This is a genomic window from Faecalibacterium tardum (genome assembly GCF_040096515.1).
Classification (GTDB): domain Bacteria; phylum Bacillota; class Clostridia; order Oscillospirales; family Ruminococcaceae; genus Faecalibacterium; species Faecalibacterium tardum.
In genome coordinates this window covers 57,672-114,542 of the sequence record NZ_JBBMEO010000002.1, presented here as the reverse complement: position 1 = coordinate 114,542, position 56,871 = coordinate 57,672, and the positions used below count along the sequence as shown (strand labels likewise).

Here is a 56,871-nt window from a genome sequence, read left to right as displayed (position 1 = left end):
CCGGGTCTTTTTCGCCCCGGGGCAGCTTTTCCAGAATACGGCTCAGCACCCCGGCACCCAGCTTTGCGGTGCAGCCGCCCCCGGTACAGAATACGATCTTATCTTCCTTGCTCATGCACGTTCTTCCTCTTTAAAATGCGTCAGTACGCACGGAATGTCCTGCTGACGCAAAAGCTGTTGTATTTGTATGCCCTGCTGCTGCAATTCCGGTGTATCGGCCTGATTGAGTACGGCGTAAAACTGCCGGTCTCCCACCGCCTTGCGGCCCCCCTGCGTGCTTGCAAGCAGCTGTGCCAGCATGGGCGGCGTAAGGGGCGCATCCGGCGCAACTGCTAAAAACTGCGGACGGATGGTATCGTAGCGGAAGCAGACCTCTCGCAGGGGCTTACCCAGCGCCGAAAGCCCTGCTACCGCCAAAACAATATCGCTTTGGGGCAGCAGCACCGGCTCGTGCGCCGCCGGGAGCTTGCAGGGGTAGTGCTTTGCCCCGTCCGCCTCAACGAATACCGCATCTGCCTGTGCCATCCGGCGCAAAAGCTGCGGCGGCGGCAGGGTCAGCTTCCCGTTTTCTGCCGGGGTGCCAATCACTACGTAGTGACCCGTCTGCCATAGGGCAGAAAGAGCCGCTTTATCCGGTGCATAGCAGGCAGCAGGCTGACGGATATGGGTAGTCGTGATCACAAGCACCCGCCAGCCCTTACGGGCACAGTGGTCTGCCATGGCATACAGCAGGGTCGTTTTTCCCCCGCCGCCTACCAGAGAAACGATATGCCCCTTCTCTGCCAGAAACGGAAGCTCTTTTTCGTTCAGCATCTGCTTTTACTGCTTGGCTGCAACTGCCATGGCAATCTGCTCCGGGGTAATGGGCAGCTCGTAGAAGCGGGTGCCGATGGCGTTGTAGATGGCGTCCGAGATGGCGGGCAGCGGCGTATTGATAACCACCTCACCGATGGACTTTGCGCCAAAGGGGCCGTTGGGCTCGTAGCTATTCTCAAACTCCACATGGATGTGGCCGATATCGTTGCGGGCAGGGATCTTGTACTGGAACAGAGAGTTCTCCTCCGGGTAGCCGTTTTTGTCGTAGGTGATGTTCTCAGTCAGGGTCATACCGATGCCCTGCAGAATGCCGCCCTCTGCCTGCACACGGGTCAGGTTGGGGTTTATGGGGGTGCCGCAGTCCACACAGGCGTCAAATTCCAGCACCTTCACCTCACCGGTCTCGGTATCAACCTCTACTTCGGCAGCGCCCACCATATACGGCGGCGGCGACAAAGGCGAGGTGTGAGTCTCGGTGAATTCCAGCGGGATTTTATGACCGAACTGGGAAGCAAAGGCAATCTCGGACAGGGTCTTTTGGCGGGTGGGATCGGCGCTTTCAAACACGACCTTGCCGTCAAACTCCACGGCATCCGCCGGGCAGCCCAGCAGCTCTGCGCCCAGTTTGCAGATTTGTTCCCGCAGCTTCATGGCGCACTTCTCAGTGGCCTTGCCGGTGACATAGGTTGTGCTGGAAGCATAGGAGCCGGAATCATAGGGAGAGGAATCCGTATCCGCACCAAAGACGGTAATGTTATCCAGCGGGCAGTCCAGCACCTCGGCGGCGATCTGTGCCAGCGTGGTGTCGCAGCCCGTGCCCATATCGGCTGCACCGATCATCAGGGTATAGAAGCCGTCATCATTCAGCTTGAGGGTAGCGCTGCCCACGTCCATGCCGGAGATACCGGAGCCCTGCATGGCCATACCCATGCCTACGGCACGGATCTTGCCGTTGCCCATATCCCGGGCGGGGTACTTGTGCTCCCAGTCGATCATCTCGCGCACTTTGAGTACGCACCGGTCCAGTGCGCAGCTGGTATTTACAGCGCCGTAGTAGGCGGGCATCACATCGCCCTCCTGCACGGTGTTCTTCAGGCGCAGCGCAATGGGGTCCATGTTCAGCTTGTGTGCCAGCTCGTTGACGGCAGACTCCACCGCAAACAGACCCTGCGTAGCACCATAGCCGCGGTACGCACCGGCAGACATGTGGTTGGTATACACCACATCGCTGACAAAGCGGAAGGCATCCGCCTTACCGTACAGCGGGATGGACTTGTGACCGGACAGACCCACGGTAGTGGGGCCATGCTCGCCGTAAGCGCCGGTGTTAGACAGGGTGTACAGGTCAATGCCCTTCACAATACCGTCCTTGGTCGCACCCAGACGGACGTGCATTTCCATCTCATGGCGCGGCGAAGAAGCCGTCTGGCTTTCAACGCGGCTGAAGATGAGTTTGGAGGGCTTTTTAGTCATCCATGTGACAAAAGCCGGGTATACCTCACTGACAGCGGTTTGCTTTGCACCAAAGCCGCCGCCGATGCGGGGCTTGGAAACACGCACCATGGATTTTGGGATGTGCAGTGCATTGGCGATGTTGCGGCGTGCGTGGAAAACGATCTGGGTAGAGCTGAGCACATTCAGCCGGCCGTAAGTATCGATGGAGCAATAGGTACGGAAGGTCTCCATCATGGCCTGCTGGCAGGCCTTGGTGTGGTACACATGGTCGATGACCACATCACACCCGGCCAGCACAGCGTCGATATCACCGTTGCCGCATTCATCATGAGCGCAGAGGTTGCGCTTATTGTCGGCACCCACGGGGGCAAGGCTCTCCCAGTTGTCCTCCGGGTGCACAAGGATAGGATTATCCTTTGCGGTGTGGAAATCCAGCACGGCTTCCAGCACCTCATAATCCACTTTAATGAGCTTGAGCGCCTTGTCCACGCACTTTTCGTCCTTACCGGCTACGATGGCCACCACGTCTCCCACAAAGCGGACGTGGCGATCGATCAGCAGACGGTCGTAGGGGCTGGCTTCCGGGTAGGTCTGGCCGGCCTGCGTGTAGCGGCGGGCGTCCTGCGGCACATCCTCCCAAGTGAAGATAGCTTCGATGCCGGGCACTTTTTTGGCAACGGCGGTGTTGATGGTGCGGACAATGGCGTTTGCATAGGGCGAGCGCAGCAACTTGACGATCAGGCAGTCCTGCGGGATGAGATCATCCATATAGACAGGCTGGCCGGTGACCAACTGCATCGCGTCTTTTTTGCGGAACGGTTTGTTGACGGTTTTCACTGTACGCCCTCCTTCTGCTTTTTCCATGCCAGAAAGCTCATAATGCCGCGCAGCTGGCCTTCGTAGCCGGAGCAGCGGCACAGGTTTCCGGCAAGGTATTCCTTCACCTGCTCTTCAGTGGGGTACGGCTGCTCCCGGAATAAAGCCAGCGCATTCATAATAAAGCCAGGGTTGCAGAAGCCGCACTGCTCTGCGCCCTGATCAGCAATAAAGGCACCAAACTCAGCGGCCTCCTCCTGCAAGCCCTCCAGCGTAGTGATCTTATGTCCATCGGCGCGGGCTGCCAGCACCGAGCAGGACAGCACGGGCTTATCGTCCATGAACACCGTGCACAGACCGCAGTTGGAGGTCTCGCAGCCGCGCTTAACGCTCTTGCAGCCGTGTGCACGGACAAAATCGATCAAAAGCATATCCGGGGCGATCTCCTCGGATACCCGGACGCCGTTCAATGTAAGTGTGATCTGCATTTACTTTTCCTCCTGCATTTTACGCTGTTCCAGCTCCAGCACCGCGCGCTTTGTCAGCACGCCCGCCAGATGCCTGCGGTATTCGGCGCTGCCGCGCATATTGGAGCCGGTAACAATCTGCGCCTTTACGCTTTCGGCAAACTGTGCGGCAAGCTGTTCTGCCGCAAGGGCAGGCTCTGCCGGGAGCTCGAACCGCACGGCGCGCAGCGGACGCGCACCGATGACGATGCGGTAATCTCCGGTCTCCATCCGGGCAGCGGCACAGGTCAGCACCGGGATATCGGTCTGGCTGTTGCGCACCGACTGGTAATAAAGCTGCATCGGTGTCTTTTTTACGATCAGCCGCACCAGAATGTCCCGGTCGTAGGGGCGCTGGGCATATTCCTGCAAAGGCAGAATGCCGCCCTTGTACAGTTCTACATCACAATCCATGGCAAGGAACATGGTCAGTACATCCGAAAAGCCGAACCGGCTGTAAATGCTGCCGCCCACCGTTGCCAGATTGCGCAGCTGTACGCCCACGATATGGCGCACAGCCTCACGCATGGCACCGTGGGTGTAGGCGGCAAGCCCCGGATGCTGTTCCAGCTGGCGCAGGGTGACCATAGCGCCGATGGAAAAACTATCCTCGGTCTCCTCAATGGTATCCAGTCCCAGACCGGAAAGGTCGATGGCGGTGCCGACATTGATGGTTTCCATCTTCAGCCAGATCATGCCGCCCAAAATGCGATTTGGCTTTTTCTGGTTCAGCTGCCACGCTTCCTCCAGACTTTCTGCCCGCTTGTATTCTCGGATCGTCATCATGTGCAGTACCTCTCTTTTCTATCGCTGCGATATCTCTGCTTTTATTTTATCACAGCTTTCGGTATAATACTATTATAAAATGCTGCTGAAGGGGTGTTTTTGTATGAAGAAGTCGCTTACGGTCGGCTGCGTGATCATGGCCTCCGGGTTGAGCCGCCGGTTTGGCGCAAACAAGCTGCTGGCAGATTTTTGCGGGCAGCCCATGCTCTGCCGTGCTTTTGACGCCACCGCCACACCCGGTATCGCTGCCCGCATCGTAGTGACCCGCTCGGAAGAGGTGCAGGCGTTGTGCAGGGCGCACGGCGTCCCGGTGCTGCTGCACAGTCTGCCCGGCCGCAATGATACCGTTCGACTGGGCCTTTCGGCACTGCTGGAGCAGCAGCCGGAGCTTAGCGGCTGTATATTTCTGCCCGGGGATCAGCCCCTGCTGCGCCGGGAGACGGTAGAAACTATGACAGAGCGCTTTTGCCACGAACAGTCATCCCAAACAGAATGGCAAAAAGAAACAGAACGGGAAATCTTCCGTCTGGGAGCCGTGGCCGATAACGACCCGACACCTCTTGTTGGAAGTCCCGTTCTGTTTGGAAGCAGTTTCTTTTCGGAACTGCTCACCCTGCCGGAAAACAAAGGCGGCAACGTGCTGCTTAAAAAGTACCCTGCGCAGGTGCGCACGGTCTACATTGCGGACAGCGCAGAGCTGCTGGATGCAGACATCCCGGAGGTGTTGCAGCAGCTGGAAGCCCTTGCCCGGCAAAAAAGTTAAAATTTATTCTGCCATATCGTTCTTGGGCAGCAGCACGTTCAGCAGAATTGCCACAAAGGCGGCCGGAACAATGCCGGACTCGCCGCAGATCAGCTGGAAGGCCTGCGGAGCCTGTGCCAGAATGCCGCTGTTGGCACCCATGCCATAGCCCACGCCCAGTGCCACAGACACGATGGTCAGGTGACGCGGAGTCATCTTTTCCTTGGTGATCAGCTGGATGCCGCTGACCACGATGGAAGAGAACATCATAACGGCAGCACCGCCCAGAACGGCCTGCGGCATGATGGAAATCAGCGCGCCCAGCTTTGGGATCAGGCCGCAGAGGATCAGGAACACGGCACCGGAGGCCAGTGCCATACGGTTAACCACCTTGGTCATGGCCACCAGACCCACGTTCTGGCTGAAGGAGGTATTGGGCAGCACGCCGAACAGTGCGGCAAAGGTAGAGCCGAGGCCATCACAGATGACGCCGCCGGACAGCTCCTTATCAGAGGGCTCACGGTTCATGCCGCCCTCCATCACGCCGGAGATATCGCCCACAGTCTCCACTGCGGTAACGATGAACATGATCAGCACCGGCAGGATCGCACGGGCGTCAAATACCACCTTGACCGGCATCAGCTTGGGTACTGCGAACCAGGAAGCCTGCGCCACCTTGCTCCAGTTGAGTACCCATGCCTTGGTGAACTCTACGCCATCAGCAGTCACGCCAGTGGTGGGCAGTACCAGCCCCATGATGAAAGCAACCACATAACCGGCCAGAATGCCGATAAGAATGGCAGAGGAACTGAGAAAACCGGTGGTCCAGTGCTTGAAGAACAGGATGACTATCAGTACAAACAGCGCCAGCAGCAGGTTCTCCACAGAGCCGAAGTCCTTGGCTTTGTTGCCGCCGCCGAAGGAGTTGATGCCCACCGAGATCAGCGAAAGGCCGATGGAAAGCACCACCGTGCCGGTGACCACCGGCGGGAAGAACCTGCGCAGCGGCTTCAGGAAGAAGCCCAGCACGCTTTCAAAAATACCGCCGATGATGGAGGCGCCCATAATCGCACCATAGGCCAGCACACCGCCGCCCATCGTGCCCACAACGCTGTTGAACACGCCAATAAAGCCGGAGCTGGTGCCCATGATGATAGGCACTGCGCCGCCCACGGGTCCGATGGTAAACAGCTGCACCAGCGTGACGATACCTGCCACGAACATGGCGCTCTGCAGCAGGGTGACCTGCAAGTCTGCAAACTCGCCGCCTGCAATGCCGCAGGCGCTGGTAATGATCAGCAGCGGGGTCAGGTTGCCCACGAACATGGCGCAGACATGCTGCAAGCCCAGCGGGATGGCCTGACGCAGGGACATTTTGGCTTCAAACTGATAAGCCGCTTCTTCAAGCTTGACTTCCTTCAAAAATTCCACTCTCCTCAAGATTTTAAAGGTTTATGCGGTTCGGATGCTTTGCAAAAAAGCGAAAATATTATAGCAAAATGCAGATAAGATGTAAAATAAGTATGACTTTTATATGAAAAATTGCTGCATTCTATAATCGAACTTTTCTCCGGCAGACAAGCAAAAAAGCAGGGTTTCTGCATGATTTATCCTGCCTGATGTTGCTGGCAGCATACAGAATCCCCTGCTTTTTTTGTGCTTTTCTCTGTTTTTTGTGCGATACGGAAAAATTTGCTTCTCTGTGGTCAGAGCAGTCCATAATCTCGCAGACAACGCGTAAGACCGGTCTGTGTGGTATCAAATACGATGCCCTGCGCCCGCAGCTTGCTGCAATCCATTGCAAGATTCCGTGCCCAGTCAGCTTCCTGAATATCGACCATGATTCCCAGCGTCTCAGCAAACTGCCGGGCGGTCAGCACCATGTTTTTGGTATTTTCGCTGCCAAAGTTGTAGACCCCGCCGGGCAGGGTCAGGGCGGGCTCCAGCAGCGCCACCGCCTGACGGACATAGGTGATGCCCCGGAAATCCTGGACAGAAAAGCGGACAGATTCTCCCCGCTGTGCCGCACGCAGAAGGTTCAGCAGCAGGTTGCCCCGGATGGGCAGCTGGTACCCCGGCAGGTCGTACATCCATGTGGCGCGCAGCAACACGGCGCTCGGGCAGAGTGCCTGCACCCGCTGTTCCATTTCCAGTTTGCCCTGCCCATACACATTGGCAGGCTGTAACGGAATAGTTTCCGGCAGCGGGCCGGACTGCTCCACCCCTGCATAGACCTGATCCGAACTGAAGGCTACCAGTTTTGCGCCAGTCTCAGCTGCCGCCCGGGCAAACCAGACCGGCAGCTCCACATTGGCGCGGTAAGCCTGCTCCGGGTGATCGGCGCAGTAGCCGGTATCCGAAATGGCTGCGGTGTGCAGGATGACATCCGGGCACTGCTGCAAAACAGCCTGCCGCACGGCGTCCTCCCCTGCTGTTGCCAGAAAGCCTTTGGGAAAAGTGCATAGGTCGTACCGCCCCGTCCATTGCTGCATCACACGGGAGCCCACAAAGCCGCCTGCACCGGTTACAAGGATCTTCTTCATTTTGTTCCCCCGCTATAAGGTCTCAGATAAAAAATTCCAGCACGAACACCACTGCACAGCAGCCCGCAGCCACCTGAAACAGGCTTGCGCCAAACCATGCGGCAGCAATGCCAACTACCAGTGCAACAGCACCGGCTGCCGGGCTCTGCGTTGCCTGAATGATGGCCGGAAAGGTCATCACGGCCAGCGTCACATAGGGCACATAGTATAAAAACGACTGGATAAAGCGGTTTTTGATTGGCTTGCGGATCAGCGTCAGCGGCAGGATGCGGATGGCATAGGATACCAGCGCCATGACCGCAATATAGATATAATTGTTATGCGTCATCTTCGTTTTCCTCCTGCCTGACCGGGAACAAAACCGCTGCCGCACCGGAGATCGCCACCGTTAAAAGAATGGTGCGAGTGCCCTCGGAGAGCGCCGAGATGCCCGGCAGATAGCTGCACAGAAAGCTCAGCGCAAAACTGATGACCACCAGCACCGCAACGATCCGGTCTTTGCGAGCCGGCGGGATGATGATGGCTAAAAACATTCCGTACAACGCCACACTCAGGGCGCTGACCACCCGCAGCGGCAGCAGATTACCAGCTATAATGCCCAGCGCCGTACCGGAAGCCCAAGCAGGTGCTGCCAACAGGATAGCACCATAGGTATAGTACGGGTTCAGGCTGCCCGGGCGGGCGATGGTAATGCCGAACAGCTCGTCCGTGACGTCATAGCCGATGAGCAGCCGATGCCAGAAGGGTGTTTCCGGCGCAAAGCGCTGTGCCAGCGCGCAGCTCATCAGTAGATACCGTGCATTGGCGATCAGGGTGATGACCGCCACCTCAAAATAGGTGGCATTTGCCATAATCAGCGCAAATGCGGCATATTCTCCTGCGGAGGCGTTGTTCAGCAGGCTGACAAGAAATCCCTGAAACGGCGTAAAGCCCGCCTTGCGGGCTGCGATGCCCAACGAAAACGATACCGCAAAATAGCCCAGCGCAATGGGCACGCCATCCCGCATTCCATCGCAGAACACCTTGCGGCTGAACTGATCTGCCCTTCCTGTTTGGACGAGCTGCGGCTCTAAAAGCCTCTGCTTCGATTCCATAGTTGATACTTCCCCTTTCCTATTTTGCAAACAACAGATTCTATTATACTCCCCTGCAGGCAGAGAAGAAAGGGGTTTCGGGCTTTTTGTGTAAAATACTGCGGTCAAAATGCTTAGAGTTTGCGCTGATACAGGAGATACTTTGAACGTTACGGCTTGTTTGATCGTGCTGGAAGATAAAAAACACCCCGGGAGGTTTCGTTTTCACGGAACCCTCCGGGGTGATGGTGCTGTTGGGGATTACTCGAGCTCGGTAAGTCAAGATCCTCACTAATCAAATTTGTTTAGTAAGTCTATTCTTGGATGTTCACTTTTCCATGAGATTGCCGTGGTAGATGTGGCTTGCTGATTTTTTAGTATCAGGATAGTATCACACGGAGCAATAACCTCTGACTGTATTATAGCGTGTTTCAGCTCTTGATGCAACTACCTATTATGCGTCCCACTTTACCTGAACATTCGTCTCAACCTTTGCAATATTCTGCGCAAATGCAAAGGTTCACCTTCGAGAGCTGAATTTTCTTTGAAGGAAGGATTTTTCAAGTTTAGCAATATTATAATTCGTGTACGACCTCCTGATCTAGAACGAGCTTGCGTTCTTTCCAGTCGGGCATATAGTTGGAGAGAAAGGCATAGAACTGCTTGCTGTGGTTCGGATATAGAAAATGCACCAGTTCATGCAGAACCACATAATCAATATAGGGCGTTCTGGCCTTGATCAGATAGAAGTTAAAGGTTATCACATGTCGTGCAACGCTGCAACTTCCCCACAGTGTCTTCATCTTCCGGATCGATAATTCAGGCATTGCAACACCATATTTTTCTACGATGGGATACCAAACATGCACACGTTCCTGCAGGATCTCTTTCGCCTGCCTGCGCCACCACGCCTCAAACAACTGCTTTACATGCGCCTGATCCTCGGGTGACTTACAGCAGATACGAATCTTCTTTCCCTCTGCATATACACATTCCTTTTCGCACTGTGACAATGCAAAAATCATATCTTCGCCCAGCATCCGGATAGAGTATCCGTTCCGAATCTCTTTGGTTGCGGCATAGCCGACAGTTTTTTGGAAAGATCGCAATTTCGACTCGATCCAGCCGCTCTTTTCTATAAGGAACGATTCCGCCCATGCGTCGGGGGCGGATTGCGGCAGCGATAGCACAATTTTCTGATTCGGATAGACCTTCAGGCGGCAGGTCTTCATTTTTTTTCGATCAAGGTTGACCGTCACTGCACTTCCGAATGTTGGCAGTGTTATGCTGATGGTTTCCATTGTCAATAGCCTTTCTTTGCAATCATCATGATCTCGTCAATGATGATGTCGATTGTATCCAAGGGCCAGTCCAGCTTTTGATCTTCCATGTAGTCAAACAGCAAATCGTCCAATGCCTTTTTCATGTTCCTGTGGACGATCACATTGTCCCGCCAGTCGCGTTTCGCATGGCTCACAATGATTGCTTTGATGTCCAGCGCAAGCTTACCCAACGATTCGGAGGGCTCTGCCTCCTGCTCGTCCAGAGATTTTTTGATTCCGGCACACACTGCACCGTAAAACGATTTTGCATCACCATCATCCACGATGTTTTCCGGGTATTCCACCGAGCTGCGGCCAGTCCGGTAATCCTCAGCCATTTTTTCCATCGCTGATAGGTATTTTTCACCATTCCTTTCCTCCTGATAATCCTGAAGCGTCTTATTAATCCGCTCCATAAAGGTCATATAGCGAATGGGGTCCACATATCTCTGGCTCTCCAGGACCTCGACCTGACGGGTCTGGATGGCTTCGGCTTTTGCTTCGTCAGATCCAAGTCTGGCCAGCTGTTCCTGCATTTTTTCCTTATTGGTAATATCCAGCGGCTCAATCAGGGTCTTTGCATCTTTCGCATGGACATAGGTGTTGAGCAGTTGACGAATGCCGTCTTCATATCTTGAAAAATCCACACTGTCATTGAAACGGAGCGTCACGCTGTCTTTCAGTTTTTTGAAGAACAGGTAATCTTTGCGATACATTTCAGCTCGCTCAAAACCGACCTGTTCAAACAGCTCATAGCTGGAATACAAAAAGTCCACCATCTTGGCAAAAGCAGACAGCTTTTCGTAAAAATCTCTACGGAGATCATACTCCCGTAGCCGTTCCTGCCAGACATTCGCACTGGTTTCGTTCCGGTCAATCCCGTCAAAGATGTCCCACAGTTCCTGATACAGTGCTTCAAGTTTCGTCTTTTCGTCGTTGATCGTTGCGATGGCCGATTGGATCTCTGTGCGGTCGAACAGATTCATGCCGGACTGCTCGTCACTATAAAGATCCAGTGCTGAGTTCAGTTTTTTGAAAATGCCGATGTAATCCACGACCAGACCAAAATCCTTGTCCGTATAAACGCGATTGACACGTGCAATGGCCTGCAAAAGGGTATGGTCCTGCAATTTTTTATCCACATACAGCACAGCGGCAATGGGAGCATCAAATCCGGTAAGGAGTTTGTCCTTTACAATCAGCAGATCCACGTCACCGTCTGGGTCTGTGAAGCGTCCTGTCACCGAATCTTCATAGGCATCATAATTATTTTTGAAAAGTGGATCGACCTCTTTGCGAAAGAACTCTGCAATGGTCTTCAAAGACTGCGGCGTATTAGTTTCATCATCGCCTTCTTTTGCAGAATTGGGTGTAATAACTACCGCCGGCGTGATTCCTCCAAGACCCCGGAGTTTGTAGAACAGCTGGACCGCCTCTGCGCGAGATGAGCATGTCAACATCGCTTTGAATCCCTTGGGCCGCACATAATGGACAAAATGCTCGTGCAGATCGAACGCAATCATGTTCAGGCGCTGTTCTGTCTGTGCCAGCGTAACAAAACGGCTGTATTTGACTTCCAGATCCTTCCGGGCATCTTCGGTCAGCCCCACCGTGATGTGCTTCAGATGTTCATTAATCTGCTGGCTTGTGACCTCTTGCGGAATCACACGACCTTCGTACACGATGGGCACTGTAACTTTATCATCGATAGCATCCTGCAGGGTGTATTTGTCAATCAGGGGGCCAAACTTGGCATAGGTGTCCTTTGCCGGGACAATCTTCCGACTCGTATCCTTCGGCTGCTTCTGGATCAGTGGTGTGCCAGTAAAGGCAATCTTGACAGCATTCGGGAGCACCTTGTTCATGTAGAGATTGAGTTTTCCATACTGCGTTCTGTGTCCCTCATCGATGAACAGAAACAGATTTTTGCTATCATTGCAGTATTCCTGCTTGACTGCTGCTTCAAACTTGTTCACCAGTGCTGTAATGACCGTATTGCTGTTGTCCTGCAAAAGTTCGATCAGCCCCTTGCCGGTTTTGGCTCGGTGGGGACTCATCTGGGTATGGATAAAGTTATCTCGGATCTGTTTATCCAGATTGACGCGATCCGTGACCATAATAAACCGCGGTTCCCGGATCTGGCTTTCGGGTTTCATGCTCTCCCGGGTGATCATCTTTGTCAACATAATCATCGTGATCGTTTTGCCACTGCCCTGCGTATGCCAGACAACACCGTTTCTGGTGTGCGCATTGTCTCTCAGCAAAATGCGATCCATGCACTTTTTAACCGCAAAATACTGCTTATATCTACAGATCTTTTTCACATTGTTATCGTAGATGATAAAGTTGCGGATCAGGTCCAGCAGCCGCTCCGGATACAGCAACGATACCAGCGCACGGTCCTGTTCCCGGATCTGTCCATCCGGCGAGCATTTTCTGCACCAGTCGTTCAGCCAGCCCTTGTCATCCTCATGCCAGGACACAAAATATTTTGCCGGTGTACCGCAGGTGCCATACAACACCTTATCCGGGTTCATTGCCATAACAAGCTGTGCATAGCGGAACAGATGCGGGATATAGTCCTCGCCCCAGTTCCGGATATTCTGCGTCACGCCTTCCATAACATCCACGCTGGATTTTTTACATTCGATTACGACCAACGGGATGCCGTTTACCAGCACAACAAGATCCGGACGGACAAATTTCCCGTTCGGACGTTCCACCTCGAACTCGTCGGTCACCTGAAACGTATTGTTCCCCGGGTGTTCAAAGTCGATATATTGGATATCAAACGACTGCCGGGTGCCATCCGGGAGTTCTTCCTCCATACTCTTTCCAGCGCAGATCAATTCATAGATTTCCTTATTTGCGGCATAAAGCCCTGCCACGCTGTTCTGATCCACCGCCTGCATCGCTCTGGCAATAGCGCCCCCAGAAAAGTACCTCGTCTCACTGCCAAATCGGTAGGTTTGTTTGCTCAGAAATGCCTGCAATTCTTCCGTAAACAGCACTGCTTTCCGGGAGCCGCGCTTCCGTTCTGCCTCGCTGCGGGGCACAATGGTATAGCCCAATCGTTCAATTACTTTCAGTGCCCGATCCTGTGACTCGGGGCGTTCGTTAAAAATCGTGTGGTCCGGCATATCATTTTCCTCTGTCCTGCTGCCTGCAGGAAACTCCACTGGCTGCTTTTTGTGTTGTTATTCCTTCACTCGGACAATCCCGGTCAGCAGCAGTCTTGCCAATGTTTTTTTGTATTTTTTTGTTTCTTCAAGCTCACGCTGATGAAAGGTGATAAGGCGGTCGAGCTGACCGAAGAACTTCCCAATTTGTTCTTTCTCTGCTTCAGATACTGGAATAGCCACATCAAAATCTTTGATTCTTGTTTCTGTCAAAGTCGGAACTGCTCCTCCTATTTTAGCCGAATTTACTTGCGAAATAATTGTGTTTGTTACGAGCATTGCAGCTAAAAATTCTGCATTCAAATTGTTGGTACGCATAACAACTACCTGTGGATTCAATGTCGCATCTTCCGAAAGCCCTGTCACTAAGGCACTTTTACCCAGCGTAGAACCCGTTTTCACAAAAAGAATATCTCCATTGTGAATTTTGATTTCTGGAGATTCATCATATTTGAATCTTGTTATGTAGGTGTTTTTGCAATTTGTGGTCAGCTTATTGTCGACAATATTTGTAGGGCTAAAGGTTAGAACACCCCCATCATCCTTTGAAACAATATCCTTTTCTGTATAACCACGAAAGCCAATTCGTCCATTTAATCGTATAACTTCACCCAACTTACGCTGTTCCCAAGCACCAGTAAATCTTGGAAAGCGGATTTCCGGCGTATCGCAGCCTTTTGTGGGGAACATTTTCCGCAGGAATTCTTTTTTCAGTTGTTTCAGCTCATCGAGTTTCTGCTCTTTCAACTCGATCACACGGTCGCATTGTATAAGAATTTCCGCAATGCGTTCCTGTTCTGCCAATGGAGGGCAATGAACATACATATCTCCAAAATCTCTGTATCCGATTTGTTTTCCATCTCGAATGCCGTATACCGCACCATTCAATCGTTTGATAAACGTATCCGTCTTAAAATAATTCCGATAGAATCCCGTTGAAATATCCTTTATAGGTTTTAAGACGGTATATGCAGGGCTGATGATGCCAGTATATTCCGAGTATTCAATTCCGCCTTGGAAGGAACGCAAACTAATAACAAAATCTCCTTTAGAAACCTTCTTATATCCCTTTACACCTTCATCTGAACACTGAATGTCAATTCCAATTTGACTTCTTGGCACAATTCCTCGTTCTTGTGTAGCTGCCAGTATTTCCAAGTCTCCATCGTGCTTTTTATCCGTATGTTTCTTAAAGAGTTTTTTGGCCTGAATCGTACCATCCCAATCCACAGGCATAATTCCCGCTTTGGTGCGCTTATAGCCTTCTGGGAGTTTTCCTTCTTTTATCGCCTTGATCCGCGACTCAATCAAATCGGTCATCGTGTGACCTCCTTATTCTTTGCGTTGTTACAGGCCCAGCTCTTTCAGGTACACGTCCATCTTTGCTTCTGCTTCGGCAATCTCCTGTTTCAGGCGGGCGATATTTGCCTGTACAGCAGCGATATCCACGACCTCTTCCTCTTCAAAGGTGTCCACATAGCGCGGGATGTTCAGGTTGTATTCGTTTTCCTGAATTTCCTCCCGCGTTGCCACATGCACAAATCCGGGCTGCTCTGTACGGCTGTGATAAGCGTCTACAATAGCGTCGATATGCTCCTGCCCCAGTTCATTCTGGTTCGTTGCCTTGATATAACGCGGGTTGCCTGCCTCATCCGTTTTGCTGGCATCAATGAACAGGACATCCGTGGTAGGACGGTTCTTTTTGAACACAAGGATGCACGCCGGGATGGACGTACCATAGAACAAGTTCTCCGGGAGGCCGATCACAGTATCCAGCAGATTTTCTTCTACCACCCGCTGGCGGATTCTGCCCTCTGCCGCGCCACGGAACAGTACGCCATGCGGTGCGACCGCCGCGATCCGGCCGTTTACGGACAGGCTGGCGATCATGTGGAGCAGGAATGCCCAGTCGCCCTTACTTGCAGGCGGCACGCCCCAGTCAAACCGATGGAATTTGTCCAGTGATGCCTCCATCTTGAACTCTTTTTTACCCTTTCCAGAGGATTCGCCGCCGGGGTTGAAGCCGGATGCCCATTTGTCCTTAGAGAACGGCATATTGGCAACAATGGCGTCGAACAGCAGCAGATTTCCGTCTGCATCCAGAAACACCGGATTAGCAAGGGTGTCGCCCCAGCCGATCTTCGCATCCCGAATTTCGTGGATGTACATATTCATCTTTGCCATGGCAACTGAAGAACCGTTGACCTCCTGCCCATAGATAGATACTTCCTTGCTGTTCTGCTTTTTTGCGGCTTTGATCAGCAGGGAGCCAGATCCGCAGGTAGGGTCGTAGACACGTTCCCCGGGCTGCACGTCCACGATGCGTGCCATGATCTCAGAAACTGCCGCAGGAGTATAGAAAGACCCTGCCTTCTTGCCCGCCATGCTTGCAAACTGGCCAATCATATACTCATACGCATCGCCGATCACATCTGCAGGCACCTGCCCTTCCTTGACTTCGATCGCAGACGGCCGAAGATCCAGAGGTTCAAAATCCTCCAGCAAATCCCGGAGGATGGCATTTTTATGTTCCCGGGTACCAAGCGCATTTTCACTGTTGTAATCCACTGCGCTCAGCACACCGGCAAGCTGCTGATTGTTATCCGCCTCGATCTGCCGCATCGCCGCATTCATCAGCTGCCCGATATTGTCAGCAAAGCGCTGCTGATACAGATCATAGAATGAGCACCCCTCTGCGACCATGAACGGCAGATATTTTTTCTGGCGTTCCAGACGGATACCGGAGTATTGTTTGCTCAGTTCTTCCACTGCGTCGGTATACGAATCGCTCAGGTATTTGACAAACATCACCGGCAGAACGTAATCCTTATAGTTTGCGGCGTCAATGGTATCCCGCAGCGTGTCTGCGCCGCGCATCAAAGCGCTTTCAATATCTTTTTTCGTCGTCATCTCAACGTTCCTCCCATGATCTTCCTGATTGCAATTTCAGTCAGCTGCCGTTCCTGCTCCATCAGTTTCAGGTACATTCGCTCCTTTTTGCGGCAAAGCGTATCCATCTCAACGACCCGCCTCTGCGTCTCCTTATCAGGAACTTCAATCTGCAGTTCCATAATGGTACCAAGTTTTACCACTCGTTGGGTAGTTCCGCTCTCGATTCTCCGAATTTTCTCCTGAATTTCTTTTTGTGAAAGTGAGATCTTCAAAAATTCTGGCAACAGAATTGTGCAGTCCTTCACCTTCAGGATGGCAAGCTGCGATGGAACAAGCAGCTTTTCCTGCCCTTCTTCAATCACTACGGGGCACAGCGGTGAAAAGAGTCGTATCACAACATCTCCAGGGGACGCAAACCAAGCATGGTTCAGTGTCTCACTGGCGCAAAAGTCCTCCAGAGCACTGCTGTCGATTTCTCCATCCTCTGTCAATGCACGGAGCGTCAGCCTTTTGTACGGGCAGCCACCGTTTCCGGAAGCCTTAGTTTCCTTCCTGCTCAGTACCAGACCGCCCTGGGCTTTTACAAGTTCCGAGATCTGCATCATCATACCTTAACATTTCCCTCCTCGCAAAAAATGGCCCGCCCGTATACGGGGCGGGCCATTCCTGCCGTCAAGAGTGGTGACTTTCCGGGCAGCAGAAGCAACAACCGTCTACCTGACGATAATACTTCCGGGCAGCATTAACAGCCTCCCGCGAGGTACTGAAACAGCCTAAGTAGACCCTGTTCTCCGCACTCGGCAACCAACTACAGTCCGAGCGGTGAACCTCATGGTCACCGTTCGGCTGAGCGTTGCTGTTCACATAAAAATACATGGACATGCACTCGTCCTCCTTCTTTGAGATAGTACAAGCCCACGTTGACAAAAGCCCAGAAATCTGGTATCATAACAATGCGTCTATTATGATCGTACGTGGGAAGTCCTCAGATACAGCTGGAACTGTCATCTGGGGGCTTTCTTCTTGTCCGCTCATATAATACCATACCAGCCCCAGGCCTGTCAAGGCTTTTTTGGAAAAGTTCTTTCGCAATATTAAAATATGACATCAAAATTAAATGTGCCAAGGTGCTACTCCACCCAATGTTACTCTGACAGGCCCGTTCCGACATCTGATTGGCACGAACCTGTTTGGTGCAATGGCACACTTCGTTTATTGTGTGACTTTGAGTGTGCAGGAAATTGCCGTCAAAGCGATATCATACCCTGTCGATAAAAACTCAATCTCAGCGAGCCACCAAGCGCTCCACCAACGTGTGATCACATTCAAACAGATAGAGCAGCCGTTGTGCAGCACCAGACGGTGCATTTTTTCCGGCCTCCCACGACTCAACTGTTCTCGGAGAAACACCAAGCGCCGTTGCAAGTCCTCTCTGGGAAAGTTTTAGTTCCTTGCGTGTCCGGGCCACATCATCTGCCTTATATGCAGGAATCGGCGTTTCCCGCACCACTGTACGGCAACGGCTTTTATCGCCCTTTGTGTAGTCAACGGCCTGCTCAAGACTTTCCTTCAAAGCGTCAAAGTAATCGAAGTTTTCCATAAGTCAAGCCTCCTTTATGGTTTCAATCAAATTACGAATAATTTTCTTCTGTGCAGGGTTCATGTCCGTCTGCACATTTTTTGGATAAGCAAGGAGCAAGAAAATTTGCTCCTTCACCACAACATCCACATAAATCACGCGCCCACCGCCAGACTTTCCTCGTCCGGTCAATGGAATCCGGATTTTACGTGCTCCTGCCAAGTCAGGAATCACATCTCCAGCATCCGGGTTTTCGAGCAGAACATTCTGAAGCTCCCGCAATTCTTCATCGCCAAGCCCCATATGTTCCCATGACTTTTCAAATCCGGCGGTCAATACAAATAGTCTTTTCACCTGCGATTCCCCTCTCCTACCTTTATTATATACTATTCAATCGTAGTTATCAACACTTTTTTAAAACGACACGTGCAAAAAAGACGGTTCGTTTTCTCTGTATCGTCCATTTCTCATGTTTCCGTTTTGGCCAAGCACTTGTAGGTCTGGCAAAACAGATCCAAATTCGCACCCTTGATAGTAAAATTTCAATTATATTCTCATTCATATCTTAAAAAGAAATAAGATATTATATTGCATTTTTTGCCAAAATAGTGTACACTCACCCCATCTCGTCCACTGTCTGTATCTCGGACGGAGTTTCGTATCGTCAAACACCTGTGAACTGAGAGGAAAGCCTATGAAAGCAAAAAAGACCAAGCTGCCTGAAAAACTGTATCACTACACCGACCCCATTAAGTATCGGATGATTCTTGCAACTGGGAAATTGCTTCTGACACCTTCCAATCTGAAATATGACAACGTCACACTCCATGACGAACCACTCTTTTTTAATGGGCAGAAAATTGGTTATAAATCCGTTGACAAATATGAAAACTATCACCCTGTCGTCTGGCTGACTGCCAATGACCATGCTGGTGCCAAAAATACCGGCCTGTCCAACGACAAAATCATGTGCCGCATTACCATCAGGACCAATGGTAAAATCTGGCGGTATCTGCCTTGGCGCACTTTCTGCGACAAGTACAACGCTGACCGCAGCGTTGCCTCAACCCTCAAACAAACCGCTAATGACTACCTGAACTGGTATGTCTGTGAATCTGAGATTCCAGTTGCGGACTTTGCAAAGGTCGAGTTTCTGGCTGAAGATGGCACCTACAAAGACGAGAAAGACATTCCCGGATTTGCTCTGACGGATATTGCCCCGGAACTTTTTGAGTAAAATATCACTTATATGTACAGCCCCCGCCAACATTCGCTGGCGGGGGCTGCTATACTTACAGCTCTACGTTGTTCTGCCTGTTCTTCTTCTGGCTTCTATCCGCAGTCTGCTCCCGCTCCCTCATAAGTCCAATGACCTGCTGCATCTTTTCGGCACCGAAATAGTTCCATACTCGCCTGAAATCACGTTTCATCGCATAGAGCTGAGAGTTTTCAGCCTCCACCTCTTTCAGCCGCTGGCTTAGATGATGGGTAGCCTTCTTCTCGTCCTGATAGAAATACTGGTACTTATCCCGCTCGTCCTTGACCTCCCAGTACTTCCGATGGAGGGCAAAGAGCACCTTCACCAACTTCTGGATCAGCGGCATGGCCTTCTTCTCCCGATAGCTCTTGGCGGTCTCAAATGTGGCTGCTTCTGGCACCCATTCCTCCGGCCGCTGGGAGTACTGCGTTGACAGGTTTTCCAACCCCTCCATGATGGGAGCCAGCTTGTTCAGTTCCCGGCGCTGCTTCTGGTAGGTCAGCTCTGCTTTCTGTACCCGCTGTTCAGCGGCTTCTACGGCTGTCTGCGCTGTTTCCAGCTGTTCCTGCATCTCGGTCAGGTCGGTCTGGCACTCCTGCTTGGCAGCTTCCAGAGCCGCTACCTCTTTACTACGCTCCTGCTTTTTGAAGTCCAGCACAGACAGGTGCTCTTCGTGGGTGCCTTTCTGTTCCCACTCGATGCCGTGCCGCTCCATCACGGCAGCAAGCTGCTCTTTCTCGGCGTTGATCCACTGGTTCAACTCGGATTCTCGCTTGGAGCCGCCTGCAAAGCCCAAGGCCTTCAGAGCCTGCTTCAGGGAGACCTTGGTGTCCAGTCCTTTGCCTTTCCAACCGGACACATACGGCACGAAGTCGATGTGCAGATGGGGCGTGGCTTCGTCCATGTGGAGGAAAGCCCCGAACACCCGCAGTGTCGGGTTCCGCTCTTGGAAGCCCTGCATATACTCGTCCAGCAGTTCCTTTGCCAGTGCGCCATTCTCGGTCAGGACACCCATATCATCTTTGTTGCCGATCTGGACGATCAGCTCATGGAAAAGCTTTTCCTGCTTGCCTGTCCGCAGGTGCTCATAGTAGTCGGTGATACAGCGGTCCTTGCGCTTCTGCTTGGCATTGTAACGCTTCACTGCCTCGTCAAACAGTTCGTGGTACACCTTCTGAATCGGCTCATCCCGGTACACGACATTCAGGCTGCTGCGCTTCGGGTCTACGTTTTCAGCGGTGAAACTTCTCCGGTTATGGTTGAGGGAGCCGGGACCCCGCATTGCGGAAATGGTTCTTTTCAATCGCACGTCCTTTCTCTGTGGAAGTAACTGGTGCCGGACACGGCAAAGGCTTTGTTACTTTCGTCGAAAGTAACGCAAAAGCACTTTTGACAGACGTTCCGTCCATCAAAAGATGCCTTTGCGCCCTGCCGGGGGCTTCCGTCTGCGGACGGGGTTTCGCTGTACCTCGCCGCTGCCCGGTCCAACACCACCTTCCTGCGTGATTGCATTCACAGGAGCGTGACACGCTCCTGTCCTCTGCCAATAGAGGAACTCACCAGCGGAAGCTTTCTGGCACGCCTCGTCTGTCCAGATACTCCTGCCGAGCCTGCTCCCGCTGTTCCTCGGTGGGTGCTGTCTTGTACTGGGCATACAGCTCATGCCGCAGCATCGCATCCAGTTTTTGCTCCAAGCCCTGTTCAATAACTTCTTCGTACTTATTTTCGCCGCTCAAATGATAATGCAGCAAGGCGACGAAAAGTTCCTGCGAAATCTGCACATTTTTCATCGTTATCACCATCCCGTGTCGGTTGTGTCGATTGTGACGGTATTTTACATAGTGGCAAAAATACCGTCACAACCGTCACGAATCGTCACGCCCCAGAATTTTCCAGCGTTAATTTGACCACCCTGCCCTCATGGGTGCGCCTGCTTTCGTACCGAATCCCATAGTCGTTGTAGAGCCTGTCGGCACTCACATTCAGCTTCCGGGTCAGGATGTTTGCCTGTATGCTCACACCCGGCAGACGTTCCAGCAGTTCCGTGGGCGCACCGCTCCACTCCGGCTGTTCCGGGGTGAGCATCTTTGCCACCGCTTCCAGAAGCGGGTCGGGCGGCAGCTTCCAAAGTTCCGTTTCGGCTCCTTGGAACTCCCACACGCAGCGTTCCCGGTCAAACTCCAATGTCAGCTCCTGATCCGGCTGGTCACGCCCCACGATGTCCAGTTGTGCGGTGTTGTCCGTGCGCCGCTTCTTCTGCATGATGAACGCGCCATCCGCTGCACCCAACAGACCGTTGGTGCCGGAGATCATATCAAAGCTGTCCTCGGCTTCCATCTTCCGGGTGTGATGAACCACCAGCAGGCAGATGCCGTACCTGTCGCTGAAAGTTTTCAGTTTGGTCACGATCTCGTAGTCGCTGGCGTAGCTGTATCGGTCACCGCCGATCTCCCGCACCTTCTGCAGGGTGTCGATGATGATGAGTCGTACATCCGGGTGCTCCCGGATGAAGCCTTCCAGCTGCTGGTCGAGCCCTTCGCTCACGGACTTGGCCTGTGTTGCAAAGTAGAGGTTGCTGGTCTCCTCCACCCCAAACATCCGGGAGAGCCGCCGCTGCAGCCGGGCATAATCGTCCTCCAAGGCCAGATAGAGGACGGTGCCTTGATGCACCTCGTACTCCCACAGCGGAAGCCCCATCGCCACATGGTAGGCAAGCTGCCCCATGAAGAAGGACTTGCCCACCTTGGGCGCTCCTACAAAGAGGTACGTTCCGCTGTAAAGTAGGTCGTTCACGATGGGTTTCCGGGGTGGATACACCGTGTCATACAGTTCGGTCATTGATACCGTGTTCAACCCGAAATTGTTTGACTTTTTCGCGGCTTGCAGATTGATTTGCTTGTCCGAATTTGTTATAATATTGGTGGTAATTTTATCAGACGACTGTACCGCATCTGCGCCAACAGATGCACCCGGTACGGTCGTTTTTCTATTGTCCGTCATTCGCATTCCTCCTTGAGTCCGTTCAACGTCAGAGCCACCATTTGCAGGGTCTCCAGTAAGTCAGGCGGGACTTCTTCATCCACGGCCAGCCGCTGCAATTCCTGATAGATTAGCCTCATCTGATCTCGCAGGGCTTTGTAGACCCTTGGGTTGCCTACCACGGTGATTTCCCGGTCGGTCAAGCGGCGGATGATATACTCCTGTTTGGTCAGCCCGGAGAGCTTTACTTTGGCTTCCAGAACCTCGTCCTCTTCCGGGGACATTCGGAAGGCTACCACCTTGTTCCGCCAGCGGCCTTGCTGGTCGAGCACTCGTTCCATCTTCATCCTTCCTTTCGTTCCATGTCCAGCTTCTGCGCCATCTCCTGCTGCTTTGAGGGGAAGAGGTGAGCGTACTTATAGGTGATGTCCACACTCTCATGCCCTACCCGGTCAGCGATTGCCAAAGCCGAGAAGCCCATTTCAATCAGCAGCGACACATGGGAGTGCCGTAGGTCGTGGATTCGTATCCGCTTCACCCCGGCCTCCTTGGCTCCCCTGTCCATCTCGTGGTGCAGGTAGCTCTTGGTCACCTCAAAGATCCGCTGGTCTGGCTGGACTTTGTAGAGGGATTTCAGATAGTCTCTGATCTCGTCCGTCAGAAACTGCGGCATCTGGATGACCCGGACGCTCTTGGGTGTTTTCGGGTCGGTGATCACATCCCGGCCTTTCAGCCTTTGATAGGATTTGGTGATGGAGAGCAGCCCCTTGTCCAAGTCGAAGTCTGCCGGAGTCAGAGCTAGCAGCTCGCCCTCCCGGATGCCACACCAGTAGAGGACCTCAAAAGCGTAATAGGATTGCGGCTTGTCCATCATGACCTCTGCGAATTTGAGGTACTCTTCCTTTGTCCAGAAAAGCATTTCCTTGTGCTTTTCTGACCCCATGCACCCGGCTGTGGCTGCTGCGTTTGATTTCAGCCCGTAGAACCGGACGGCGTGATTCAGAATGGCACTGAGTTGTCCATGCAGCGTCTTGAGGTAGGTCGGCGAGTAGGCCTTGCCGTTTTTGTCCCGGTAGTTCAGCATCTCGTTCTGCCATGCGATCACATCCCGTGGCTTTATCTCGCTGAGCCGTTTTTCTTTGAAATACGGTAAAATTTTCGTTCGGATGATGTGCTCTTTGGTAGACCAGGTGTTTTCCCGGAGTCGCTTTTTCTTGTCCGTGATATAAATTTCCACAAAGGCTTCAAAGGTCATGGTCAGGTCTGCTGCCTGCTGAAGAAGGAACTCCCGCTCCCACGCCAGAGCGTCCTTCTTGGTGGCAAACCCCCGTTTCAGCTTCTTCTGCTTCACACCTTGCCAGTTCTCGAAGTAGAAGGAAGCGTACCATGTGCCCTGCCTGTTGTCCTTGTAGGCTGGCATCCTATCACTCCTCCCCTGCCCCGTAGATTTTTTCCTGATAGTACCTCCTGCTTACCCGGCCTCCCACGGTCGTGTAGCCCTTGGCTCTCAGTTCCTCGTTCCACTGGGCGATCATTTTGTACGCCAGCCCCTGCGAGATGTCCAGCTCCTTTGCCAGCTCGTCTGCCTTGATAAAAATGCTGTTTGCCATTTTTTGTCCTTTCCTTGTCGGTTTCATTTCGGTGCCGCTTCATCCTCGCTGGCTTCCGGCAGGCATATCCCCTTTGCGGTGCTGTGCCGTCCCCTTACGGAGCGCTCGCTTCCTTTCAGAAGGTCTTGGCGGTTTGGGTCAGTTTGGCGGTCATTCAATTTTACTAAGCATTTTTGCTTATCTTTTGGTGTCCTCATTATACTAAACACATTCCGTTAAGTCAAGGGGTTTTCAGGTAAAATCTTAAACTTTTTTGTTTATTTTCTATTGCACCTCCTATTTTTCTGTGCTATACTAGGTTCAACAAATATGTTTAAGTCAGGAGGCAATCGCATGGCAGTCGGTGACCGCATCAAACGTGCCCGCAACCTCCGAGGTATGACCCAGAAAGAACTGGGCATTGCCATCGGGTTTGAGGAGAAGAGCGCAGACATCCGTATCGCACAATACGAAAGCAACACCCGCACTCCCAAGGAAGAGCTGCTCCGCAAGATTGCGGAGGTGCTGGACGTGAACTACCGTTCCCTCTATGAGCCGACCCTGTACGCCGCAGAGGATGTGATGTACACTCTGTTCGAACTGGATGAGCACTATCCCGGCACCCGGCTCTACGAGGTCACAGACACCACCGACCCGGATTTCCCGGAAAAGCACATGGCAGTCAGTTTCCGGTATCGTCTGCTGGATGAGTTCTTAAAGGAGTGGCAGCTCCGTAAGAAGCAGCTCCGGGAGGGCGAGATCACCAAGGAAGAGTATCTGGAATGGAAGCTCAACTGGCCACAGACCGCCGATGGCTGCGGCCGGTACGAGCCGAAGAAAAAGTGGCGTAAAGAATAAAAGACACAAAAATGCCCTCTGAAAAACTTACCGTTTCTCAGAGGGCATTCTCATGTCTCTCTTTATGAATAATCGCCTGATAGTATCAAAGCAGTATCACAGAGCCTTTTGGCTCTCAAAATATTGCATTGCATCAATATTTTTCAGGATTTGCAGATTACTCGAGCTCGATCGTTGCAGGCGGCTTACCGGTGCAATCGTAGAACACGCGGTTGACGTGCTTGACTTCGTTGACGATGCGGCTGGTGACAGTACCGAGAACATCCCACGGCATATCGTAGCTTTCTGCGGTCATGAAGTCGGTGGTGGTCACGGCGCGCAGCGCAACGGCGTAATCGTAGGTGCGCTCGTCGCCCATAACGCCAACGCTGTGCATATTAGTCAAAGCTGCGTAATACTGGCTGATCTCCTTATCCAGACCGGCCTTGGCGATCTCCTCGCGCCAGATGGCGTCAGCGTCCTGCACGATAGTGACCTTCTCGGGGGTCACTTCGCCGATGATGCGAATGCCCAGACCGGGGCCGGGGAACGGCTGACGGCTGACCAGATACTCGGGCAGGCCCAGCTCGCGGCCAGCCTGACGAACTTCGTCCTTGAACAGGTTGCGCAGAGGCTCCACCAGTTCCTTGAAGTCCACGGTATCGGGCAGACCGCCCACGTTGTGGTGGCTCTTGATCACGGTGGACTCGCCGCCCAAACCGCTCTCCACCACGTCGGGGTAGATGGTGCCCTGTGCAAGGAAGTCTACCTTGCCGATCTTCTTGGCTTCTTCCTCGAACACACGGATGAACTCTTCGCCGATGATCTTGCGCTTGCGCTCCGGCTCGGTGACGCCCTTCAGCTTGCTGAAGTAGCGGTCGCGGGCATCCACACAGATGAAGTTGATGTCGAAGCCGTTGGCATTGCCCGGGCCAAAGACAGAGCATACCTCTTCCTTTTCGTTCTTGCGCAGCAGGCCGTGGTCCACAAACACGCAGGTCAGCTGCTTGCCGATGGCCTTAGCCAGCATAGCGGCCAGCACGGAGGAATCCACGCCGCCGGACAGGGCGCACAGCACCTTGCCCTCGCCGATGCGCTCCCGCAGAGCCTTAACGTTGTTCTCTACAAAGGAATCCATCTTCCAGTCGCCGGAGCAGCCGCAGACGTTGTACACAAAGTTGCGCAGCATCTTCTTGCCCTCGGCGGTGTGCAGAACCTCCGGGTGGAACTGCACGGCGTACAGACCCTTTTCCGCATTTTCAACGGCTGCAACAGGGCAGTTTGCAGTGTGGGCGGTGATCTCAAAGCCGGGAGCCGCCTGCTCAATGTAGTCGTTATGGCTCATCCAGCAGATGGTAGAGGGCTGCACATCGGTGAACAGCTTGCTCTTGGTGTTTACGAACACCTCGGTCTTGCCGTACTCACGCTCGGGAGCGCGGCAGACATGACCGCCCAGCAGGTGCATCATCAGCTGGCTGCCGTAGCAGATGCCCAGCACAGGCACACCCCAGCTGAAGATCTCGGGGTCGATGGTGGGAGAGTCCTCCAGATAAACGCTATTGGGGCCGCCGGTGAAGATGATGCCCTTGGGATTCTTGGCCTTGATGACCGAAAGATCGGTTTTATAGGAATAGATCTCGCAGTAGACATTATTTTCTCGGACGCGGCGGGCAATCAGCTGATTGTACTGTCCGCCAAAGTCCAGCACGATGACAGTTTCATGCTGCATGATGTTTTCCTCCATTTTTAAGTGTGTTTTACAGATAGTTTTAGTATAGCACATCTCACAACAAAAAGCGACAGTTTTTGTGAAGTTTTCTGTTATTCTCTTTTGCGGATCGGATGTCGCAGCACGGTTTTCAGCTTCTCCGGTGCGGTGCGGCGCGGGTCTCCCAGATAGATCTCGTGATGGAAGCGTGTGTCTGAAAAATCCGGGCAATATCCCTGCTCCGCTGCAAACGTATCCAGCTGCCGCAGAGTCTCCGGTTCGGTGTCATAGGAGCCGATGTGCATACATTGTACGCACAAGCCTTCATCGTAGGTAAAAAATTCCACCTTAGAAAAATCCTTTTTCTTTTTGGCCGTAGCTTCCTGCACCGCCCAGTCAAATTCGGCACGGGTGACAAATTCCGGCAGACGAATCATGGAGGTCCAGATAAAGGTCTCCTTGTTGGAAAAATCCACGCCCTCTGCCCCGGGCTGATGCCACAATCCTTCCAGCGGCGGAACGACATATTCGAAATAGCCGTCTATCTTATGGCTACCCTTGTAGCTCATTTTGATAGTAAATGCAATGCCGTACAGAAGCTCCAGCGCTGCCTTGTATTCCCCTGCCGGGTCGTTGGGGTCGCCTTTGCCCTGCACCGCAGCAAAATTCATCGCAGGGACGGTGATGATCTGCGGTTTCTTCGGCGGGAGATAGAATTCTTTGTATTCTTTCTTATAATCAAACGGCATCTTTCTTTTCTCCTTCCAACAGTTCACGCTGTTTCTTTTTGCTAAAGCCGCCCAGCACAAGCCGATAAGATTTTTCCAGCATCTCCCGCAGCAGTGCGTCCGGCACGTTTCCATCTGCTTTTACGGAGTTCCAATGCACCTTGTTCATGTAGTAGCCCGGAATGATATCCTCATACTGTCGGCGCAGAAAATCGCCCTCGGCGGGGTCCAGCTTGCAGGTGATATACACCGGCTTTCCCGTGGCATCATCCAGACAGACGGCTGCAAACATTTTGCCGCCGATGTGATACCTTATCCAGTTCCACTCTGCCTGTAAGTCTTTGGTAACGCTAGGCTTTTGCAGAAGTTCCGTGTCGATCCAGCTGTATTTCATGGCAGCACCTCCGTTTTTCTCAGTATAACTGAATCGGAGGCGTTTGTAAACAAAAAGTTGTTGGTTTTTACTTATAATACGTCAATTCTGAAAAATTGGCAGCAAAAAAGCCATCCGCTCAGAAAACCTGAGAGGATGGCTCTTGCATTTGATGTTATGATCAGATGGAAATAGTGTTGCACACGTCCACCAGCACGGGGTCAAGGCTCTTGGTCATCTCCAAAGCCTCGTCCACGGGGTAGTCCACCAGCTTCTCGCCCTTCATGCCGACGATGCGGTTATACTTGCCCTGCTCCAGCAGACAGACAGCCTGATAGCCCATAGCAGAAGCATTCACGCGGTCGCGCAGGGTGGGAGAACCACCGCGCTGCACATGACCCAGAATGGTTGCGCGGGAATCGATACCAGTGCGTGCCTGAATCTCGTTGGCGATCTCCTGTGCATGACCCACGCCCTCGGCCACAATGATGATAAAGTGGCGCTTGCCGGTCTTTTGGGTTTCGGCGATCTTATCCAGAATGTCGCGCTGCATATCGAATTCCTTCTCGGGCAGCAGCACAGCCATAGCGCCGGAGGCGATGGCCACGTTCAGAGCAATATAACCGGCGTTGCGGCCCATGACCTCGACCACACTGCAGCGGTCGTGGCTCTGGGTGGTGTCGCGCAGCTTGTCGATCATTTCCAGCGCGGTGTTCATGGCGGTATCGTAGCCGATGGTGTAATCGGTGCAGCCGATATCGTTATCAATGGTGCCGGGCAGGCCGATCATGGGGATGCCGCGGTGTGCCAGTGCACGGGCACCGCGGTAGGAGCCGTCGCCGCCGATAACGACCAGCGCATCAATGCCCAGCTCGCGGCACTTTTCAGCGCCCTTATCCTGACCTTCCTTGGTCTTGAACTCCAGGCAGCGTGCCGTATACAGAATGGTGCCGCCAGCAGAGATGATGTTAGAAACGCTGCGCAGGTTCATTTCAAAGCACTCGCCGTTCAGCAGGCCGTTATAGCCGCGCTGAATGCCGATCATACGGAAGCCCTTATGCAGGCCGGTGCGTACCACAGCGCGCACAGCAGCGTTCATGCCGGGAGCATCACCACCGCTTGTAAGCACGCCAATCGTTTTGATTTGCTTTTCCATACGAGAGATTCCCTCCAATTTACAGTTCAGTTCTTCATTTACCCTTTTGCCTGTAACCTTTTCTTCCCGAAACAGGCTTGTTGCTTTGCAACAGCTTTGATTCGCCTTTATTGATTATAGCACACCATCCAGACAAATTTCAATAGGGTTTTGAGACTTTATGCAAATCTATGCAGCATGATATAATAACGTTATATCGTGCTATTTTTGTAGTTTATGCAACTCATCAAATTTAAAATCGCCCCACGCAGTGCCATTCGTGCACAAATATGTCATTTTGTTGCAACGTTTTCTGCACCCAGCAGCCGCTCCAGCTCTTTGAAGAAGAGCGGATGCCCAGAAGTGTACAGCCGGCGCGGTGCGGCCAGTTTCTGCTTGGTGTCCTCCAGATACAGGATCACCGGGATATCACCGTCAAAGATCTCCAGCAGGTTCACCACTTTATCGTACTGGGGGCAGCTGCGGGACGGCAGACGAATGAATACCCGCCGGGCAGCTGTTTTGACAGGGTCCGGGCGGCCTTTGTCCAAGCGGGTCGGGTCGTAGCTGTCGATGGGCAGAATGCTGTCTGCCAGCAGTTTGGAGGCTTCATCCTCCCGCACGGAAAGCCGACCATCGATGACCACAACAGCGTTTTCCTGAATAGCATCCCGGAACCTGTCCAGCACCTTGGGGAACACGATCACCTCCATGGTGCCGGTCAGATCCTCCACACTGGTAAAGGCCATCATGCTGTTGGATTTGGTCGTCATCATGCGGTTTTTGACCACCGCACACACAATGCGCACCTTTTCGCCGTCCTGCACATGGGCATCCTCGCCGGTGAGGTCTTTGATGGTGTGGGAGCCGATGCGGGCAGATTTTTCCCGGTAAGCGTCCAGCGGATGGCCGGACAGGTACAGGCCGCTGACCTCTTTTTCCTGCTGCAGCAGCTCGGCAGGGGTGTACTCTGCCAAGGGACGGATCTCGTAGACGTCCTCCTGCGGGCTTTGCTGCACTTCCCCGCTCATTACGGAGAACAGATCTAGCTGTCCCTCCAGATTGCGGCGGGAGTCGGTCTCGATGCTCTTGAGAATACCCTCTACCGCTTCCACCATACTATGGCGGTTAGAGCCAAAGCAGTCAAAGGCACCGGCTTTGATCAGGCTTTCCACCGCGCGGCGGTTCAGCTCGCTGCCGTGCATCCGCTTGCAGAAATCATAAAGGCTTGTGTAGGGTTTTCCTTTACGCTCGGTGACTGCGTTCTCGATGAGGTTGCGGCCTACGTTTTTCACGGCGTTCAGACCAAAACGGATCTGACCGTTGTCGTCAGCAGTAAAGCCGCCGTTGGAGATGTTCACATCCGGCGGCAGGACTTTAATGCCCAGACGGGCGCACTCGCCGGAATACTCGATGACCTTATCCGTATTATCCAGCACGCTGGTGAGCAGTGCTGCCATGAACTGGCTGGGGTAATGGCACTTGAGGTAAGCCGTCTGGAATGCCACATAAGCGTAGCAGGCCGCATGGCTCTTGTTGAAGGCGTAGGACGCAAAGCTGGACATTTCGTCGTAGATCTGGTTTGCTACCTGCTCCGGGATGCCGTTGGCAACACAGCCCGGACACTCGTGGCCGGGCTCGGTGCAGCCGTGCACAAAATGTTCCCGCTCGGCTTCCATGACGGCGTGCTTCTTTTTGCTCATGGCGCGGCGGACGTTATCTGCCTGCCCGAAGGAGAAGCCCGCCAGCTCCCGGAAGATCTGCATGACCTGCTCCTGATAGACGATGCAGCCGTTGGTCACATCCAGAATGTGCGCCAGCTGTGGGGTCTTATAGCTGATCTTGTCCGGCTCGTGCCGGTTGCGCAGATAGGTGGGAATGGAGTCCATGGGGCCCGGGCGGTACAGACTGATCAGAGCGATGACATCTTCAAGATTCTGCGGCTGCAAGCCCACAAGCACCTGCTTCATGCCGGAGGATTCCAGCTGGAACACGCCCTCGGTATCGCCCTGCCCCAGCATTTTGTAGGTATCCGGGTCGTCATAGTCCAGCTTGCGGATGGAAAACTCCGGGTGCTGCTTTTGCACCGCAACCTCCGCATCCCGGATGACAGTCAGGGTGCGCAGACCCAGAAAGTCCATTTTTAAAAGACCCAGTTCTTCAATCTCGGTCATATTGAACTGGGTCACCGGCAGGCCGTCGTTGGTGGCAAGCGGCAGATAATAATCCGTCGGCTCCGGCGTAATGACCACACCCGCCGCGTGGGTGGAGGCGTGCCGGGGCATACCCTCCACCTTCAGTGCAGTATCAATAAGTTCAGTCACCTGCGGGTCGGTATCGTAGAGCTTTTTCAGCTCGCTGGAAACCTCTAACGCCCGCTTGAGGGTCATCTTCAGCTCCATGGGCACAAGCTTTGCTACCACGTCCACCTGCTGGTACGGGATGCCCATCACGCGGCCCACATCCCGGATGGCATTGCGGGCGGCCATGGTACCAAAGGTAACGATCTGCGCCACATGGTCCGCACCGTATTTGCGGTTGACGTAGTCGATGACCTCCTGTCGGCGCTCGTAGCAGAAGTCCACATCGAAATCCGGCATACTGACGCGCTCGGGGTTCAAAAAGCGCTCGAAGATCAGATTATAGCGGATGGGGTCGATATCCGTGATGCCCACGCAGTAGGCAGCAATACTGCCCGCACCGGAGCCGCGTCCCGGCCCCACCGGGATACCCTGACTTTTTGCAAAATTGATATAGTCCCACACGATGAGGTAGTAGTTGGTATAACCCATCGTCTTGACCACGCCGATCTCGTATTTCAGGCGGTCGATGTTGGCCTGCGGCACGTCCGGGCCATAGCGGCGCTCCAAGCCGTCCCAGCAAAGCTTTTCAAAGTAGGCCTGATTATCCATGCCGTCCGGGGCTTTGTAGTAAGGGATCTTGGTGTGACCGAACTCAAAGTCAAAATTGCACTGCTCGGCAATCTTTGCCGTATTGGCGCAGGCTTCCGGCACCATGGAGAACAGTTCGTACATCTCATCTGTGGTCTTGACGTAGAATTCATCGGTCTGGAATTCCATACGGTCGGCGTCCTGAATGGTCTTGCCGGTCTGGATGCACAGCAGGATGCTTTGCATCTTGGCGTCCTCTTTGCGCAGATAATGGGCGTCGTTGGTAGCTGCCATGGGGATGCCGGTCTCGCGCGAAAGCTTGATGAGCTGCGGCAGAACGGTAGTATCCTCCTTTAGGCCATGATCCTGCAATTCGATGTAGTAATTCTCTGCACCGAACAGGTCGCGGTACCACAGCGCGGTCGCCTTTGCGCGCTCGTAGTCCCCTGCCAGAATGGCCTGCGGGATCTCGCCCGCCAGACAGGCCGAAAGGCAGATCAGTCCCTCGTGGTATTGCTCCAAAAGCTGCTTATCCACACGGGGCTTGGAATAAAATCCCTCCACGAAACCGGCAGAGACCATTTTGATCAGGTTCTTATAACCGGTCTCGTTTTTGCACAGCAGAATCAGGTGGTTGTTGCCGTCGATTTTATTTACCTTATCAAAGCGGGTACGGGTGGCAACATAGACCTCACAGCCGATAATGGGCTTGATGCCCGCCTTTTTAGCGGCTTTATAAAACTGCACACAGCCGTACATCACGCCGTGGTCGGTGCAGGCAATGGCGGTCTGTCCACACTCCTTCACCCGCTCCATCAGCTGGTCGATACGGCAAGCACCGTCCAGTAGGCTGTATTCCGTATGGATATGCAGGTGGGCAAAAGGCCGGGTATTTGCGGTGGGTTCACTCATTGTACTGCCTCCTGTCCCTCCTGCTGGCGCTGACGGAGATTCTCTGCCAGTGCCTCCAGCTTTTTCATCCGGTGCGATAAGCCGGATTTGCTCACAGCCGGGTCAAAGCAGCCGCACAGCGCGGTAAGCGAAAGATCCGGGTATTGCAGACGCTTTGCTGCCGCCTGCTGCAATACCTCCGGCAAAGTTTCCAGTGCGTGCTGCTCCTGCAAATAGCGGATGGCCTTCAGAGTCTGAGCGTTTGCCCGCGCCGTTTTGCCAAGGTTTGCGGTATCGCAGTTTGTCTGCCGGTTGGTCTGGTTGCGCACCTGCTTGAACGCCTTGAGTACGCTGATCTGTGTTGCTGCATCCGCAGCGCCCATAAAGCGGAGCAAACGCTCCACATTGGCACCGGTCTTGACGTAGATCAGGTTCACGCCGTTGCGGCGGGTGCGGTGGGGCGCAAACTCGTGCTCGGCCAGCAGCGCTTCAAAATCCCGGGCGAGGTTCGTCCGGGAGGTGAGAAATTCCAGATTATATTCCTTTTGCGGGTCGGTGACCGTGCCGCTGCACAAAAAGGCCATGGCGATATAGGCGCTGACGCAGGTCTGGCAGCGGATAAGCCCGGGGTCAATTTGCAAGCTGGTCTCCCTGCCGGTGGTGCCGAACAGCTCGTGCAGGCGGGCAACCTGATCCGCATCGCGGATATTGAACTCGTACAGCACACCGCTGGCGCGGGGCTTTTCCAGTATCTCGCCCCGGATGCCGCAGCGGGCAAACAGCTGCTGCGCCAGCTGCACCGTGTGGGGCTGCTCGGTTTGCAGCACAAGGCCACGGGCATCAAAGTATTTGGCAAAACAGGCAATGCCATAGGCAGCTGCACGCACACAGCATTCCTTGGTGGGGCTGCGCTGCGCGATCTCCTCCCGCGCACTGGATGCAAAACTCATAGTATTTCCTCTGTTTTCAGCGCACGGCGTCCCGGTGCTGCACCCCGGGTTCGTACCCCAGAGCGGTGCAGTATTCCGCAAGTTTGCGTGCAAATGTGATAGAGCGGTGCTTACCGCCCGTACAGCCCACCGCAATGGTCAGCTGGCTTTTACCTTCCTTGACATAGAGCGGCAGAGCGTACTGTAAAAAGTTCTCGTACCGGTGCAGCAGCTCCTGTGCTTCGGGGTGGCTCAGGACAAAATCCACCACCTCCTGATCCAACCCGGTCTTGTGCTTCAGTTCCGGCACATAGAAAGGGTTGGGCAGGCAACGCACATCCAGCACAAGGTCGGCTTCCGGTGGCAGACCAAACTTGAACCCGAAGGACATGATGGTGAGCCGCATGGCATTTTTCGCCCCGCCGTTTTTTAGAAACAGATCGCAGATGCGCTCTTTATTCTGGGAGGTGGAGAGCAACCCGGTGTTGATGGTGTAGTCCGCACGCTCTTTTAAGGGCTGTAAGATCTGCCGCTCCTTCAAAAAGGCATCCCGGGTGGAGATGCCCTCTGCAATGCTGATGGGGTGGCGGCGGCGGGTCTCGCTGTAACGGCGCATCAGCACATCGTCCGGTGCATCCAGAAACAGGATCTTATAGGGTGTTTTCTGGTCGTCCAGCTGCTGCAAGGCAGTCTCGATCTGTTCCCTGCTGCGGCAGCCGCGCACATCCATGGAAAGCGCCACCCGCTCCAGCTGGTTGTCGCCAGCCTTGGAAAACGCCGTAATGCTGGGCAGCAGCCCCGCCGGGACGTTATCAATGCAGAAAAATCCGATATCCTCCAGCGCATTCATAGCCACAGACTTTCCCGCGCCGGAAAGTCCGCTGACGATCAACAGCTCCATCTGTATTCCACACTCCCTCTATTCCCGCAGCTCAGCGCACTACGCGGATCTCTTTTTCCAGATCATAACCGGTCTTTTCCTTTACGATGGTTCGTACTTCTTCGCACAGCGCCAGCACGTCTGCGCAGGTGGCGCCGCCAAGGTTCACCACAAAACCGCAGTGCTTCTCGCTGACGGCGGCACCGCCGTGCCGGTAACCCCGCAGACCGCACTGGTCAATGAGGGCAGCGGCAAAAGCACCCACCGGGCGCTTAAAGGTGCTGCCTGCGCTGGGCTTATCCAGCGGCTGCTTGTCCAGCCGCTTTGCCATCAGTTCGTCCATTTTGGTGCGGATGGCCTCCGGCTCGCCCGGAATCAGGGCAAACTGTGCCGAGAGGATACAACCGCCGTTTTCTTCAAAAATGCTGTGGCGGTAGCGCAGGTCAAGTTCTGCTGCCGCAGCCTCTTTTATTTCGCCCTCGGCGGTAAGGTACTGCACTGTGGTCAGCACGTCCTTCATCTCACCGCCGTAAGCACCGGCGTTCATGTAGACCGCGCCGCCCACCGTGCCGGGGATGCCGTAGGCGAATTCCAACCCGGTCAGGCCATGTTCCAGCGCCGTTTTGCACAGCGCCGAGAGCCGCACGCCCGCTCCGGCGGTGAGTTGTGTTCCGTGCACTTCCACAGCGTCCTGCATGGAGGAAATAGACAGCACTGCGCCATTGTAGCCCTCGTCGGCAAACAGGATATTGCTGCCGTTGCCCAGCAAATAATACCGAACGCCCTGCGCCTTGCACAGGGCAACGGCGCGGCAAAGCTGTGCCCGATCTACCGGCTGCACGAACAGCCGCGCCGGGCCGCCGATTTTAAAGGTACAATGCGCCGCCAGCGGCTCATTTTCTTTATAAGCAATGTCTGCTGCGGTCAGCAGCTGCTTGAGTTGTTCCATAGGGTCAGGCTCCTTTTTATAGAGAGTTTCAGTCCATTTTGTCATCCAGTCCCAGCCGGATCAGCAGTTCCTTGGCTGCGTTGTAGCCCATCTTCTTCTGGCGGTTATTGATGGCTGCGGTCTCCAGCACCACAGCCAGATTGCGGCCGGGAGAGACCGGGATGCTGGTGCTGGGAATGCTCACACCCAGAATGTCGTAGTATTCGCTTTCCAGACCGGTGCGCTGGTAGTTCTTGGTGGGGTCCCATGCCTCCAACTGCACCACCAGATCCAGACTCTCACTCAGCTTGACAGCACCCACGCCATACACACGAGCCACGTTGACGATGCCGATGCCGCGCAGCTCAATGAAGTGGCGGATGTTCTCCGGGGCAGTACCCATGATCTGACGGTTGGACACCTTGCGCAGCTCCACGGCGTCATCTGCCACCAGACGATGGCCGCGCTTGACCAGCTCGATGGCCAGCTCGCTTTTTCCGATGCCGCTGTCGCCAAGGATCAGGATACCCTCGCCATACACCTCCACCAGCACACCGTGCCGGGTGATGCGGGGCGCAAGCTCCAGATTCAGCACGCTGATCAGGCTGCCCATCAGGGTGCAGGTTGTCTCGTTGGAGCGCAGCAGGGCAACCGCGTGCTTCTGCGCCAGCTCCTGCATCTCCGGGAAGGGCGCCAGCTCCTCGCTGCGGCAGACGATGACCGCCGGGGGCTGCTGCCGGAACAGCTGTTCCAGTGCCTCATAGCGCTTTTCTGCCGTCAGACCGGACAGAAAGTTCATCTCTGCCAGACCCATGATCTGTAGACGGAGCTTATCGAAGTAATCGTAGTAGCCCGCCAAAAACAGACCCGGGCGGTTGACCTCGGCGATCTCTACGCTGATTTCATCCAGCGCTCGGGGGGTGTATACCACTTCCATGCTGACGCGGTCGGTCAGCGTTTTAAGCGAAACATTGAACGTACCCATCCTGGTTCCTCCTGTATCCTCTTGCCGCGCTGTGCTGCGGGCGCTCTTGTTCCTATTATAATAAAATTCGGCGGCAAATACAACGCCCGGGGCACGGTTTTTGTACCCGCGGCGGGAAACCGACGCTGCATCGCTGCCCGTGCACAGGATTTTTACATTTTTCTTACTTTACATGTTTTTTACATTTCGTCGATTTCAGATTTTACATTGTTTTTCTATACTTAAAGCACAGGAGAAAAACACGTCAAGATAAAGTGAGGAAAACACTTATGACCATTTTTAATGTCTTTTCGCTGCTGGGAGGTCTGGCCCTGTTTTTGTTCGGTATGGACATCATGGGCAAGGCACTGGAAAAACAGGCCGGCGGCCAGCTGCAAAAAATTCTCAGCAAACTGACCGACAACCCCCTCAAGGGCTTTTTTCTGGGTCTGTGCGTGACTGCCGTCATCCAGAGTTCCAGCGCTACCACCGTTATGGTGGTGGGCTTTGTCAACAGCGGCATCATGGAGCTGCATCAGGCCATTGGCGTGATCATGGGCAGCAACGTGGGCACCACCGTGACCAGCTGGATCTTGAGCCTTTCCGGTTTGCAGGGCGACAGCCTGTTCATCCAGCTGCTCAAGCCCACTTCTTTTAGCCCTGTGCTTGCATTTATCGGCATTTTGCTGTATATGTGTAAGAGTGAGAAGAAAAAGGGCGTGGGCACTATCCTTATCGGCTTTGCCGTGCTGATGACCGGCATGACCACCATGTCCGACGCGGTGCTGCCGCTGCAAAACGAGGCATGGTTCACCAGTCTGTTCACCCGCTTCTCCAACCCCCTGCTGGGCGTTCTGGTGGGCGCACTGGTCACCGGCATCATCCAGAGTTCCAGCGCCAGCGTGGGTATCCTGCAGGCGTTGAGCGCCACCGGCGTCATCACCTATGGCAGTGCCATCCCCATCATCATGGGTCAGAACATCGGTACCTGTGTGACCGCACTGCTGTCCTCGGTGGGTGCCAACAAGAACGCCCGCCGCGCCGCTATGGTGCACCTGTACTTCAACATCATCGGTGTGACCATCTTCCTGTTCGGGTTCTACGGGCTCAACGCCGTCTGCCACTTTGCCTTTGTGAATACCACCATCGAGGCCTGGGGCATTGCAATCGTGCACTCGGTATTCAACATTCTGGCTACCGTCATTCTGCTGCCTTTTGCCACCGGACTGGAAAAGCTGGCCATCCTGACCATTCCCGATTCCCCGGAAAAAGAGGAGTTTGCTCTGCTGGATGACCGTCTGCTGAACACCCCCGCTGTGGCTGTGGAGCGTGCCCGCGCCGCTACCGCTGAAATGGCCGAGCTTGCCCGGGTGGGCGTGGTGCAGGCCATGAGCCTGACCCACGAATGGAACGATGAGCTTGCCCAGAAGGTGCGGGATGAGGAGTGCCGGGTGGATCGGTACGAGGACGCACTGGGCACTTATCTGGTCAAGCTGTCCGGCCGGGAATTGAACCACACCGACAGCCAGAGTGTAAACACCCTGCTGCACACCATCAGTGATTTTGAGCGCATCAGCGACCATTCCGTCAACCTGCTGGAATCTGCCGAGGAGATGCACCAGAAGGAGATTCACTTCTCCAAGGATGCACAGGAGGAGCTGCAGGTGCTGGAGGATGCGGTGCAGGATACCCTGAGCCGCACCACCGATGCCTTCCGCAAGGGGGATCTGCACCTTGCTTCCAAGGTAGAGCCGCTGGAGGCCGTGGTCAACGAGCTGGTGCGTGCCATAAAGGCGCGGCACGTTGCCCGCCTGCAGGCCGGCAGCTGCTCTATTGAATACGGCTTTGTGCTGGACGATCTGCTGACCAACTACGAGCGTGTGTGCGACCATTGCAGCAACGTGGCAGTTGCGCAGATCGAGGTGGCACAGGACAGCTTTGACACCCACGCCTACCTGAATGACCTGCGCCACGGCAACGACACCAAGGAAAGTGAAGAATTCCACCGCCGTCTGGGCCGCTACCGTGAGCGGTATCTGTTCCCGGACGGACAGACTGCTGAGGAGAACTGAGTTATGATCTATATTGTAGAGGACGATGCTTCCATCCGCGAACTGGAGCAGTACGCCCTGCAATCCAACGGCTACGAGGTACAGGGCTTTGAAAGCGCCGAGCCCTTCTGGCAGGCCATGCGCGCTGCTGAGCCGGAGCTGGTGATCTTAGACGTGATGCTGCCCGGCGAGGATGGCTTTTCCATCCTGAAAAAACTGCGCAACACCCCTTCCCTGCGCAAGCTGCCCATCATTATGGTCACTGCAAAATCCAGCGAGCTGGACACCGTGCGCGGGCTGGACTGCGGCGCAGATGATTATATTGCAAAGCCCTTTGGCATTATGGAGTTTCTCAGCCGGGTGCGTGTGGCACTGCGGCGCTCTGCCCCGGAGGTAAGACCGGACGTGCTGGTGTTCCATGAAATTCAGCTGGACAACGCCCGCCACAGCGTCACAGTGAACAGCACCCCTGTGGAGTTGACCTACAAGGAATACTGCCTGCTGCGGCTGCTGCTGGAAAACACCTGTCTGGTGGTGACCCGCGAGACCATTTTGCAGGTGGTGTGGGGCACCGACATCTCGGTGGAGAGCCGTACCGTGGATATGCACATCCGCACCCTGCGAAAAAAGCTGGGCGATGCGGGGCGTTACATCTGCACCGTGCGCAAGGTAGGCTACAAGCTGACCGATGAGGAGGCCGAAGAAGAATGAAGCTGCGCAGCATGGAAGAAAAGATCAGCTACCGGTTGTTCCTGATGGGCTTTCTGGGGCTTGTATTCACCGCAGCGCTGTGCATTTTTGTGTTCCATAAAGCTTTTACAGCACAGGCATGGTCAGGTTTAGAGCGCGAGACCGACCTTGTACGCGCCGGGTACGAGCAGACCGGAGACCCCGCGCAGCTGAGTGCCTTTGTGACCGATGATCTGCGTGTGACGTTGATCAGTCAGGACGGCAGCGTGCTGTTTGAATCTGCCACCGACCAGCCCATGGAAAACCATCTGACCCGCCCGGAGATCCGCGATGCCATTGCAAACGGCGAGGGTCGGGACATCCGCGATTCCCAGACCATGGGCTACGAGACCTATTACTATGCGCTCCGGCTTTCCGGCGGGGATGTGCTGCGCGTGGCACAGGACGCCGAGACCGTGTGGTCCATCTATGATGCCACCATCCCTGCCATCGTACTGAGCTGCGTGGCGCTGATGCTGGCCGCTGCGGTGCTGGCAGCCCTGCTGACCAAAGCTCTGGTGCAGCCGGTGCTGAACATGACCGAGGATCTGGATCACATTCAGGAAAATGTGCCCTACCGGGAGCTGATTCCCTTTGCGGAAAGCATCCATTCTGACCGCATCCTGCGGGAGAACAACGAGAAGATGCGGCAGGAGTTTACTGCCAATGTCAGCCACGAGCTCAAGACTCCGCTGACCAGCATTTCCGGCTATGCAGAGCTGATCGAGACCGGCATTGCAAAGCCGGAGGATGTGCCGGATTTCGGCCGCAAGATCCACAGCGAAGCCACCCGCATGATCCAGCTGGTCAACGATATTTTGCAGCTTTCCAAGCTGGATACCGTAAGCGAGACCGGAGACGCCCCGGTGATGGAAACGGTAGACCTTTTGGAGGTTGTCAAGGAGTGCGTAGAGCGCCAGAAATTGAATGCCCGGCGCGCCTATATCTCCCTGACTTATCTGGGCGAGAGCGCCCCGGTGCTTGGCAGCCGCGCGCTGCTGGATGAACTGTGCCAGAATCTGTGCGACAACGCCATCCGCTACAACCGCCCGGGCGGCAAGGTGCAGATCATTACCACTTGCAGCCGGGACGGGCATTGCTCCCTGACCGTAACGGATAACGGCATCGGTATCCCACGGGAAGCACAGTCCAGCGTGTTCGAGCGCTTTTACCGGGTGGATAAGAGCCGCAGCAAGGCCACCGGCGGCACCGGGCTTGGGCTTGCCATCGTCAAGCACATTGCCCGTATCCACAACGCCCGCATCAAGCTGGAAAGTCAGGTGGACGTTGGCACCACCATCACGATCACCTTTCCTACCGCCTCTTAATACAGCATGAAATGCACGTCTGTCCGCCATTGCGGGCAGGCGTTTTTTGTTGGGTCAAAGCTTGCGCCGCTGCCATCCCGCAGCGTTGCCCGAGCTTGCAGGTGCAGCACATCCATGCCCTGCTGCCAGCAGCTTTGCAAAAGCGCGGCACACTGCGCCGCAAGCTGTTGCTGCTGCGCCTGCGTGGGCAGCGGGCTGTGGGCAGCGCGTTGACAGTCCAGCCGCACAAGAACCTGTGCCTTTTGCAAGGTGACTGAAACGGTGCAGCGCCGGATGCCGATGCGCTCCCCTTCCAGCCAGAGCTGCCGGGTGCCGCCCTGCCCGGCAAGCAGCCGGAAAACCTCGGCCTGTTCCGGGGATAGGGGCGTATTAGCTGCCACAGTATGCAGAACGCCGCCTTCCTGTATCGTCACCTCTTTTGCGCTCCACCCGAGAACAGGCAGAAGCCCCGGCTCTGTGTGTTGATACAGACGGGGCGCGGTGGGCGCGGCAGCCTTTAGCTGTGCCATTAGGGCGTCCGGCAGTGTGGCTTGTGTTGTCAGGTGCTCTATCTCTCCTTCTGCGCAAAACAGCCTTGCTGCCGTGCGCCCACAGCCGCGCCGCAGCACCAGCTGCTCGTACTCTGTTAGTAATGGCTCTGCCGCCTTTGGCAGCAACAGGTAGTCACACAGCCGAAAACTTGCGGTTTGGGGCAGTGCCTGCTCTGCCGCAGCCAACGCCCGCTCCATCGTTTGCCCCTCTGCCTGCACAAACTGCAATGCGGCAGAGGCTTCGGCGGCATCGGCGGCGGCCTGCGGTGCCTGATAGAGCAGCCCTGCCTGATACCTCTGTTCGGTCCGTGCCAGATACACCGCCCGCACCATGCTTTTCTCGGTGCTTTCGCAACGTAGGAATAAAAGACACCACCCTGCCAGCAGCATAACCAGCAGCGATTTGTATGTTTTTGCGTTTTTCATGGCTGCACCTCCGCCTTCGGCTGCCGCCAGAGCAAGCGGATAGCGGCACACAGCATGGCTGCCCGGTAGACAGCGCACAGCAGCCACAGCAGCAAAAGCAGCGCATCCATGCGGGAAAAGCTTCCGCTGCTCCACGCCCGCAGCAGCTCCAGCCGAGGGTATGCGCCGCTGCCAAACAGCAAAGCACCGCCCAGCAAAGCCGCCGCCTGCACCGCAAAGCCCCATACCGGCAACCAGACCGTGTGGCGAGCAGACCGCGCACTGCACAGAAGGGCTCCGGCAAAATATTCTGCATAGACCGGTACGCCCCAGCCTGTTGCTGTCGGCTGTGCCGAGGTAAACAGCCGGTACCAGTGCAGTTGACCGACGAGCCCCAGCAGGCAGACCACGCCGCCCACGGCTACAAACCACCACAGCACCCGCGCCGAGGCATTCCAGCTTGCGGGACGGATGCGCCACCCCGCCCAGAGCAGCAGCGGCAGAAAGCCCAGCAGCGCCATGGAGGAAAACTCTGCCGTGCACAGTCCTTGTGCCTGCACGAGGGTGTGCACCAGCTCCATAAAAAGCCCGGCTGTCAGTGCCAGCCGCACCGCAAAGGAGGGTGTTTTATCCCGCAGCGCCGCCGCTGCCAGCGCAGAAAGGATGCACAGGCACACCGTGCTGACTGCGCCCAGCCACAGCGCCCGACGCACCGGGACGCTCTGCGGGATGCCGTCTGCCAGCGCTGCTGTGACCACGCTGAGCGTCAGCGCCGCCGGGGTAAAACGTTCTGTGTGCTGTTTCATGACTGCTTTCTCCCCCTCTCCCGTTTTTGCCAGATATTGAACCCGTGCCGGGACAGCTGTCGGTAGTTGCGGCGCAGAACGCCGTCCTCGGAAAGCGGCTGCTGCGGGAACGGGTGCGGCGCAAGATAGGACACGCCCAGTGCTTCGGTGCTGACGATGCTGAGCAGAAAGCCGAAAAATGCTGCTGCCAGTCCCACCGGCCCGGCAAGCCCCGCCAGCAGCACCGTGCCGATGCGCAACAGAGTGGCAGGCTCGTACAGGCCCGGGGTGACAAAGACTGCAATGGCGGTAATACTTGCAACAAAGATGACCGGGGTGCTCATGAGCCCGGTGGCAATGGCGGCATCGCCAATAATGAGCGCTGACACCAGACTGACCGAGTGCCCCAGTGACTGCGGCATCCGCAGCCCGGCCTCCCGGATGATTTCTAAGATCAGGATCACCAGCAGCATCTCGGCAAACAGGGGCAGCGGGGTGGCCTTTTCGGCTGCTTCGATCTTATACAGTAACTGCGGGGGCAACAGCTCCGGCAGATGCACCGCCACGCACACAAACACCCCCGGTAAGAACACCGTAAGGTAGAAAGAAAAATATTTCAGCACCCGCAAAAAAGAGGAAAAGGCAGCTGTAGAGGCATAGTCGTCCAGACATTCGAACTGCTCGCTGAACAGCGCGGGCAGCACCAGTGCTGAGGGGCTGCCGTTGACCAAAATCACCAGCTTGCCCTCGCAGAGCTTTGCGGCAGCGACCGCCGGGCGCTCGGTGTAGTGCACCGGGGTGAACAGCCGCGCCTTGCCGGGCAGCAGCCACGGTACAAAATAGCTGGAATCCAGCAGCAGCTCCGGCCGTGCGCTTTGCAAAATGGCGCGCACCCGGCGCACCATGGCGGGGTCGGCACGGTCCTTGCAATAGCAAAGAGCGTACTCGGTATTGCAGCAAGTGTGCGCCTGTGCGGCCTCCTGCATAAGGGTATCGGTACGGACAAGACGGCGCAAAAGGCTCAGATTCACCCGCAGAAGGTCGGTAAAGCCTTCCCTGCTGCCGCGCAGATTGCCCTCGCCGGATGGCTCTTCTACGGAGCGGAACTTGAGCCCCTGTACCGAAAAAACGATGCCGCTGCTGCAGCCCTCTAAAAGCAGCACCGCCATGCCCGCCGTCAGCCGCGCTACGAGCTGCGGCATATCCTGCACCGGGGTGCTCTCGGCCGGAAAAGCTGAGCCGTGCAGGATATGCGCATAGGCCTGTGCACCGGTAAGGCGGACCGAGGCAGACTGACGCCCGGCAGCGTCCAGCAACAACTCCCAGAGCGAATCAAGGCTTGCCATGCCGTCAAACAATACAATGCACCCCGGGCAGCCGTACAAAACGATCTTCTTCGCATAATAATCTGCCGATTTGCCAAACCTAGCATCAAGCGCGGACAGGTTTTCCGCAAGGCTTTGCGAAAGCTGTTGCACATCCATCACTCCTTTGTGTGTGCAGTATACCCGCTTTGCCGCAGCGGAATACGCCGCGCACACCGCACCGGGAGGGTTTGTGCATGAAACTGCTGCTTTGCCGCACTATTATCCTGTATCTCTGCGTTTTGTTTGCCATGCGGCTGATGGGCAAACGCCAGCTGGGAGAGCTGCAGCCGGAGGAACTGGTATCCACCATCCTTATCTCCAATCTGGCGTCCATCTCCATTGAATCGGAGGATGTCCCCATCACCGCCAGTCTGATCCCGCTGTTTCTTATTGCGGCGCTGGAGCTGCTGGGTTCAGTAGTGAGCTTCCGCAGCCAGAAATTCTTCAATTTTCTTTCCGGGCGTCCCAAAACGGTGATTCTGGACGGAAAGATCGATCAAAACGCTTTGCGGATGCTGCGGCTGACCACCGCTGACCTGATGGAGGCGCTGCGCGGCAAGGATATCTTTGACCCGCGCAGGGTGTCCTACGCCGTAATTGAAACAAACGGCACGCTGTCGGCGGCGCTACGCCCGGAGCAGGAAGCAGCTACCCTAGCCGACTTGCAGCTGAAGGTGCAGCAGACACAAGCCACCATCCCTTTTGTGCTGGACGGGCAGATATTGGAGGATAATCTGCGCTGGTGCGGCAAAGACCGTGCGTGGCTGGAACGCACCGCCACGGCAAACACCGTTCTGCCGCAGGAGATTCTGCTGCTTATCGGCAACGAGACCGAGGACTATTTTCTGCTAAAAAAGGAAGGCCGTCAGCCGGGAGGAAAACGATGAAGCGGATCTATGCGTGTATCCTGATCGTGGCGGCGCTGCTGGGGGTATCTCTTTACAGCAGCGGACGGGTGCAGGGCTTTGCACAGGACATCTCAGCTGACTTGGACTGTGCCCTTGAGGCTGTACGGCAGAAGGACTTTACCACCGCGCGGCAGGCGCTTGCCGAGGGTGCAGAACTGTGCGATACCATGCGGGAAACTATGAGTCATCTGCTGCGCACGGCCGACTACACGGAACTGGAAGCCGCGCTGCGGGCGGCAGACGGATACCTTGAGCAGCAAGCCGCAGAGGAGGCGCTGGGCGAACTGCGCCGCGCACAGGTAGAGGTGGAGCGGCTGGAATGGCTTGCCCGGCGGCTGGTTTAAGATGAGCAAAAAAGGACACTGCACGAAACGCCGTGCAGTGTCCTTTTTAAGTTACAGTCTACTGGTTTTCCTTGCGGTCGCCCACAAGCTTTTTCAGTTCATCAAGGAAACTTTCCACATCCGCAAACTGGCGATAGACCGAGGCAAAGCGGATATAGGCCACCTCGTCGATCTTTTTCAGTTCCTCCATGGTCAGCTCGCCGATGCGCACACTGGGGATCTCGCGGTCGTAGGAACTGAACAGGGACTGCTCGATGCTGCTGACAGCACGTTCCAGTGTTTCGTAGCTGACAGGACGCTTGGCACAGGCGCGCAGCATGGCGTTGAACAGCTTCTGCCGGTCAAAGGGTTCGCGGGAGTTATCCTTTTTGATGACCACCAGCGGCACTGTTTCCACCACCTCGTAGGTGGTAAAGCGCATGTGACAGTTCAGGCACTCGCGGCGGCGGCGGATGCGCTCGTTATCTTCAGTCGGGCGGGAGTCGATCACCTTGGATTCCTCCGCACCGCAATAAGGGCACTTCATCGTTTGTTCCTCCGCCTCAGTTTTTCTTTTTGCTGCGCTCGCTCCACAGCACCCATGCCGAGGTGGAAACGCACAGAGAGGTGTACACACCGCTGATCATACCCATCATCAGCGGGAACGCAAAGGTAAAGATGCTGTCCAGACCATACAGCTTTGCCACGATGCACATGACGCCCAATGCCATCACAGTGGTGATGGTGGTGATCAGGGTGCGGCGGGCAGACTGGTTGACCGACTGGTTGACCAGTTCCTCAAAGCTGCCCTTTTTGCCCATAAGGGTGCGGTTTTCGCGGATACGGTCATACACCACAACGGTATCATTGATGGAGTAGCCGAGGATGGTGAGCATGGCGGCGATAAAATTGCCGTCCAGTGCGGTGCGCAGCAGCACAAAGGTGCCAAACACCACCATCAGGTCGTTGACCAGCGCCAGCACTGCCATCATACCGCCGGTCAGACCGCCGATGTTCTTGAAGCGCAGGGCGATATACAACAGAATGAGCACCAGTGCAAACACCACAGCCACCAAGCTCTTCTGCAGGAACTTGGTGCCCATGGCTGCGCTGACATTGCTCAGGGACAGCTGGGCAAACTGGTTGTCCGGGTAGTTCTCATTCAAGGAATCCAGCAGGTTCTCCACCTGCTCGGTGGTCACGGTCTCGGTACCGGGCATGGAGATCTTTAAAGTCTGGTCACCGGTGGCCACGTTCTCGCCGGTCTGCAGGGTCAGGCCGGTGTTTTCCAGCGCCGCAGCAGCGGTCTTTTGCACAGCGGCTTGGTCAAAGCTGCCCTCGTAGGACAGGGTAATCATAGCACCGCCGGTGAACTCAGTATCCAGATGCACACCGAACACTGCGGCGCACAGCAGAATGACTGCCATCAGGCAGGCGGAGAAGGTCAGGAACTTTTTGCGCAGGGATACGAAATCCACCGGCTTCTTTTCAGCCTTTTCCTGCCCGGGCTTTGCAGCACCGTACAGCCACGGATTGCGCAGTGCCTTGATGGCAGCTGCGCCGCGGATCATGACACGGGTAGCGAATACGCCAAACACGAAGTTCAGCAGCACGCCGGTAAGCAGCGTATAGCCAAAGGCGTAGATGGTACCAGCGGTAGAGGGTCCGAAGGCGAAGAATACAAAGTGCAGTGCCTTGGCAAACAGGCCATCCGAGGGGCCGAAGGCACCCATGAGCACGATAGCCACGATGACGATGGTCACATTGCCGTCAATGATAGGGGTCAGGCCGCGGGCAAAGCCGCTCTTCAGTGCGCCGTCCAGAGATTTGCCGTTTTTCAGCTCCTCCTTGATGCGCTCGGCGGTGATGACGTTGGCATCCACGCCCATGCCGATGGCCAGAATAATACCTGCGATGCCGGGCAAAGTCAGGGTAAAGCTTTCAAACACCGGGAAGTAGCCGGACACAAAGGCCAGCGTAGCAGCCACCTGACCGGCCAGCGCGATGCAGGCCAGAAAGCCCGGCAGACGGTACAGTATCGTCATGAACACCACGATGAGGGCAAAAGCGATCAGGCCGGCCAGCACCATGGCACCAAGGCTGTTTTCGCCCAGACTGGGGCTTACGGTGGAGTAGCTGTCCACGCTCAAAGCAAAGGGCAGTGCACCGGAGTTGATCTGGCGTGCCATCTTGACCACGGCATCTTGCGTAAAGGGATTGGACGCCGAGCTGGTGATGATGGCCTGTCCGTCGGTGATAGCGGTGTTGACGGTGGCGGTGCTCACGTTCTCATCATCCAGCCAGATGCTGATGCTGCCCTTATCGGCAGCCAGCTTGGTGGTAGCATCGCCAAAGGCCTTGGCACCCTCGGTGGTGAACTTGAGGGCAACGTAATACTCAGAGCTGCCGCCGTTGCTCACAGCGCCGTACTGCGCCGAAGCGCTTTCGACCATGGAGCCGTCTAAAATCAGCTCGCCGTCCTTGCTGGCTCCCTCACGGAAGGTCAGATAGGCAGTGGTGCCGATCTCCTGAATGGCAGACTCGGGGTCAAAATCCGTCTCGCCGGACTGCCACGGGAACTCCAGAATCAGGCTGTCGGAGTTATTGTCCACATACAGCTCGTAGTCGGTCACATTCAGGGCGACCAGACGGTTCTCAATGACCAGCCGGGCGGCATCCAGCTGCTCGTCCGTGGCATCGTAGCCATCTGAGGGCACAAAAGTGACGTTGACGCCGCCCTTGATATCCACACCAAAGCGGATATCCTTTGCACCCTTGATGTAGGTGGTGGTCACATCGCCGTATTTTGCCGCCACGCCAAAAAAGGCGGTGTAGACAAACACAACGATCAGCAGCGCGGTAACGACCAGCTGCCATGCTTTGCCTTTTGTTTTCATAAGTCGGGAACCTCCAAAAGCGGCGGCTGTGCAGCCGCAGCCGTTTTTGTTGTGAACCGCAAGTTTTGCCGACGGTTCCTCTCCTCACAGAGTAGCCGTCGTGCCGACCTTTCTGTGATAAAACTCCCCTGCCAGCCCTGCAAAGAGCCCCGCAGAGGAGAATATACAAATTATTTCAAGCCTTAGGCCATATCAGCCAGCAGCTTTTCCACAACGGCCAGACGCACGCAGACGCACAGCAGCTCGGAAGCGGTCTCCACCTCGTCCAGACTGGGGTAAGTGGGGGCGATGCGCAGATGAGAGTCCTGCGGGTCCTTGTGGTACGGATAGGCAGAGCCTGCACCGGTCAGCACCAAACCTGCATCCTTGCACAGTTCTGCCACGCGCTTGGCGCAGCCGGGCATGACATACAGGCTGATGAAGTAGCCGCCCTTGGGGTTGGTCCAGTGGGCAATATCGCCGCAGGGGGTGAGGTTGGCGGCAAAGGCGGTCTTGACGGCATCGAAGCAGGGCACCAGACGGCGGCGGTGCTTTGCCATGTGTGCCAGAACGCCCTCCTTGTTCTTCAGGAAGCGGACGTGGCGCAGCTGGTTCATCTTATCGTAGCTGATGATCATCACTGAAAAGCGCTTGCACATATACTTCATGCTGTTGTCGCTGCATGCAATGGCAGAAACACCGGCACCCGGGAAGGTGATCTTGCTGGTGGAAGTGAACATAAACACGCGATCCTGCGTGCCGTACTTCTTGCTCACGTTCAGCAGAACGGGGGTCTCGATGATCTCCTCGGTCAGGTGGTGGACGATGTAGGCCTCATCCCAGAAGATCTTGAAATCCGGGGCGGCGGTCTTCATCTTTGCAAAGCGCTCGATGGTCTCATCGCTGTAGGTGTAGCCATCGGGGTTGGAGTACTGCGGCACGCACCAGATACCCTTGATGGTATCGTCCTCAGCTACCAGCTTTTCCACAACGTCCATATCGGGGCCGTTGGGGGTCATGGGCACGCTGACGAGCTCAAAGCCGAACTCCTCGGTGATAGCAAAGTGACGGTCATAGCCGGGCACCGGGCAGAGGAACTTGCGCTTCTCCACCTGAGACCAAGGACAGGGAGACTCCGGGAAGCCGAACACATAACCGATATTGATGAGGTTATACATCAGCTGCAGGCTGGAGTTGCCGCCCACGAATACCTCGTTGGGCTTTACGCCGAACACATCTGCAAACAGGGCGCGTGCCTCGCTCAGACCCTCCAGCTCGCCGTAGTTGCGGGCGTCGGTGCCTGCATCCGTGGTGTAGTCGGTCATCTTCAGCAGGTCCATTGCCAGATCCATCTGGTGGGGGCCGGGCTTGCCGCGTGCCATGTTCAGCTTCAGACCCTTTGCCTGAAACTGTTTATAAGCCTGTTCCAGCGCTGCCTTTTCAGCGGTCAGCGCAGCGCGATCCATCTCGTGATAATTTGCCATTGAATACACACTCCTTTATAGTACTTCCAATTACCCAATTCTATGGCTCGTCTTTTGCGGTATGCCCCTGCCAGAGAACACACGCCGCACGATCCATACCTTATTATTATAGTACATTTTCCTGTCAGAAACAAGAATTTGAAAGCAAAAAGCCCTGCCAAAAGCAAAAAGCTTTCGAAACAGGGCTTTTAGGCAGGTACACTCCCCTGCTGTGCGGCGATGCCGTCAGCTGAGAGCGGCCTGATTTTTATAGCGTTTGCGCACGGCACCGTATTCCAGATGTGCCTCGCCGCCCTCCACGGTGTCCTCATCCACGGTCACGCGGATGATGGTGGCATCGCTGGGCACCTCGTACATGATAGGCAGCAGGATGCTTTCCATCACGCTGCGCAGACCGCGGGCACCGGTCTTGCGCTCGATGGTCTTGCGGGCAATGGCGTGCAGGGCTTCGTCCGTGAAGGTAAGCTCCACGTTATCCATGCCCAGCAGCTCTTTATACTGCTTGACCAGACTGTTGCGGGGCTCCTTGAGCACGCGCACCAGTGCATCCTCGTCCAGATCGTCCAACACGGTGATGACCGGCAGACGGCCGATCAGTTCCGGGATCAGGCCGAACTTGACCAGATCGTGGGGCTCTACCTTACGCAGCAATGCACGCTCAGCCTCGGTGGAGTTATCCTTCAGCGCGCTGCCGAAGCCCAGCGCGGACTTATCGGTGCGGCGCAGGATATACTTATCCAGACCATCAAAGGCACCGCCGCAGATGAACAGGATGTTGGTGGTGTCGATCTGGATGAACTCCTGCTGCGGGTGCTTGCGGCCGCCCTGCGGCGGTACGTTGCTGACAGTGCCCTCCAAGATCTTCAGCAGTGCCTGCTGTACGCCCTCGCCGCCCACATCGCGGGTGATGGAGGGGTTTTCGCTCTTGCGGGTGATCTTGTCGATCTCATCAATGTAGATGATGCCGATCTGTGCCTTCTGCACATCAAAATCTGCCGCCTGGATCAGCTTGAGCAGAATGTTCTCCACGTCCTCGCCCACATAACCGGCCTCGGTAAGGGTGGTGGCATCCGCAATGGCGAAGGGCACGCCCAGCATCTTGGCCAGCGTCTGGGCCAGCAGGGTCTTGCCCACGCCGGAGGGACCCAGCAGCAGCACGTTGGACTTTTGCAGCTCCACGTCGCCGCCCTTGCCGCTGAGGATGCGCTTATAGTGGTTGTAGACTGAAACGGACAGCACACGCTTTGCCTCGTCCTGACCGATGACATACTGATCCAGACCTTCCTTGATCTCGGCCGGGGTCATGATGTTGATATCCAGATCTGCGGCAGCGGGCTGGACATGGGCGCGGCTTGCGCTGCCACGAGCCGGACGGGCGCTTTTGGGCTGATCCGGCTTGTCAGAGAGCAGATCGTGGCACAGGCCGATGCACTCGCTGCAGATATTGACCCCGGGGCCAATGATCATGCGCTCCACTTCGTCCTGATGCTTGCCGCAAAAGCTGCAAACCAGATCCTTTTCGTTTTTGCCGGAATTGTTATTTGCCATAGCTGTTTTTCCTTATCCTGGATAGATTATAGCGGTTTACCGGTGGGCAATGACCTCATCGATCAGGCCGTATTCCTTTGCCTGCTGCGCGGTAAGGTAGTTGTCGCGCTCGGTGTCCTGCTGGATCTTTTCCAGCGGCTGGCCGGTGTACTCGCTGAGCATCCGGTTCATCTTATCGCGGATATAGACCATGTGCTCGGCATGGATCTTGATATCCGTGGTCTGGCCGGAAAGGCCGCCGCCCTGACCGCCGATCAGCGGCTGGTGGATCATGATTTCGGCGTTGGGCAGCGCAAAGCGCTTGCCCTTGGTGCCGCTTGCCAGCAGAAATGCGCCCATAGAGGCAGCCATGCCCATGCAGATGGTGGAAACATCGCACTTGATATACTGCATGGTGTCGTGGATGGCCATACCGGCGCTGATGGAACCGCCGGGGCTGTTGATATACAGGCTGATGTCCTTATCCGGGTCCTGCCCTTCCAGATACAGCAGCTGCGCCACCACAAGGCTTGCGGTGGTATCGTTGACATCTTCGCTCAGCACGATGATGCGATCGTTCAGCAGACGAGAGAAAATATCATAGGAACGCTCTCCGTGCGCCGACTGCTCGACAACGTAAGGAACAAAACTCATAAAGTTCGCCTCCTGAAAATGGTTTAAGTTTATTGGCAAAATTGACCGATACGGGTTCCCTGTAAAGTTCAGCCGTACCGGTCAATTTTAACAACCTTTGATAAAACGCCTGCGGCGCTTTACAGGGCCCGGCACTGATTACTCAGCGTCAGCAGCCTTCTCAGCCTCTGCGGGCTTCTCCACGATGTTAGCGTGGCTCTTGATGAAGTCGATGGCCTTGGTGCGAGCCAGATCCTGCTTCAGATCCTCAACGTTGACCAGCTCACGAACCTTGTCCTCTTCCATCTTGTACTGGTCAGCAATGCGTTTGATCTCAGCATTGATCTCGTCCTCGGAAGCCTCGATGTGCTCAGCAGCGGCAACAGCCTCCAGAGCCAGACCGATCTTGACCTGCTTCTCAGCCTGCGGCATGAAAGCGGCACGGAACTGCTCCATGGACTGACCCATATACTTCAGGTAGTCCTCCAGACGCAGACCCTGCTGCTCCACACGGAAAGCAAAGTCGTTGACCATCTCGTCCATGCGGACATCGTACATAGCCTGAGGGATCTCGCCCTCCATGCTCTCGATGACCTGATCGACCAGAGCATTCTCGACGGCCAGATCGTCCTGCTTGTCCAACTGCTCCTGGTTGTTCTTGCGGATGGAAGCCTTGAACTCGTCCAGAGTGTCGTACTCGGAGCAGTCCTTTGCCAGCTCGTCATCCAGAGCGGGCAGCTCCTTGTACTTGACCTCGTGCAGCTTGATCTTAAAGACAGCTGCCTTGCCGGCCAGCTCAGCAGCCTGATACTCGGTGGGGAAGGTGACGTTCACGTCGAACTCCTCGCCGGCGGAGTGGCCAACGACCTGCTCCTCGAAGCCGGGGATGAAGCTGCCGCTGCCCAGAGTCAGGTTGTAGTGCTCAGCCTTGCCGCCCTCGAATGCGACACCGTCCACAAAGCCCTCGAAGTCGATATCAGCGATATCGCCATTCTGAGCAGCACCCTCACGGGTCAGCTCACGGGCGTTGCGCTCCTGCACACGCTTCAGCTCAGCGTCCACAGCCTCGTCGGTAACAGTATGGACAGTCTTTTCCACGGTCAGACCGTTGTAGCTGCCAACCTTGACCTCGGGCTTCACGGCGACCTTAACGGTCAGGGTAGCGCCCTCTGCCTCGCTGGCAGAATCCACGGTGACCTCAGGACGGCCCACGGGCTCCACACCGGCTTCCTTAACGGCAGCCTCGAAAGCCTCCGGGAACAGCTCGTTGATGGCGTCGTAGGTAAAGACGTCTGCGCCGTACATCTTCTCGATCAGAGCCTTGGGAGCCTTACCCTTGCGGAAGCCCTGCACAGGGTACTTCTTGCCCTCTTTTTTGAAAACATCGGCAACAGCCTTCTTGAAGGCCTCTGCATCGATGGAGAACTGCAGTTCTGCCATGCTCTTCTCGAGCTTTTCACACTTGATGAGATTCATTTGTTTATCCTCCACTCAAATATTCTATTGCTCAGGGCAGGAAGTTTTTGCCCAGGGCAACCGCGCACCACGCCCTTGCTGTATGCACACGGAATGCGGGGACGCGCGCGCTCAATTGGGTGCAACAATCGCGTCAAAACTTATTATAGCACGCTCTGGACACAATTGCCATACCAAATTTTTAAATTTTGTCGTTTTTGCCCTTTTATACCGCCGTTAATTGATGCGGTAGGGGCAAAAACGCAGGCCGTCGGCACTTACCAGCTTGTACCGGATGCCGTCCACCTCGCCCTGTACGGCAAACCGGATGGCGTTGCCGTGCAGATGCCCGTAGAAGCAGGTCTTGATGCCGTACTCCTTCAGGGTGGCCACGATCTCCGGGGCGCTGGTACCGGTGTAGACCGGCGGGTAGTGCAGGAACACCAGCTTTTCCAGCCCGGGCTCCGCAGCCTGCAAACTCATGCGCAGACGGCCGATCTCGCGGTTCATCACCTTTTCGTCGTGGGGCTCGCCCACATCGAACAGCCAGCCGCGGGTGCCGCAGATGGCGTACCCTTCCACGCTGTACGAATTGTTATGCAGGATATGCAGGGTATCGAAGCCCTCGGCCTTGAGGTAGGCGTTCATCTTGTTGGCGGTGGACCACCAGTAATCGTGGTTACCCTTCATGATGATCTTCTGCCCGGGCAGCTGCTGCAAAAAGGCAAAGTCCTTGCGGGTATCGGTCAGGCGCATAGCCCAGCTGATATCCCCCGCCAGCACGATGGTATCCTGCGGGGTGATGAGCTTGCGCCAGTTTTTCTCCAGCCTGTCCACATAATCGTTCCAGCCGGGAAAAATATCCATCGGCTTGGATGCGCCCAGAGAAAGATGGGGGTCGCCAAGCACAAAAAGTGCCATAGTCTGTTTACTCCTGTTCTGTCTGTCCGCAGAAGCTTATGCCTGATAGCCCAGCGCCACCTCGGCGATCTGTGCCGGGGCAATGACGGTATCAAAGCGCTCCGGCTTGCTGCGCAGAGCGGCAAGGCTTGCCGGTGCGGCGTGGCCGGTGGCAGCCTCCAGCTGCTGCATGGCTTCAAAATCGTTTTCCGGAGCAGCTTTGCCCAGTGCACTCAGCACGCTGCGGGGGAACTTGAAGGGCGATGCGGTGGAAAGCACCACCATGGGCACGCCCTGCCGCTTTTTCTGTGCAGCCACATGGAAAGCCACAGCGGTGTGGGTATCGCACAGATAGCCGTCCTTTTCGTAGCGGGAACGGATCTCCTCTGCCACCTCGTCCTCGCTGCTCCAGCCGCAGGAAAAGGTCTCCTGAATGGCGGCCAGCGTCTCGGGACGGACGGTGTAGCTGCCGGCAGCAGCCAGCTGCTGCATAAAGCCCGCCACCTCGGCATCGCTGCCGGTCACATGGTACAGCAGGCGCTCCAGATTAGAGGACACCAGAATGTCCATGCTGGGCGAAGTGGTCTTGAAGAACTCCCGCTTTGCGGTGTAGGTTCCGGTGGTGAGAAAGTCGGTCAGCACGTTGTTCTCGTTGGAGGCGCAGACCAGCTTGCCCACGGGCAGACCCATCTGCTTTGCGTAATAACCGGCGAGGATATCGCCAAAGTTGCCGGTGGGCACGCAGAAGTCCACCTCGTCGCCGAAGGTGATCTTGCCGGCCTTGAGCAGCTGGGCATAGGCGGCAAAGTAGTAGACGATCTGCGGCACAAGACGGCCCCAGTTGATGGAGTTGGCGCTGGAAAGACGGATGTTGCGCTTTTCCAGTTCGGCAGCGATGGCCTTATCGCCGAACACCTTCTTTACGCCGGTCTGAGCATCGTCAAAGTTGCCGCGCACGGCATAAACCGCCACATTAGCGCCCTCCTGCGTTGCCATCTGCAAACGCTGGATCTCGCTGGTGCCGCCGGTGGGGTAGAACACGGCGATCTCCACACCGGGGATATCATGGTAGCCGTCCAGTGCTGCCTTGCCGGTATCGCCGCTGGTAGCCACAAGGATCAGAGTTTTTTCAGTGCGGCCCAGATTCTTTTTGGCCTCAACCAGCAGCTTGGGCATCAGCTGCAGGGCGTAATCTTTAAAGGCACAGGTAGGGCCGTGCCACAGCTCAAGGGCATAGGTGTCCCCTTCCACCGGGGCAAGATAGCCTGCCTTGCCGCCGAAAGCAGTGCCGTAGGTGCTGCGGGTGGCCTCGGTCAGGAAGGCGGGGTCGTAATCGGTCAGGTACTCCCGCACAACGGCTGCTGCCAGCGCGGGGTAATCCAGCCCGCACAGGGCTTTTACATCCACCTGCGGAAAACTTTCCGGCACAAACAGACCGCCCTCATCGGACAGCCCCTGCGCGATTGCCTGAGAAGAAGTTACTTTGCGGTTCTGATCTCTGGTACTGAAAAACTGCATGGTCATCGCTCCTTTTCGCCACGGAACGTGCCGGGCACGTTCCCGGTTGTACGGCAAAACCATCGTTCTGCCGCATACTTCCCACCGGTGCCACGGTTTCTGCCTAAGGTTCGCAGAGAAAGGCACCCTTTATAATATGTACCATCCAGCGCCCGCTGTCAAGAGGAACTACCTCTGCAACGTCAAAACGCACCGGTTCTTCGCTTTGGCCGGTCTGCTGCAAATACTTTTGCGCAGCGCAGATCAGCCGGTGCTGCTTGGCCGGGTCTACGGCGGCAGCGGGTCGTTGCAGCATTCCTTGGCTGCGGGTCTTTACCTCGCAGATGACGATGGTGCCGTCCGGCTCCCGCAGCACAAGATCCAGCTCTCCCATGCGGGTATGATAGTTATGCGCCAGCAGCTGCGCGCCCTGCTTCTGATACCAGCGGGCAGCGGCAGCTTCTCCCCTGCGGCCGGTCTCGGCGCGGTTCATTTGCCGCTCTCCGGCCAGTAGCCCTGCTTTTTAAGGAAGCTGCGGCGGTAGAACGGCTGGATGCCGTACTGCGCGATCAGCTCGTAATGCAGCTTTGTGGGGTAGCCCTTGTGCTTTGCCAGCTGATACTGCGGGTACTGCTTGTCCAGCTCCAGCATATAGCGGTCACGGCTGACCTTGGCCAGCACCGAGGCCGCGCCGATGCTGGCGCTGGTGGCATCGCCCTTGACCACCGGCTGTGCCGGGATCTGCAAGCCTGCGGGGGTGCGGTTGCCGTCCACCAGCACCAGATTGGGCACAATGTCCAGTTCTTCCACCGCCTGCTGCATCCCGCCCATGGTGGCGTGCAGAATATTTTCCCGGTCGATGACCTCCGGCCCCACAAAGATGATGCGGTAGGCCAGCGCTTTTTCGCAGATCTCGTCAAACAGTGCTTCGCGCTTTTTCTCGGTCAGCTTTTTGGAATCGTTGATGCCGTACACCGGTTTTTCCGGGTCCAGAATACAGGCCGCTACGCACACAGGGCCGCAAAGCGGGCCGCGCCCGGCCTCGTCCACACCGGCAAAGCAGCCGTACTGGCTGCGCACCTCGGCATCAAAGGCGTACAGCGGAGCCGAGATCTCCTCATCCGAGCGGCGCTTCATTCCTCGTTCTCCTCGGCAAAGTCGGCCAGATCATCCCGCTGCGGCGGACGTTCCAAAGAGATGCGCCCCCACTTGCAGGCGCGGAACTCGTCCACCAGCATGATGGCGCAGCGCTCGGTGTTCACCTCGCCGCCGCGCACCAGCAGCCCACGCTTGCGGCCGATGGCCTCCAGCAGCTCATAGGGCGGCAGCGCCAGCGTTTCGGCATCCAGCTTGTAGCGCTGTGCCACAAGGTCGGGATAGTTGCGGCGCACCTCGTCCAGCAGGTTCATGGCCAGCTCTTCCACATCCAGAATGTCGTCCTTGATGGAGCCGATAAAGGCCAGATTAGAGGCGATGGTCTTGGAATCGAACTTTTTCCACAGCACGCCGGGCATATCCAGCAGATCGAATTTTTCGGTACTGACCCACTGCTTGCCCTTGGTCACGCCGGGGCGGTCTGCCGCCTTGGCGCGGGCAGAGCCTGCAAAGGTGTTGATAAAGGTGGATTTGCCCACGTTGGGGATGCCGCACAGCATTACCTGCGTTTTGGCACCGCCCATGCCGCGATTCTGGCGGCGCTCCAGCAGACCGGAAAGCTCCTTTTCAATAGCCACCTTCACGGCGTTTGCGCCGCCCTTCTGCTTGGCGCTGATGGCCACGCAGCCGGCATCTGCGGCGTGGAAGTAGCGAATCCACTCCTCGGTCACTGCCGGGTCGGCAAGGTCGGCCTTGTTCAGCGCGTAGAGCTTGGGCTTGCGGTCGGTGATGCGCTCGATCTCCGGGTTCAGGCTGGAAAGCGGGATGCGCGCGTCCAGCAGCACAAGGCTGGCATCAACGTGCTGAATCTCCTGCTCCATCATACGCAGGGTCTTGGTCATGTGGCCCGGGAACCACTGAATATTGTATTGGTTTGCAAACCGGGTATCCATTTCGTTCATTTTACCACCCCAAAATCTGTAAAGGGCATAAAGCACAACAGTACCTTGCCCAGAATATCACGCTCGTCAATGCAGCCGACATAAGAGGAGCGGCTGTCCAGCGATTCGTTGCGGTTGTCCCCCATCACAAACAGAGTGCCCTCAGGCACCGTGAACGGGAACTGCACATCGTAGCCCAGATAGGTAGGCGCTGCAATGTAGTCCTCCTGCAAAAGCT

At 55.6% G+C, this 56,871-nt stretch carries 54 protein-coding genes (2 of these 54 running past the window's edge); 8 read left to right on the top strand and 46 right to left on the bottom strand.

The window, feature by feature from the left end; all coding sequences use genetic code 11:
• The 5 genes in view from selD to WMO44_RS02760 are tightly spaced (at most 6 nt apart) and all read right to left on the bottom strand, a layout consistent with a single transcriptional unit that may run on beyond the window.
• Positions 1–115, bottom strand: the 5' end (the start) of a protein-coding gene (gene selD, locus WMO44_RS02780; RefSeq protein WP_349151669.1) for a selenide, water dikinase SelD. The gene continues 923 nt to the left of window position 1, outside the view; the window shows 115 of its 1,038 coding nt (coding positions 1–115); its start codon is at positions 113–115; its stop codon lies off the left edge, out of view.
• Positions 112–813 (bottom strand): selenium cofactor biosynthesis protein YqeC, encoded by a 702-nt coding sequence (gene yqeC, locus WMO44_RS02775; protein WP_349151668.1) that lies wholly within the window; start codon positions 811–813, stop codon positions 112–114. The genes selD and yqeC overlap by 4 nt, the downstream gene beginning before the upstream one ends.
• 6 nt (positions 814–819) lie before the next feature.
• Complete coding sequence (locus WMO44_RS02770) at positions 820–3,108, bottom strand: xanthine dehydrogenase family protein molybdopterin-binding subunit (protein ID WP_349151667.1); 2,289 nt, start codon at positions 3,106–3,108, stop codon at positions 820–822.
• The gene (locus tag WMO44_RS02765; RefSeq protein WP_055184347.1) at positions 3,105–3,575 is read right to left on the bottom strand and encodes a (2Fe-2S)-binding protein; all 471 of its coding nucleotides are present in this window, start codon (positions 3,573–3,575) and stop codon (positions 3,105–3,107) included. The genes WMO44_RS02770 and WMO44_RS02765 overlap by 4 nt, the downstream gene beginning before the upstream one ends.
• The gene (locus WMO44_RS02760) at positions 3,576–4,379 is read right to left on the bottom strand and encodes an FAD binding domain-containing protein (protein ID WP_349151666.1); all 804 of its coding nucleotides are present in this window, start codon (positions 4,377–4,379) and stop codon (positions 3,576–3,578) included.
• A 103-nt stretch (positions 4,380–4,482) separates the two neighbouring features.
• Here WMO44_RS02760 and WMO44_RS02755 point away from each other — a divergent pair, with 103 nt between their 5' ends.
• Complete coding sequence (locus tag WMO44_RS02755) at positions 4,483–5,142, top strand: nucleotidyltransferase family protein (RefSeq protein WP_349151665.1); 660 nt, start codon at positions 4,483–4,485, stop codon at positions 5,140–5,142.
• Between the two features lie 3 nt (positions 5,143–5,145).
• On the opposite strand, the gene WMO44_RS02750 is transcribed toward WMO44_RS02755, so the two are convergent.
• The 11 genes from WMO44_RS02750 to WMO44_RS02700 form a co-directional block, all read right to left on the bottom strand.
• Positions 5,146–6,495 (bottom strand): uracil-xanthine permease family protein, encoded by a 1,350-nt coding sequence (locus WMO44_RS02750; protein ID WP_349151755.1) that lies wholly within the window; start codon positions 6,493–6,495, stop codon positions 5,146–5,148.
• Positions 6,496–6,827: 332 nt separating this feature from the next.
• A complete protein-coding gene (locus WMO44_RS02745; RefSeq protein WP_349151664.1) occupies positions 6,828–7,664 on the bottom strand; it encodes an SDR family oxidoreductase in 837 nt (278 codons plus the stop codon).
• 22 nt (positions 7,665–7,686) lie between these two features.
• Positions 7,687–7,992, bottom strand: a complete 306-nt coding sequence (locus WMO44_RS02740; RefSeq protein WP_005925791.1) for an AzlD domain-containing protein — start codon at positions 7,990–7,992, stop codon at positions 7,687–7,689.
• Entirely contained in the window at positions 7,982–8,758 is a 777-nt protein-coding gene (locus tag WMO44_RS02735; RefSeq protein WP_118657591.1) for an AzlC family ABC transporter permease, read from the bottom strand. The genes WMO44_RS02740 and WMO44_RS02735 overlap by 11 nt, the downstream gene beginning before the upstream one ends.
• Before the next feature lie 554 nt (positions 8,759–9,312).
• Entirely contained in the window at positions 9,313–10,038 is a 726-nt protein-coding gene (locus WMO44_RS02730) for a M48 family metallopeptidase (protein ID WP_349151663.1), read from the bottom strand.
• A 2-nt stretch (positions 10,039–10,040) separates the two neighbouring features.
• On the bottom strand, positions 10,041–13,199 hold the full coding sequence (locus tag WMO44_RS02725; RefSeq protein ID WP_349151662.1) for a type I restriction endonuclease subunit R: 3,159 nt from the start codon (positions 13,197–13,199) through the stop codon (positions 10,041–10,043).
• Between the two features lie 57 nt (positions 13,200–13,256).
• Positions 13,257–14,558, bottom strand: coding sequence for a restriction endonuclease subunit S (locus tag WMO44_RS02720; protein ID WP_349151661.1), 1,302 nt, complete (start codon positions 14,556–14,558; stop codon positions 13,257–13,259).
• Between the two features lie 27 nt (positions 14,559–14,585).
• The gene (locus WMO44_RS02715) at positions 14,586–16,148 is read right to left on the bottom strand and encodes a type I restriction-modification system subunit M (RefSeq protein WP_349151660.1); all 1,563 of its coding nucleotides are present in this window, start codon (positions 16,146–16,148) and stop codon (positions 14,586–14,588) included.
• The gene (locus WMO44_RS02710) at positions 16,145–16,738 is read right to left on the bottom strand and encodes a restriction endonuclease subunit S domain-containing protein (RefSeq protein WP_097838611.1); all 594 of its coding nucleotides are present in this window, start codon (positions 16,736–16,738) and stop codon (positions 16,145–16,147) included. Before WMO44_RS02710 ends, WMO44_RS02715 begins: the two co-directional genes overlap by 4 nt.
• Before the next feature lie 677 nt (positions 16,739–17,415).
• Positions 17,416–17,730 carry a helix-turn-helix domain-containing protein gene (locus WMO44_RS02705; protein ID WP_097838609.1) on the bottom strand — a complete coding sequence of 105 codons (315 nt, stop codon included), beginning with the start codon at positions 17,728–17,730 and terminating at the stop codon, positions 17,416–17,418.
• Positions 17,731–17,733: 3 nt separating this feature from the next.
• A complete protein-coding gene (locus tag WMO44_RS02700; RefSeq protein WP_349151659.1) occupies positions 17,734–18,063 on the bottom strand; it encodes a type II toxin-antitoxin system RelE/ParE family toxin in 330 nt (109 codons plus the stop codon).
• 340 nt (positions 18,064–18,403) lie between these two features.
• On the opposite strand from WMO44_RS02700, the gene WMO44_RS02695 reads away from it, so the two are divergent.
• The gene (locus WMO44_RS02695) at positions 18,404–18,946 is read left to right on the top strand and encodes a hypothetical protein (protein WP_349151658.1); all 543 of its coding nucleotides are present in this window, start codon (positions 18,404–18,406) and stop codon (positions 18,944–18,946) included.
• A gap of 55 nt (positions 18,947–19,001) precedes the next feature.
• Here WMO44_RS02695 and WMO44_RS02690 read toward each other — a convergent pair whose 3' ends face one another.
• The 6 genes from WMO44_RS02690 to WMO44_RS02665 all read right to left on the bottom strand — a co-directional run bounded on the left by WMO44_RS02690 (position 19,002) and on the right by WMO44_RS02665 (position 23,556).
• Complete coding sequence (locus WMO44_RS02690; RefSeq protein WP_435387725.1) at positions 19,002–20,270, bottom strand: plasmid recombination protein; 1,269 nt, start codon at positions 20,268–20,270, stop codon at positions 19,002–19,004.
• A 253-nt stretch (positions 20,271–20,523) separates the two neighbouring features.
• Complete coding sequence (locus WMO44_RS02685) at positions 20,524–20,757, bottom strand: complexin-2 (RefSeq protein WP_349151657.1); 234 nt, start codon at positions 20,755–20,757, stop codon at positions 20,524–20,526.
• An 85-nt stretch (positions 20,758–20,842) separates the two neighbouring features.
• On the bottom strand, positions 20,843–21,967 hold the full coding sequence (locus WMO44_RS02680; protein WP_349151656.1) for an AAA family ATPase: 1,125 nt from the start codon (positions 21,965–21,967) through the stop codon (positions 20,843–20,845).
• Complete coding sequence (locus WMO44_RS02675; RefSeq protein ID WP_112147763.1) at positions 21,964–22,293, bottom strand: plasmid mobilization protein; 330 nt, start codon at positions 22,291–22,293, stop codon at positions 21,964–21,966. The genes WMO44_RS02680 and WMO44_RS02675 overlap by 4 nt, the downstream gene beginning before the upstream one ends.
• A complete protein-coding gene (locus WMO44_RS02670) occupies positions 22,290–23,366 on the bottom strand; it encodes a site-specific integrase (protein ID WP_316542552.1) in 1,077 nt (358 codons plus the stop codon). Before WMO44_RS02670 ends, WMO44_RS02675 begins: the two co-directional genes overlap by 4 nt.
• A 4-nt stretch (positions 23,367–23,370) precedes the next feature.
• The gene (locus tag WMO44_RS02665; protein WP_015538532.1) at positions 23,371–23,556 is read right to left on the bottom strand and encodes a hypothetical protein; all 186 of its coding nucleotides are present in this window, start codon (positions 23,554–23,556) and stop codon (positions 23,371–23,373) included.
• A 333-nt stretch (positions 23,557–23,889) separates the two neighbouring features.
• On the opposite strand from WMO44_RS02665, the gene WMO44_RS02660 reads away from it, so the two are divergent.
• Entirely contained in the window at positions 23,890–24,393 is a 504-nt protein-coding gene (locus WMO44_RS02660) for a helix-turn-helix domain-containing protein (RefSeq protein ID WP_097838603.1), read from the top strand.
• 157 nt (positions 24,394–24,550) lie between these two features.
• Here the strand turns inward: WMO44_RS02660 and guaA are convergent, their stop codons facing one another.
• The 9 genes from guaA to hprK all read right to left on the bottom strand — a co-directional run bounded on the left by guaA (position 24,551) and on the right by hprK (position 35,820).
• A complete protein-coding gene (guaA, locus tag WMO44_RS02655; protein ID WP_349151655.1) occupies positions 24,551–26,101 on the bottom strand; it encodes a glutamine-hydrolyzing GMP synthase in 1,551 nt (516 codons plus the stop codon).
• Between the two features lie 92 nt (positions 26,102–26,193).
• Positions 26,194–26,829 carry a GyrI-like domain-containing protein gene (locus tag WMO44_RS02650; protein WP_118657589.1) on the bottom strand — a complete coding sequence of 212 codons (636 nt, stop codon included), beginning with the start codon at positions 26,827–26,829 and terminating at the stop codon, positions 26,194–26,196.
• Complete coding sequence (locus WMO44_RS02645; RefSeq protein ID WP_118657588.1) at positions 26,819–27,202, bottom strand: MmcQ/YjbR family DNA-binding protein; 384 nt, start codon at positions 27,200–27,202, stop codon at positions 26,819–26,821. The genes WMO44_RS02650 and WMO44_RS02645 overlap by 11 nt, the downstream gene beginning before the upstream one ends.
• Before the next feature lie 160 nt (positions 27,203–27,362).
• Complete coding sequence (gene pfkA, locus WMO44_RS02640) at positions 27,363–28,337, bottom strand: 6-phosphofructokinase (RefSeq protein WP_005925738.1); 975 nt, start codon at positions 28,335–28,337, stop codon at positions 27,363–27,365.
• Between the two features lie 272 nt (positions 28,338–28,609).
• Positions 28,610–32,119 (bottom strand): DNA polymerase III subunit alpha, encoded by a 3,510-nt coding sequence (locus WMO44_RS02635; protein WP_349151654.1) that lies wholly within the window; start codon positions 32,117–32,119, stop codon positions 28,610–28,612.
• On the bottom strand, positions 32,116–33,048 hold the full coding sequence (whiA, locus tag WMO44_RS02630) for a DNA-binding protein WhiA (RefSeq protein ID WP_349151653.1): 933 nt from the start codon (positions 33,046–33,048) through the stop codon (positions 32,116–32,118). Before whiA ends, WMO44_RS02635 begins: the two co-directional genes overlap by 4 nt.
• A 16-nt stretch (positions 33,049–33,064) precedes the next feature.
• Positions 33,065–33,928 (bottom strand): RNase adapter RapZ, encoded by an 864-nt coding sequence (rapZ, locus tag WMO44_RS02625; protein WP_349151652.1) that lies wholly within the window; start codon positions 33,926–33,928, stop codon positions 33,065–33,067.
• Between the two features lie 31 nt (positions 33,929–33,959).
• Entirely contained in the window at positions 33,960–34,856 is an 897-nt protein-coding gene (gene murB / locus WMO44_RS02620; RefSeq protein ID WP_349151651.1) for a UDP-N-acetylmuramate dehydrogenase, read from the bottom strand.
• A gap of 28 nt (positions 34,857–34,884) precedes the next feature.
• A complete protein-coding gene (hprK, locus tag WMO44_RS02615) occupies positions 34,885–35,820 on the bottom strand; it encodes an HPr(Ser) kinase/phosphatase (RefSeq protein ID WP_015538538.1) in 936 nt (311 codons plus the stop codon).
• A 269-nt stretch (positions 35,821–36,089) separates the two neighbouring features.
• On the opposite strand from hprK, the gene WMO44_RS02610 reads away from it, so the two are divergent.
• The 3 genes from WMO44_RS02610 to WMO44_RS02600 are packed head-to-tail and all read left to right on the top strand — an operon-like array spanning position 36,090 to position 39,907.
• Complete coding sequence (locus WMO44_RS02610; RefSeq protein WP_349151650.1) at positions 36,090–37,871, top strand: Na/Pi cotransporter family protein; 1,782 nt, start codon at positions 36,090–36,092, stop codon at positions 37,869–37,871.
• Between the two features lie 3 nt (positions 37,872–37,874).
• Positions 37,875–38,561, top strand: coding sequence for a response regulator transcription factor (locus WMO44_RS02605; protein WP_349151649.1), 687 nt, complete (start codon positions 37,875–37,877; stop codon positions 38,559–38,561).
• A complete protein-coding gene (locus WMO44_RS02600) occupies positions 38,558–39,907 on the top strand; it encodes a sensor histidine kinase (RefSeq protein WP_349151648.1) in 1,350 nt (449 codons plus the stop codon). The genes WMO44_RS02605 and WMO44_RS02600 overlap by 4 nt, the downstream gene beginning before the upstream one ends.
• On the opposite strand, the gene WMO44_RS02595 is transcribed toward WMO44_RS02600, so the two are convergent.
• The 3 genes from WMO44_RS02595 to WMO44_RS02585 are packed head-to-tail and all read right to left on the bottom strand — an operon-like array spanning position 39,904 to position 43,111.
• Positions 39,904–40,863 (bottom strand): hypothetical protein, encoded by a 960-nt coding sequence (locus WMO44_RS02595; RefSeq protein WP_349151647.1) that lies wholly within the window; start codon positions 40,861–40,863, stop codon positions 39,904–39,906. The two genes, WMO44_RS02600 and WMO44_RS02595, sit on opposite strands and share 4 nt — an antisense overlap.
• Positions 40,860–41,648: a hypothetical protein gene (locus WMO44_RS02590; RefSeq protein WP_349151646.1), complete on the bottom strand. Its 789-nt coding sequence runs from the start codon at positions 41,646–41,648 to the stop codon at positions 40,860–40,862. Before WMO44_RS02590 ends, WMO44_RS02595 begins: the two co-directional genes overlap by 4 nt.
• On the bottom strand, positions 41,645–43,111 hold the full coding sequence (locus WMO44_RS02585; protein WP_349151645.1) for a spore germination protein: 1,467 nt from the start codon (positions 43,109–43,111) through the stop codon (positions 41,645–41,647). The genes WMO44_RS02590 and WMO44_RS02585 overlap by 4 nt, the downstream gene beginning before the upstream one ends.
• Before the next feature lie 77 nt (positions 43,112–43,188).
• On the opposite strand from WMO44_RS02585, the gene WMO44_RS02580 reads away from it, so the two are divergent.
• Positions 43,189–43,881: a DUF421 domain-containing protein gene (locus WMO44_RS02580; RefSeq protein WP_349151644.1), complete on the top strand. Its 693-nt coding sequence runs from the start codon at positions 43,189–43,191 to the stop codon at positions 43,879–43,881.
• Positions 43,878–44,246 (top strand): DUF4363 family protein, encoded by a 369-nt coding sequence (locus tag WMO44_RS02575; protein WP_349151643.1) that lies wholly within the window; start codon positions 43,878–43,880, stop codon positions 44,244–44,246. Before WMO44_RS02580 ends, WMO44_RS02575 begins: the two co-directional genes overlap by 4 nt.
• A 58-nt stretch (positions 44,247–44,304) precedes the next feature.
• On the opposite strand, the gene nrdR is transcribed toward WMO44_RS02575, so the two are convergent.
• The 12 genes from nrdR to lepB form a co-directional block, all read right to left on the bottom strand.
• Complete coding sequence (nrdR, locus tag WMO44_RS02570) at positions 44,305–44,772, bottom strand: transcriptional regulator NrdR (RefSeq protein WP_112120722.1); 468 nt, start codon at positions 44,770–44,772, stop codon at positions 44,305–44,307.
• Positions 44,773–44,788: 16 nt separating this feature from the next.
• Positions 44,789–47,122: a protein translocase subunit SecF gene (secF, locus tag WMO44_RS02565; RefSeq protein WP_349151642.1), complete on the bottom strand. Its 2,334-nt coding sequence runs from the start codon at positions 47,120–47,122 to the stop codon at positions 44,789–44,791.
• A 182-nt stretch (positions 47,123–47,304) separates the two neighbouring features.
• Positions 47,305–48,585, bottom strand: coding sequence for an aspartate aminotransferase type Ic (locus tag WMO44_RS02560; RefSeq protein WP_097780381.1), 1,281 nt, complete (start codon positions 48,583–48,585; stop codon positions 47,305–47,307).
• A gap of 225 nt (positions 48,586–48,810) precedes the next feature.
• The gene (gene clpX / locus WMO44_RS02555; protein WP_055184283.1) at positions 48,811–50,133 is read right to left on the bottom strand and encodes an ATP-dependent Clp protease ATP-binding subunit ClpX; all 1,323 of its coding nucleotides are present in this window, start codon (positions 50,131–50,133) and stop codon (positions 48,811–48,813) included.
• Between the two features lie 36 nt (positions 50,134–50,169).
• Positions 50,170–50,766 carry an ATP-dependent Clp endopeptidase proteolytic subunit ClpP gene (gene clpP, locus WMO44_RS02550; protein ID WP_015538544.1) on the bottom strand — a complete coding sequence of 199 codons (597 nt, stop codon included), beginning with the start codon at positions 50,764–50,766 and terminating at the stop codon, positions 50,170–50,172.
• Positions 50,767–50,904: 138 nt separating this feature from the next.
• Complete coding sequence (tig, locus tag WMO44_RS02545) at positions 50,905–52,221, bottom strand: trigger factor (protein WP_349151641.1); 1,317 nt, start codon at positions 52,219–52,221, stop codon at positions 50,905–50,907.
• 216 nt (positions 52,222–52,437) lie between these two features.
• Entirely contained in the window at positions 52,438–53,121 is a 684-nt protein-coding gene (locus WMO44_RS02540; protein ID WP_055184279.1) for a metallophosphoesterase, read from the bottom strand.
• Positions 53,122–53,157: 36 nt separating this feature from the next.
• Complete coding sequence (gene thrC / locus WMO44_RS02535) at positions 53,158–54,624, bottom strand: threonine synthase (RefSeq protein ID WP_349151640.1); 1,467 nt, start codon at positions 54,622–54,624, stop codon at positions 53,158–53,160.
• A 97-nt stretch (positions 54,625–54,721) separates the two neighbouring features.
• Positions 54,722–55,090: a YraN family protein gene (locus WMO44_RS02530; protein WP_308562739.1), complete on the bottom strand. Its 369-nt coding sequence runs from the start codon at positions 55,088–55,090 to the stop codon at positions 54,722–54,724.
• Positions 55,087–55,734, bottom strand: a complete 648-nt coding sequence (gene rnhB, locus WMO44_RS02525) for a ribonuclease HII (RefSeq protein WP_349151639.1) — start codon at positions 55,732–55,734, stop codon at positions 55,087–55,089. Before rnhB ends, WMO44_RS02530 begins: the two co-directional genes overlap by 4 nt.
• Positions 55,731–56,654, bottom strand: coding sequence for a ribosome biogenesis GTPase YlqF (gene ylqF, locus WMO44_RS02520; RefSeq protein WP_349151638.1), 924 nt, complete (start codon positions 56,652–56,654; stop codon positions 55,731–55,733). Before ylqF ends, rnhB begins: the two co-directional genes overlap by 4 nt.
• Positions 56,651–56,871: the 3' end of a signal peptidase I gene (gene lepB, locus WMO44_RS02515; RefSeq protein ID WP_055184269.1), read on the bottom strand. The gene runs 331 nt beyond the window's last position; only the last 221 of its 552 coding nucleotides appear in the window; its start codon lies off the right edge, out of view; the stop codon is at positions 56,651–56,653. Before lepB ends, ylqF begins: the two co-directional genes overlap by 4 nt.

What these genes read in the sequence shown, in the direction of transcription:
- yqeC (WP_349151668.1), bottom strand. Translation starts at nt 813, where the DNA reads ATGCTGAACGAAAAAGAGCTTCCGTTTCTGGCAGAGAAGGGGCATATC.
- WMO44_RS02765 (WP_055184347.1), bottom strand. Translation starts at nt 3,575, where the DNA reads ATGCAGATCACACTTACATTGAACGGCGTCCGGGTATCCGAGGAGATC.
- WMO44_RS02760 (WP_349151666.1), bottom strand. Translation starts at nt 4,379, where the DNA reads ATGATGACGATCCGAGAATACAAGCGGGCAGAAAGTCTGGAGGAAGCG.
- WMO44_RS02755 (WP_349151665.1), top strand. Translation starts at nt 4,483, where the DNA reads ATGAAGAAGTCGCTTACGGTCGGCTGCGTGATCATGGCCTCCGGGTTG.
- WMO44_RS02750 (WP_349151755.1), bottom strand. Translation starts at nt 6,495, where the DNA reads ATGTCCCTGCGTCAGGCCATCCCGCTGGGCTTGCAGCATGTCTGCGCC.
- WMO44_RS02745 (WP_349151664.1), bottom strand. Translation starts at nt 7,664, where the DNA reads ATGAAGAAGATCCTTGTAACCGGTGCAGGCGGCTTTGTGGGCTCCCGT.
- WMO44_RS02740 (WP_005925791.1), bottom strand. Translation starts at nt 7,992, where the DNA reads ATGACGCATAACAATTATATCTATATTGCGGTCATGGCGCTGGTATCC.
- WMO44_RS02735 (WP_118657591.1), bottom strand. Translation starts at nt 8,758, where the DNA reads ATGGAATCGAAGCAGAGGCTTTTAGAGCCGCAGCTCGTCCAAACAGGA.
- WMO44_RS02730 (WP_349151663.1), bottom strand. Translation starts at nt 10,038, where the DNA reads ATGGAAACCATCAGCATAACACTGCCAACATTCGGAAGTGCAGTGACG.
- WMO44_RS02725 (WP_349151662.1), bottom strand. Translation starts at nt 13,199, where the DNA reads ATGCCGGACCACACGATTTTTAACGAACGCCCCGAGTCACAGGATCGG.
- WMO44_RS02720 (WP_349151661.1), bottom strand. Translation starts at nt 14,558, where the DNA reads ATGACCGATTTGATTGAGTCGCGGATCAAGGCGATAAAAGAAGGAAAA.
- WMO44_RS02715 (WP_349151660.1), bottom strand. Translation starts at nt 16,148, where the DNA reads ATGACGACGAAAAAAGATATTGAAAGCGCTTTGATGCGCGGCGCAGAC.
- WMO44_RS02710 (WP_097838611.1), bottom strand. Translation starts at nt 16,738, where the DNA reads ATGATGATGCAGATCTCGGAACTTGTAAAAGCCCAGGGCGGTCTGGTA.
- WMO44_RS02705 (WP_097838609.1), bottom strand. Translation starts at nt 17,730, where the DNA reads ATGGAAAACTTCGATTACTTTGACGCTTTGAAGGAAAGTCTTGAGCAG.
- WMO44_RS02695 (WP_349151658.1), top strand. Translation starts at nt 18,404, where the DNA reads ATGAAAGCAAAAAAGACCAAGCTGCCTGAAAAACTGTATCACTACACC.
- WMO44_RS02685 (WP_349151657.1), bottom strand. Translation starts at nt 20,757, where the DNA reads ATGAAAAATGTGCAGATTTCGCAGGAACTTTTCGTCGCCTTGCTGCAT.
- WMO44_RS02680 (WP_349151656.1), bottom strand. Translation starts at nt 21,967, where the DNA reads ATGACGGACAATAGAAAAACGACCGTACCGGGTGCATCTGTTGGCGCA.
- WMO44_RS02675 (WP_112147763.1), bottom strand. Translation starts at nt 22,293, where the DNA reads ATGAAGATGGAACGAGTGCTCGACCAGCAAGGCCGCTGGCGGAACAAG.
- WMO44_RS02670 (WP_316542552.1), bottom strand. Translation starts at nt 23,366, where the DNA reads ATGCCAGCCTACAAGGACAACAGGCAGGGCACATGGTACGCTTCCTTC.
- WMO44_RS02665 (WP_015538532.1), bottom strand. Translation starts at nt 23,556, where the DNA reads ATGGCAAACAGCATTTTTATCAAGGCAGACGAGCTGGCAAAGGAGCTG.
- WMO44_RS02660 (WP_097838603.1), top strand. Translation starts at nt 23,890, where the DNA reads ATGGCAGTCGGTGACCGCATCAAACGTGCCCGCAACCTCCGAGGTATG.
- guaA (WP_349151655.1), bottom strand. Translation starts at nt 26,101, where the DNA reads ATGCAGCATGAAACTGTCATCGTGCTGGACTTTGGCGGACAGTACAAT.
- WMO44_RS02650 (WP_118657589.1), bottom strand. Translation starts at nt 26,829, where the DNA reads ATGCCGTTTGATTATAAGAAAGAATACAAAGAATTCTATCTCCCGCCG.
- WMO44_RS02645 (WP_118657588.1), bottom strand. Translation starts at nt 27,202, where the DNA reads ATGAAATACAGCTGGATCGACACGGAACTTCTGCAAAAGCCTAGCGTT.
- pfkA (WP_005925738.1), bottom strand. Translation starts at nt 28,337, where the DNA reads ATGGAAAAGCAAATCAAAACGATTGGCGTGCTTACAAGCGGTGGTGAT.
- WMO44_RS02635 (WP_349151654.1), bottom strand. Translation starts at nt 32,119, where the DNA reads ATGAGTGAACCCACCGCAAATACCCGGCCTTTTGCCCACCTGCATATC.
- whiA (WP_349151653.1), bottom strand. Translation starts at nt 33,048, where the DNA reads ATGAGTTTTGCATCCAGTGCGCGGGAGGAGATCGCGCAGCGCAGCCCC.
- rapZ (WP_349151652.1), bottom strand. Translation starts at nt 33,928, where the DNA reads ATGGAGCTGTTGATCGTCAGCGGACTTTCCGGCGCGGGAAAGTCTGTG.
- murB (WP_349151651.1), bottom strand. Translation starts at nt 34,856, where the DNA reads ATGGAACAACTCAAGCAGCTGCTGACCGCAGCAGACATTGCTTATAAA.
- hprK (WP_015538538.1), bottom strand. Translation starts at nt 35,820, where the DNA reads ATGGGTACGTTCAATGTTTCGCTTAAAACGCTGACCGACCGCGTCAGC.
- WMO44_RS02610 (WP_349151650.1), top strand. Translation starts at nt 36,090, where the DNA reads ATGACCATTTTTAATGTCTTTTCGCTGCTGGGAGGTCTGGCCCTGTTT.
- WMO44_RS02605 (WP_349151649.1), top strand. Translation starts at nt 37,875, where the DNA reads ATGATCTATATTGTAGAGGACGATGCTTCCATCCGCGAACTGGAGCAG.
- WMO44_RS02600 (WP_349151648.1), top strand. Translation starts at nt 38,558, where the DNA reads ATGAAGCTGCGCAGCATGGAAGAAAAGATCAGCTACCGGTTGTTCCTG.
- WMO44_RS02595 (WP_349151647.1), bottom strand. Translation starts at nt 40,863, where the DNA reads ATGAAAAACGCAAAAACATACAAATCGCTGCTGGTTATGCTGCTGGCA.
- WMO44_RS02590 (WP_349151646.1), bottom strand. Translation starts at nt 41,648, where the DNA reads ATGAAACAGCACACAGAACGTTTTACCCCGGCGGCGCTGACGCTCAGC.
- WMO44_RS02585 (WP_349151645.1), bottom strand. Translation starts at nt 43,111, where the DNA reads ATGGATGTGCAACAGCTTTCGCAAAGCCTTGCGGAAAACCTGTCCGCG.
- WMO44_RS02580 (WP_349151644.1), top strand. Translation starts at nt 43,189, where the DNA reads ATGAAACTGCTGCTTTGCCGCACTATTATCCTGTATCTCTGCGTTTTG.
- WMO44_RS02575 (WP_349151643.1), top strand. Translation starts at nt 43,878, where the DNA reads ATGAAGCGGATCTATGCGTGTATCCTGATCGTGGCGGCGCTGCTGGGG.
- nrdR (WP_112120722.1), bottom strand. Translation starts at nt 44,772, where the DNA reads ATGAAGTGCCCTTATTGCGGTGCGGAGGAATCCAAGGTGATCGACTCC.
- secF (WP_349151642.1), bottom strand. Translation starts at nt 47,122, where the DNA reads ATGAAAACAAAAGGCAAAGCATGGCAGCTGGTCGTTACCGCGCTGCTG.
- WMO44_RS02560 (WP_097780381.1), bottom strand. Translation starts at nt 48,585, where the DNA reads ATGGCAAATTATCACGAGATGGATCGCGCTGCGCTGACCGCTGAAAAG.
- clpX (WP_055184283.1), bottom strand. Translation starts at nt 50,133, where the DNA reads ATGGCAAATAACAATTCCGGCAAAAACGAAAAGGATCTGGTTTGCAGC.
- clpP (WP_015538544.1), bottom strand. Translation starts at nt 50,766, where the DNA reads ATGAGTTTTGTTCCTTACGTTGTCGAGCAGTCGGCGCACGGAGAGCGT.
- tig (WP_349151641.1), bottom strand. Translation starts at nt 52,221, where the DNA reads ATGAATCTCATCAAGTGTGAAAAGCTCGAGAAGAGCATGGCAGAACTG.
- WMO44_RS02540 (WP_055184279.1), bottom strand. Translation starts at nt 53,121, where the DNA reads ATGGCACTTTTTGTGCTTGGCGACCCCCATCTTTCTCTGGGCGCATCC.
- thrC (WP_349151640.1), bottom strand. Translation starts at nt 54,624, where the DNA reads ATGACCATGCAGTTTTTCAGTACCAGAGATCAGAACCGCAAAGTAACT.
- WMO44_RS02530 (WP_308562739.1), bottom strand. Translation starts at nt 55,090, where the DNA reads ATGAACCGCGCCGAGACCGGCCGCAGGGGAGAAGCTGCCGCTGCCCGC.
- rnhB (WP_349151639.1), bottom strand. Translation starts at nt 55,734, where the DNA reads ATGAAGCGCCGCTCGGATGAGGAGATCTCGGCTCCGCTGTACGCCTTT.
- ylqF (WP_349151638.1), bottom strand. Translation starts at nt 56,654, where the DNA reads ATGAACGAAATGGATACCCGGTTTGCAAACCAATACAATATTCAGTGG.